The 57,671-nt window shown below is 61.5% G+C and carries 47 protein-coding genes, 1 tRNA gene and 1 pseudogene (1 of these 49 running past the window's edge); 19 read left to right on the forward strand and 30 right to left on the reverse strand.

The features are described from left to right. Together BLT00_RS29945 and BLT00_RS29950 are read left to right on the forward strand one after the other, a co-directional pair. Positions 1–3,968: beta strand repeat-containing protein (locus BLT00_RS29945; RefSeq protein ID WP_139199640.1), on the forward strand; the 3,968-nt coding region annotated here is incomplete at its 5' end. Positions 3,969–4,151: 183 nt separating this feature from the next. Beyond that, a complete protein-coding gene (locus BLT00_RS29950) occupies positions 4,152–4,490 on the forward strand; it encodes a hypothetical protein (protein WP_003196545.1) in 339 nt (112 codons plus the stop codon). Positions 4,491–4,735: 245 nt separating this feature from the next. On the opposite strand, the gene lapD is transcribed toward BLT00_RS29950, so the two are convergent. After that, positions 4,736–6,682: a cyclic di-GMP receptor LapD gene (gene lapD, locus BLT00_RS29960; protein ID WP_072347288.1), complete on the reverse strand. Its 1,947-nt coding sequence runs from the start codon at positions 6,680–6,682 to the stop codon at positions 4,736–4,738. A gap of 14 nt (positions 6,683–6,696) precedes the next feature. Beyond that, positions 6,697–7,320, reverse strand: a complete 624-nt coding sequence (lapG, locus tag BLT00_RS29965) for a cysteine protease LapG (protein WP_371856198.1) — start codon at positions 7,318–7,320, stop codon at positions 6,697–6,699. 271 nt (positions 7,321–7,591) lie between these two features. Between lapG and BLT00_RS29970 the strand changes: the two genes are divergently transcribed. The 5 genes from BLT00_RS29970 (at position 7,592) to BLT00_RS29990 (ending at position 14,602) form a co-directional block, all read left to right on the forward strand. Next, positions 7,592–8,284, forward strand: coding sequence for a GntR family transcriptional regulator (locus tag BLT00_RS29970; RefSeq protein ID WP_092150208.1), 693 nt, complete (start codon positions 7,592–7,594; stop codon positions 8,282–8,284). A gap of 685 nt (positions 8,285–8,969) precedes the next feature. Continuing rightward, complete coding sequence (locus BLT00_RS29975; RefSeq protein ID WP_063323486.1) at positions 8,970–9,746, forward strand: DUF3050 domain-containing protein; 777 nt, start codon at positions 8,970–8,972, stop codon at positions 9,744–9,746. Then, positions 9,743–10,675 carry a diiron oxygenase gene (locus BLT00_RS29980; protein ID WP_092150211.1) on the forward strand — a complete coding sequence of 311 codons (933 nt, stop codon included), beginning with the start codon at positions 9,743–9,745 and terminating at the stop codon, positions 10,673–10,675. The genes BLT00_RS29975 and BLT00_RS29980 overlap by 4 nt, the downstream gene beginning before the upstream one ends. Positions 10,676–10,685: 10 nt before the next feature. Next, a complete protein-coding gene (locus BLT00_RS29985; RefSeq protein ID WP_092150216.1) occupies positions 10,686–14,105 on the forward strand; it encodes a non-ribosomal peptide synthetase in 3,420 nt (1,139 codons plus the stop codon). A 32-nt stretch (positions 14,106–14,137) separates the two neighbouring features. Beyond that, positions 14,138–14,602 (forward strand): SRPBCC family protein, encoded by a 465-nt coding sequence (locus BLT00_RS29990; RefSeq protein ID WP_092150219.1) that lies wholly within the window; start codon positions 14,138–14,140, stop codon positions 14,600–14,602. Positions 14,603–14,972: 370 nt separating this feature from the next. Here BLT00_RS29990 and BLT00_RS29995 read toward each other — a convergent pair whose 3' ends face one another. Continuing rightward, positions 14,973–16,853 carry a methyl-accepting chemotaxis protein gene (locus BLT00_RS29995; RefSeq protein ID WP_092150222.1) on the reverse strand — a complete coding sequence of 627 codons (1,881 nt, stop codon included), beginning with the start codon at positions 16,851–16,853 and terminating at the stop codon, positions 14,973–14,975. 253 nt (positions 16,854–17,106) lie between these two features. On the opposite strand from BLT00_RS29995, the gene BLT00_RS30000 reads away from it, so the two are divergent. The 3 genes from BLT00_RS30000 (at position 17,107) to BLT00_RS30010 (ending at position 21,188) form a co-directional block, all read left to right on the forward strand. Beyond that, positions 17,107–17,607, forward strand: coding sequence for a sigma-70 family RNA polymerase sigma factor (locus BLT00_RS30000; protein WP_014335956.1), 501 nt, complete (start codon positions 17,107–17,109; stop codon positions 17,605–17,607). Beyond that, the gene (locus BLT00_RS30005) at positions 17,597–18,598 is read left to right on the forward strand and encodes a FecR domain-containing protein (protein ID WP_092150225.1); all 1,002 of its coding nucleotides are present in this window, start codon (positions 17,597–17,599) and stop codon (positions 18,596–18,598) included. The genes BLT00_RS30000 and BLT00_RS30005 overlap by 11 nt, the downstream gene beginning before the upstream one ends. Before the next feature lie 85 nt (positions 18,599–18,683). Continuing rightward, positions 18,684–21,188: a TonB-dependent siderophore receptor gene (locus BLT00_RS30010; protein WP_092150228.1), complete on the forward strand. Its 2,505-nt coding sequence runs from the start codon at positions 18,684–18,686 to the stop codon at positions 21,186–21,188. 139 nt (positions 21,189–21,327) lie between these two features. Here the strand turns inward: BLT00_RS30010 and BLT00_RS30015 are convergent, their stop codons facing one another. Beyond that, positions 21,328–22,401, reverse strand: a complete 1,074-nt coding sequence (locus BLT00_RS30015; RefSeq protein WP_092150231.1) for a fatty acid desaturase — start codon at positions 22,399–22,401, stop codon at positions 21,328–21,330. A gap of 100 nt (positions 22,402–22,501) precedes the next feature. On the opposite strand from BLT00_RS30015, the gene BLT00_RS30020 reads away from it, so the two are divergent. After that, the gene (locus BLT00_RS30020) at positions 22,502–23,506 is read left to right on the forward strand and encodes an AraC family transcriptional regulator (RefSeq protein WP_092150234.1); all 1,005 of its coding nucleotides are present in this window, start codon (positions 22,502–22,504) and stop codon (positions 23,504–23,506) included. Positions 23,507–23,696: 190 nt separating this feature from the next. Here the strand turns inward: BLT00_RS30020 and BLT00_RS30025 are convergent, their stop codons facing one another. Beyond that, complete coding sequence (locus BLT00_RS30025) at positions 23,697–24,383, reverse strand: Crp/Fnr family transcriptional regulator (protein WP_092150237.1); 687 nt, start codon at positions 24,381–24,383, stop codon at positions 23,697–23,699. Positions 24,384–24,471: 88 nt separating this feature from the next. Between BLT00_RS30025 and BLT00_RS30030 the strand changes: the two genes are divergently transcribed. Continuing rightward, positions 24,472–24,996, forward strand: coding sequence for an Mpo1 family 2-hydroxy fatty acid dioxygenase (locus tag BLT00_RS30030; RefSeq protein WP_092150240.1), 525 nt, complete (start codon positions 24,472–24,474; stop codon positions 24,994–24,996). Positions 24,997–25,056: 60 nt separating this feature from the next. On the opposite strand, the gene BLT00_RS30035 is transcribed toward BLT00_RS30030, so the two are convergent. The 8 genes from BLT00_RS30035 to oscA all read right to left on the reverse strand — a co-directional run bounded on the left by BLT00_RS30035 (position 25,057) and on the right by oscA (position 33,753). After that, on the reverse strand, positions 25,057–27,279 hold the full coding sequence (locus BLT00_RS30035; RefSeq protein ID WP_092150243.1) for a GMC oxidoreductase: 2,223 nt from the start codon (positions 27,277–27,279) through the stop codon (positions 25,057–25,059). After that, on the reverse strand, positions 27,276–27,785 hold the full coding sequence (locus BLT00_RS30040) for a sorbitol dehydrogenase (RefSeq protein ID WP_092150246.1): 510 nt from the start codon (positions 27,783–27,785) through the stop codon (positions 27,276–27,278). The genes BLT00_RS30035 and BLT00_RS30040 overlap by 4 nt, the downstream gene beginning before the upstream one ends. After that, entirely contained in the window at positions 27,775–29,142 is a 1,368-nt protein-coding gene (locus tag BLT00_RS30045) for a cytochrome C (RefSeq protein ID WP_092150249.1), read from the reverse strand. The genes BLT00_RS30040 and BLT00_RS30045 overlap by 11 nt, the downstream gene beginning before the upstream one ends. A 352-nt stretch (positions 29,143–29,494) precedes the next feature. After that, on the reverse strand, positions 29,495–30,484 hold the full coding sequence (locus BLT00_RS30050) for a sulfate/molybdate ABC transporter ATP-binding protein (RefSeq protein ID WP_092150252.1): 990 nt from the start codon (positions 30,482–30,484) through the stop codon (positions 29,495–29,497). A 3-nt stretch (positions 30,485–30,487) separates the two neighbouring features. Then, positions 30,488–31,357, reverse strand: coding sequence for a sulfate ABC transporter permease subunit CysW (gene cysW / locus BLT00_RS30055; RefSeq protein ID WP_092150255.1), 870 nt, complete (start codon positions 31,355–31,357; stop codon positions 30,488–30,490). Between the two features lie 12 nt (positions 31,358–31,369). After that, on the reverse strand, positions 31,370–32,188 hold the full coding sequence (gene cysT, locus BLT00_RS30060; RefSeq protein WP_013692011.1) for a sulfate ABC transporter permease subunit CysT: 819 nt from the start codon (positions 32,186–32,188) through the stop codon (positions 31,370–31,372). Between the two features lie 230 nt (positions 32,189–32,418). Beyond that, a complete protein-coding gene (locus BLT00_RS30065) occupies positions 32,419–33,432 on the reverse strand; it encodes a sulfate ABC transporter substrate-binding protein (RefSeq protein WP_063323504.1) in 1,014 nt (337 codons plus the stop codon). A 138-nt stretch (positions 33,433–33,570) separates the two neighbouring features. Then, positions 33,571–33,753 (reverse strand): sulfur starvation response protein OscA, encoded by a 183-nt coding sequence (oscA, locus tag BLT00_RS30070; protein ID WP_003186967.1) that lies wholly within the window; start codon positions 33,751–33,753, stop codon positions 33,571–33,573. Positions 33,754–34,234: 481 nt separating this feature from the next. Here oscA and BLT00_RS32305 point away from each other — a divergent pair. Beyond that, a pseudogene (locus tag BLT00_RS32305) lies at positions 34,235–34,617 on the forward strand (DUF6124 family protein). Positions 34,618–34,709: 92 nt separating this feature from the next. Here the strand turns inward: BLT00_RS32305 and BLT00_RS31985 are convergent. Continuing rightward, positions 34,710–34,874 carry a hypothetical protein gene (locus BLT00_RS31985; protein ID WP_158265826.1) on the reverse strand — a complete coding sequence of 55 codons (165 nt, stop codon included), beginning with the start codon at positions 34,872–34,874 and terminating at the stop codon, positions 34,710–34,712. A 193-nt stretch (positions 34,875–35,067) separates the two neighbouring features. After that, complete coding sequence (gene dibA / locus BLT00_RS30080; RefSeq protein WP_092150258.1) at positions 35,068–36,975, reverse strand: phosphodiesterase DibA; 1,908 nt, start codon at positions 36,973–36,975, stop codon at positions 35,068–35,070. Between the two features lie 146 nt (positions 36,976–37,121). Between dibA and desA the strand changes: the two genes are divergently transcribed. Next, positions 37,122–38,306, forward strand: coding sequence for a delta-9 fatty acid desaturase DesA (desA, locus tag BLT00_RS30085; RefSeq protein WP_072347251.1), 1,185 nt, complete (start codon positions 37,122–37,124; stop codon positions 38,304–38,306). A 296-nt stretch (positions 38,307–38,602) separates the two neighbouring features. Beyond that, the gene (locus BLT00_RS30090) at positions 38,603–39,592 is read left to right on the forward strand and encodes a GGDEF domain-containing protein (protein ID WP_057450587.1); all 990 of its coding nucleotides are present in this window, start codon (positions 38,603–38,605) and stop codon (positions 39,590–39,592) included. Between the two features lie 266 nt (positions 39,593–39,858). On the opposite strand, the gene BLT00_RS30095 is transcribed toward BLT00_RS30090, so the two are convergent. From BLT00_RS30095 to gabD, 3 genes are all read right to left on the reverse strand, one after another. After that, positions 39,859–41,076, reverse strand: coding sequence for an HDOD domain-containing protein (locus BLT00_RS30095; RefSeq protein ID WP_063323508.1), 1,218 nt, complete (start codon positions 41,074–41,076; stop codon positions 39,859–39,861). Positions 41,077–41,214: 138 nt separating this feature from the next. Further along, positions 41,215–42,492: a 4-aminobutyrate--2-oxoglutarate transaminase gene (gabT, locus tag BLT00_RS30100; RefSeq protein ID WP_092150261.1), complete on the reverse strand. Its 1,278-nt coding sequence runs from the start codon at positions 42,490–42,492 to the stop codon at positions 41,215–41,217. 173 nt (positions 42,493–42,665) lie between these two features. Beyond that, on the reverse strand, positions 42,666–44,108 hold the full coding sequence (gene gabD / locus BLT00_RS30105) for an NADP-dependent succinate-semialdehyde dehydrogenase (protein WP_063323510.1): 1,443 nt from the start codon (positions 44,106–44,108) through the stop codon (positions 42,666–42,668). Between the two features lie 350 nt (positions 44,109–44,458). On the opposite strand from gabD, the gene BLT00_RS30110 reads away from it, so the two are divergent. After that, positions 44,459–44,535, forward strand: a tRNA-Arg gene (locus BLT00_RS30110). Between the two features lie 286 nt (positions 44,536–44,821). Next, positions 44,822–45,829 carry an Abi family protein gene (locus tag BLT00_RS30115; RefSeq protein ID WP_092150264.1) on the forward strand — a complete coding sequence of 336 codons (1,008 nt, stop codon included), beginning with the start codon at positions 44,822–44,824 and terminating at the stop codon, positions 45,827–45,829. A gap of 310 nt (positions 45,830–46,139) precedes the next feature. Here BLT00_RS30115 and BLT00_RS30120 read toward each other — a convergent pair whose 3' ends face one another. From BLT00_RS30120 to BLT00_RS30150, 7 genes are all read right to left on the reverse strand, one after another. Then, positions 46,140–46,499 (reverse strand): hypothetical protein, encoded by a 360-nt coding sequence (locus BLT00_RS30120; protein ID WP_238992558.1) that lies wholly within the window; start codon positions 46,497–46,499, stop codon positions 46,140–46,142. Positions 46,500–46,641: 142 nt separating this feature from the next. Continuing rightward, entirely contained in the window at positions 46,642–46,914 is a 273-nt protein-coding gene (locus BLT00_RS30125) for a hypothetical protein (RefSeq protein ID WP_063323512.1), read from the reverse strand. A 376-nt stretch (positions 46,915–47,290) separates the two neighbouring features. Continuing rightward, positions 47,291–47,908, reverse strand: coding sequence for a hypothetical protein (locus tag BLT00_RS30130; RefSeq protein ID WP_092150267.1), 618 nt, complete (start codon positions 47,906–47,908; stop codon positions 47,291–47,293). Beyond that, complete coding sequence (locus BLT00_RS30135; RefSeq protein WP_092150306.1) at positions 47,905–48,477, reverse strand: RNA polymerase sigma factor; 573 nt, start codon at positions 48,475–48,477, stop codon at positions 47,905–47,907. Before BLT00_RS30135 ends, BLT00_RS30130 begins: the two co-directional genes overlap by 4 nt. A 175-nt stretch (positions 48,478–48,652) precedes the next feature. Next, entirely contained in the window at positions 48,653–50,329 is a 1,677-nt protein-coding gene (locus tag BLT00_RS30140; protein WP_092150270.1) for a vWA domain-containing protein, read from the reverse strand. Positions 50,330–50,496: 167 nt separating this feature from the next. Next, a complete protein-coding gene (locus tag BLT00_RS30145; RefSeq protein WP_092150273.1) occupies positions 50,497–51,078 on the reverse strand; it encodes a hypothetical protein in 582 nt (193 codons plus the stop codon). A gap of 103 nt (positions 51,079–51,181) precedes the next feature. Next, positions 51,182–52,183: a zinc-dependent alcohol dehydrogenase family protein gene (locus tag BLT00_RS30150; RefSeq protein WP_092150276.1), complete on the reverse strand. Its 1,002-nt coding sequence runs from the start codon at positions 52,181–52,183 to the stop codon at positions 51,182–51,184. A 107-nt stretch (positions 52,184–52,290) separates the two neighbouring features. Here BLT00_RS30150 and BLT00_RS30155 point away from each other — a divergent pair, with 107 nt between their 5' ends. Then, complete coding sequence (locus BLT00_RS30155) at positions 52,291–53,169, forward strand: LysR family transcriptional regulator (protein ID WP_092150279.1); 879 nt, start codon at positions 52,291–52,293, stop codon at positions 53,167–53,169. A gap of 9 nt (positions 53,170–53,178) precedes the next feature. Here BLT00_RS30155 and BLT00_RS30160 read toward each other — a convergent pair whose 3' ends face one another. From BLT00_RS30160 to BLT00_RS30165, 3 genes are all read right to left on the reverse strand, one after another. Further along, on the reverse strand, positions 53,179–54,492 hold the full coding sequence (locus BLT00_RS30160) for an MFS transporter (protein WP_092150282.1): 1,314 nt from the start codon (positions 54,490–54,492) through the stop codon (positions 53,179–53,181). Positions 54,493–54,530: 38 nt separating this feature from the next. After that, positions 54,531–54,704 carry a hypothetical protein gene (locus tag BLT00_RS31990; protein ID WP_170862112.1) on the reverse strand — a complete coding sequence of 58 codons (174 nt, stop codon included), beginning with the start codon at positions 54,702–54,704 and terminating at the stop codon, positions 54,531–54,533. Positions 54,705–54,859: 155 nt separating this feature from the next. Further along, the gene (locus BLT00_RS30165; RefSeq protein ID WP_092150285.1) at positions 54,860–55,420 is read right to left on the reverse strand and encodes a YbhB/YbcL family Raf kinase inhibitor-like protein; all 561 of its coding nucleotides are present in this window, start codon (positions 55,418–55,420) and stop codon (positions 54,860–54,862) included. 140 nt (positions 55,421–55,560) lie between these two features. Here BLT00_RS30165 and BLT00_RS30170 point away from each other — a divergent pair, with 140 nt between their 5' ends. Beyond that, positions 55,561–57,093: an FAD-dependent oxidoreductase gene (locus tag BLT00_RS30170; protein WP_092150288.1), complete on the forward strand. Its 1,533-nt coding sequence runs from the start codon at positions 55,561–55,563 to the stop codon at positions 57,091–57,093. A gap of 65 nt (positions 57,094–57,158) precedes the next feature. Here BLT00_RS30170 and pgaD read toward each other — a convergent pair whose 3' ends face one another. Both pgaD and pgaC read right to left on the reverse strand, forming a co-directional pair. Further along, positions 57,159–57,665 carry a poly-beta-1,6-N-acetyl-D-glucosamine biosynthesis protein PgaD gene (pgaD, locus tag BLT00_RS30175; RefSeq protein WP_072347222.1) on the reverse strand — a complete coding sequence of 169 codons (507 nt, stop codon included), beginning with the start codon at positions 57,663–57,665 and terminating at the stop codon, positions 57,159–57,161. Further along, on the reverse strand, positions 57,662–57,671 hold the 3' end of the coding sequence (gene pgaC / locus BLT00_RS30180; protein ID WP_092150291.1) for a poly-beta-1,6-N-acetyl-D-glucosamine synthase. It continues 1,346 nt past the right edge of the window; the window shows 10 of its 1,356 coding nt (coding positions 1,347–1,356); its start codon lies beyond the right edge, outside the window; it ends in the stop codon at positions 57,662–57,664. The genes pgaD and pgaC overlap by 4 nt, the downstream gene beginning before the upstream one ends.

The raw sequence follows: 57,671 nt of genomic DNA on the forward strand, positions 1-57,671 counted from the left end.
TGACCGACGCCAATGGCAATCCAGTCACCGCGCAAAACGGTCCTGTGACGGTCACGCTCGACAGCGGCAAAACCATCACCATCGCCGCGGGCGCAAGTTCGGGCGTGCTGGACGTCGCCGTCGGCAACGATGTCTACACCGGCGCACCATCCGTCACCGAGTCGATCAAATCGGCGTCCGGCGGCAACCTCGAAGCGATCGGTGTCGATAAGACAGGCGCGTCGACGGCCGTGGGCGACACTGTCGACAACACCACCGTCAGCATCACTGGCAGCACGTCAGTCGCCGAAGGCCAGGCGGCCACCTATACCGTCAGCCTGACGAACCCGGCGCAAACCGAGGTGACCCTCAAGATCGTCTACAGCGGCACCGCCGCCGACGGCACAGACTTCACCGGTGTCTACACCGTGAAGATCCCGGCCAACGCCACCAGCGCCACCTTCAACGTGGCAACGCTGGACGACAAGATCACCGAAGGCACCGAAAACTTCGTGGTCAAGATCGACTCGGCCACCGGTGGCAACTTCGAGCACCTGGCGGTCAGCGGCACCAACGGCAGCGTCAGCACCTCGATCATCGACAACGATGCGCCACCGGCACTTGACCTGGACGCCAACAACTCCAGCGGCAAGACCGGTGCCGATTACCAGGTGACCTTCACCGAAGGCACCACCGGCCCGGGCGTGTCCATCGCCGACACCGACCTGAGCATCACTGACCCGGACAGCACCCTGCTGACCGGCGCGACCATCGTGCTGACCAACCGTCAGCCTGGCGATGCGCTGAACCTGGGCAACAGCGTCAATGGCATCAGCATCAACGCCAACAGCACCGACGGCAAGGTCGTCCTGACGCTGACGGGCAATGCGACGCTGGCCGACTACATGCAGCAGATCAAGAACATCAGCTTCATCAACAACAGCGAAGATCCGAGTACCGTGCCGCGCATCATCACCGTGACGGTGACCGACGGCGCGAGCTACTCCAACACCGCCACCACCACCGTAAACGTGGTCGGGGTCAATGACGCGCCGGTGGCCACCGGCGGCGCGGTGACCGGTACCGAAGACACTTCACTGGTCCTCGGCTGGTCGACGTTCGGCATCAGCGACGTGGACAACTCCGCCACCAGCCTGGGTGTGAAAATCACCGAGCTGCCGGCCGATGGCAAGTTGCAGTATCTGGACGGTGCAACCTGGAAAGACGTGGCCAACAACCAGACCTTCACCAAGGCTGACATCGACGCCGGCAAGCTGCGCTTCACTCCGGACGCCAACGAATCCGGTGCCAATGGTTATGTTGGCAGCAGCACGGGCAACAACCAGGCCGACTACGCACAGGTCAAGTTCCAGCCAACCGACGGCCAGGCACTGGGCAATACCGGCACCGTGAAGATCGACATCACGCCAGTCGCCGACGCTCCGACCCTCAACGTGGCCGGCAACAACGTGACCTCCACCGGTTTGATCAAGGAAGTCTGGACCGGCCTGTCGGGCCTGGGCACCGATGGCAGCGGCGCGCCGTCCGGCACGCTCAAGTCGGTTATCGATGCCGCCGGCACGCCGAACAGCAGCGGCACCGTGACCAACGTACAATCGGACAGCAACGTCAACCCGGGCACTGCATCGAAAACCTCGGGCCTGATTTTCCTCGAAGCCGGCAAGACCTATACCTTCAGTGGTACCGGCGACGACAGCCTGCTGGTCACCATCGGCGGCAAAACCGTCGCGGCAACCACCTGGGGCGCGGGTGGTCAGTTGAACGGTTCGTTTACCCCGACCACCAGCGGCTACTACACCCTGGACATCTACCACCACAACCAGACCGGCCCGGGCAGTTATGACGTGAACCTGTCGGTCAACGGCAGCACACCGGTCGACCTGAACGGCGCCGGCGTGCCGTTGTATACCGGCGTGACCGACCTGACGAACGCCGGCGTGACGGTCTCCGATTTGCACGGCACCAACGGCGAAGGCTACTACGACGGCTTCAAGCTCAACGAAGGCGCCGAAGGCACCAGCGTGCACCTGTCGAAAATCACCACCGCCCTGACCGACACCGACGGCTCCGAAAGCCTGAGCGTGAAGATTGGCGGCATGCCCGAAGGCAGTGTGCTGAGCGATGGCGCGGGCCACTTCGCGACCGTGGGCAGCAACGGCGAAGCATCGGTCAGTGGCTGGAACCTGGGCAGCCTGACCCTGACGCCGCCGGCCTACTACAACGGCCAGTTCAACCTGACCGTGACATCGACCTCCACCGAAGCCCTCGGCGGCTCGGCCACAAGCACGGCGCAGATCCCCGTCACCGTGCACCCGGCGACCTATAACGCCGTCACCGCCACGTCGGGCAGTGACAACGTCACCGGCACCGACGGCAACGACATCGTCGTCGCCGACATTGGCGGGCTGACCGTAGTACCGGGCGTCAACTACAACATCGCCTTCATGGTCGACAGCTCCGGCAGCATGAGCGACTCGTCCATCGCCGCGGCCAAGGCCTCGCTGACCTCGGTGTTCAACACCCTTAAGCAGAGCCTGGGCAGCAACTCCGGGACGGTGAATATTTTCCTCGCGGACTTCGACAGCCAGGTGAACAGCGCGGTCTCGGTCAACCTCAACGACTCGGACGCCCTGACCCAGCTCAAGGACCTGCTCGACTCGATGGTGTCCGGCGGTGGTACCAACTATGAAGACGTGTTCAAGACCACGGCGAACTTCTTCAAGAGTACCGAAGCCCTGAACAATACCGGGGCGAAGAACCTGACGTATTTCATTACCGACGGCAAGCCGACTTACTACCAGACCAACGAACAGGTCAATCCGACGCTTTATGACTCCGTCAAACTCGATGACGTCTTGAGCGCGGCCAATTACAGCGTCGGCAAGTACTACACCCAGACGATCGACAGCACGCACAAGTACACCATCTACGAAGACGGCAAGATGTACCTGTCGACCAAAAACGGCAAGAAGTGGACCGATAGCTACGTGGGCGTGGTGCATGCCGAGGGCAATGGCACCTTTGAATTGTCGAACCAGGGCGGCACCGGTTATGGCGAATACTGGAACTACGTCGACTCGGCGGCAGGCTCGACCGACAGTTTCACGCTGCTCAAAAACCTGAGCACCGTCGAAGCCATCGGCCTGAACAGCGATGTCACCCTGAACGACCTCAAACCCTACGATTCGGACTCGTCGCCGCAGACCAACATCGACCCGAACAACCTGGCCAACTCGATCATCGGCCACACCGAAGCGACCCTGCCGGGCGCCGATACGGTCAACGGCGGCAACGGCAACGACATCCTGTTCGGCGACCTGGTGAGCTTCAACGGCGTTACCGGCGAGGGCTACCAGGCCATCCAGGCCTTCGTCGCCCAACAGAGCGGAGTGGACGTCAGCAAGGTCACCACCAGCAACGTGCACCAGTACATCACCGAACACTACACCGCGTTCGATGTGTCCGGTGCCCACGATGGCAATGACACCCTGCTGGGCGGCGCCGGCAACGACATCATTTTCGGCCAGGGCGGCAACGACACGCTCAACGGTGGCAAGGGCAATGACATCCTGCTGGGTGGCACAGGTAACGACACACTGATCGGCGGCCAGGGCAATGACACCCTGATCGGCGGTCTGGGCGGCGATACCTTTGTCTGGAAGTCCGGCGACACCGGCACCGACGTGATCAAGAACTTCAACGCCGGCGAAGGTGACCGGATCGACCTGCGGGATCTGTTGCAGGGCGAAAGCGGCAGCACTATCGACCACTTCCTGAAAATCAGTACGGTCGACGGCGTGTCGTCGCTGCAAGTCAGCACTTCCGGCCAGTTCAACACCACCAACGGCGGCGCCGCGACCCCGGACGTGACGATCAAGCTCGAAGGCAACAACTGGTCGAACGTGAACCTGAACTCGTTGATCGCCGGCAGCGACCCGACCATCAAGGTCGATCACAACAACAGCTGAACCTGACACAAAACCGTGGCGAGGGAGCTTGCTCCCGCTGGGCTGCGCAGCAGCCCCTAAAAACAGGGCCGCTTCGCGCCCCAGCGGGAGCAAGCTCCCTCGCCACGGGATAAGTGTTCATACTCCCCCACAGTTGGCCTATGCTGCCCAGCATGACGCCGCTTCATACATGAGGGATGCCCGATGTTTTATGTGCAACGCGATGCACAAGGCCTGCTGGTGCGCGTAGAAGCCACCGCTTACGCCGAGGCCACCGAGACCTTGCCGGCCGACAACCACGAGATCCAGGACTGGTTCGCCAACCAGGCGGTGGAAAACAGCCTCAAGCAGCTCAAACAAAGCGACCTGGAGATGATCCGGGTACTCGATGACTTGATCCAGGTGCTGACCAGCAAAGGCGTCATCCGCGTCACCGACCTGCCACCGGCGGCCCAGGCCAAGCTGATGGACCGCACCCAGGCCCGGGAAGCCTTGGGCGGGTTGAGCCGGTTGATCGACGATGATGAGAAGGGGTTGATCTAACCTCAAATGACACAACCCGATCCCTGTGGCGAGGGAGCTTGCTCCCGCTCGGCTGCGCAGCAGTCGCAAAACCAGGCAACGCGGTCTGCCTGAAGAGCTGCTGGGGGCCTGCTTCGCAGGCCAGCGGGAGCAAGCTCCCTCGCCACAGGGGATCGTGTTGTATGGGCTTACGCTATCGCTCCGGGACGCGGAGCGTCCCTGGCTACATTCCCACGCGGAGTGGTGGAACGATCAATGTTTCAGGATCACCCCCACCGCCGAGGCTCCCCAACCAACTGCCCCTGCACCCCAAACAAACCCATCTCACGAATCACCGCCAACTCCCCCTCCGTCTCAACCCGCTCAGCAATCAAAGGCAAGTCAATACTGTGGGCCGCGCGCTGGATAGCCTCGATGAACAAACGTTTATCACTTTCCTGATCAATCGCGCGGATATAGCTGCCATCGATCTTCAGGTAAGCCAACCCCAGCCGCGACAGGTTGCCGATCATGCTGAACCGCCCACCAAAACGCTGCAGGCTCAAGGAAAAGCCAAGTTCGCGCAGACGCCGGGTCAACTGCTCCAGCACCGCTTGCTCCGGCAGTTGCTCTTCGCCAATCTCCAGGGTCAAGCGCGACCCGAGGTTGGAATGCGCCCGCAGGATCTCAAAGATCTTGTTCAGCGCCTGCGGATCGGCCAAGGTCGCCGAAGACAGGTTCAACGCCAGGGATTGCTCATGCCCGGCCATTTGCCTGAGCACTTGTTCGAGCATCAAACGGTCCAGGCGCGCGGTCCAGCCGAAGCGCTCCAACCAGGGCAGGAAACGCCCGGCAGGGATGGTCTGGCCCTGCTCGTCGAGCAACCGCGACAGCACTTTGTAATGCAACACCACCTGGGTGTCCCGGGCGGCCACCACCGGCTGGAAGTACAGCTCGAAGCGCTGATGATTCAAGGCCTGGTCGAGCAGCGTGTGCCAGGCATGGTGATCGTCACCGACGCTGGCCACCGCGCTGTGATCCAGGCAGGCCCAACCCGGTTCGCCCTGGCTTTCGGCCTGGGCCAGGGCCTGGTCGCCGAGCTGCAGCACCGCTTGCGGCGAGTCGCCATGGACGAACGGCGCCAGCCCGATGGAGGCCACCGACGCCACATCCGTCGCACCGGTCGCATGCAGGCTCGCCAATGCAGCCTCAAGGTTCTGCGCCAGTTGCAGCGCTTCCTCGCGCACCAGCCCAGGTGCCAATACCGCAAACTCCCCACCGCGAATACGCGTGACCAGGTTGTGGGTTTCCGGATACCGCGCACATTCACGCAGCAATTGCTCACCCACGGCCTGGAGTAACTGGTCGGTGCGCTGCCCGCCCAACCGCTGGTTCAAACCGGCCAGGTCCTTGACCCGCAACAACAGCAGATAACCGGAACTGGCCTGCTCCGGGTTGCTCACCCGGGCATTGAGCTGCATTTCGAAATAACGCCGGTTGGCCAGGCCCGTGAGGTTGTCCTGGTAGGACTCGACCCGCAGTTTCTCGCTGCGCTCGGCCTGCTCCTGGAACAGCGCCTTGAGCTTCTCGACCATCTGGTTCATCGCCTGCACCACCCGGCGCAGTTCAGGCGTGCGCGGCAGCTCCGGCAGGCTCAGGAATTCGCGACGGGCAATGGCATGGGACTGATGCACCATGTAGTCCAGCGGCTTGAGCTGGCGACGCAGCAGCAAGGCCCCCAGCACCGCGCTCACGGCGCCACACAGCAAAAGCCAACCCAGGCTGCCCAAGGCGCTCTGCCACAGCTTGGCGAGGGCGAACATCGGGTGGCTGACCACTTCAACCCGCGCCGCCTGTTCCCAGCCGCGGCTGACGATGGCATCGCCACCGGCCGGTTCCAGGCCGATCAGCTTGACGAACCATTGCGGCACGCTGCCGGCGTCCGGCGTGCCGGTGCGCTCGACGAGGGTCCTGTCGGTGGCCACGTCGACCACGCGGATGCTGGCGTAGTAGCCGCTGTCGAAGATCGAGCTGACCATCAGCTCCACCATCGCCGGGTCGTCGATGTTCGGCGTCAGCGACAGGGCCAGCGCCGTGGCCGCATCCTGGGCGTGGGAGCGCAACTGGTTGACGTACTGGGCCCGCGAGCTCTCCAGGCTGACCATGAAGCTGCCGCTGAAGGCAACCACCAGGAACAGACAGATAGCGATCAACAGCTGTTTGAACAAGGACATCTGAGCGCGCGCTCCTAGTTAGTCGTCTCGACCGGAAAACCTTCGGCCTGCATTTTTTTCAACACATCCTGCCACCGGGACAGGCGCTTGGTGTCACCCACTTTCTTGTTGCCCTTGGCGCCCGGCAGCCACAGCCCTTCGGCATTGAAAGAGTAGACCGGGAGCAAGTCGGTTCGCTGGCTGGCCGGCAGGATGCCGTCGATCAGGCTGTCGAGTACCAGCGGCATCGCCTCGGGCGTGGCGTAGTAGGTGAGCACCATGTGCGCACGGTTCTGCCGCAAGGCCTTGACGTAGGTGATGCGCAGCTTGTCACTGGACACCCCGAGATGACGCAGGCTGAAGTACTTGGCGATGGCGTAGTCTTCGCAATCACCGGCGCCCTTCCACAGGGCCTGGATCGGGGTTTCCCAGTAGTCGACTTCACGCCACAGGTCGATGTCTTCCACGTAGCGCACCTGTTTGTTGAAAAACAGGTTCACCACCTTGAGCTGTTCGAGTTCCGGAATCTGTTTCTGGGTCGCCAACAGTTGCTGCCATGCGTCGATCCGTTGCTGACCTTCGCCCAAGGGACCATATAACGCTTGCGCCCGTCGGCTGATCTGCGCAAAGTCCCAGTCGGCCTGCAGGCCGCCCAGCATCAGGCCGGCCAGCAATAATGCCGAACATAGCCAGCGCAAGGACCTGAGGACAGGGAACGGTGCAGCCAAGGGAAATACGTCCGAAAAGGGTCGTTGGAAATTCGTTGGATGGTGACGCCTGGCCCACTAAAAGACAATGGCAAGGTGCAATCACCGCAGGCAGACTAAACTTTAGTTCAGGAACCTCCGGTCGAGAGACTTTGACGGCTCACCAACCTGTAACTAACGTGAGCCTGGATCCAATTTTTACTACCAATCAGGGTGCGTTGTCGTGACACAGAAGCCCAAACCGCTCAGCACTATCCAGATCAACGGCCCCATTCCCGCTGACCAGGCACGCTCGATCATCGAAGAGTCTCTGCGCGAGGCCATCCTCGATGGACGCTTGCCTTGCGGTACCGCCCTGCGCCAGCAGGAACTGGCCGACCTGTTCGGCGTGAGCCGCATGCCGGTGCGCGAGGCGTTGCGCCAGCTCGAAGCGCAGTCACTGCTCAATGTGGTTCAGCATAAGGGCGCCGTCGTGGCACCGTTGATCACCAACAATGCGGTAGAAACCTATGCCCTGCGTTCGGTCCTGGAATCGTTCGCCTTGCGCCTGTCCATCCCCTTGCTCGATGACAGCGACCTGGCAATGGCCGCCCAGTACATCGAACAGCTGGAGACGGAAACCGAACACGCCGAGATCGGCAAGCTCAACCGGCTGTTCCACATGTCGCTTTATCACAAGGCCCCCAACAGCAAGCTGCTGGACCTGATCGAGCGCGAGCTCAATGAAGAAGAGCGCTTCCTGCGCTTTCATCTGTCGTCCATGGGCCTGGGCAAGTTGAACCAGGACGATCATCGCGCGCTGCTCGAGGCCGCGCGAACCAAAGACATCGATAAAGCGATCGTATTGCTGGAACGGCACCTGGAAAAAGCCTCTGTCACCATGCGCCGGTACTTGGAACAGTTGTCGAAGCTGTGATCCCACGTCGGCGCTCCGTCCGGCGTAAAAATTTCTTACATATCCTTCCGACTCACTTGTCGCCTGCGCGGCGCGGCCTGGCCGTGGCCGCGACTCGCCGTCCCATCAGTTCAATGGCACTGCCATCGATTTGGGCTCACTCTTGCGCTTGTCGATTCAAAACAGACCTGAAGAAGTCAACGCCTGGCTGAGGCCAGACGAATCGAAGCCAATACGCAAGGAGCGTCGTCCAACCGGCGGGATGATCGGATGTCCGACCGACGTCCTGCCCATAACATAAAAGTTATTAACTCCCCGATCCCTGAAGTGCTCCGAGTGAGGCATTCACTCGAACTATTCGATTCTGATACTCGCAAATCGGAAGGAGCTTCTTCGCCCAAATAAAACTTATATAAAAAGTTTTAAAAGCCCTCTTCGCGCCCAATAAAACATCAACTTTAAATAATTAAAAAAATACTTGCCGACAACTTGTTTCATGCATTAGCTTTTTATTCGTCGCGTTACTTGCGACCCTTTCGCTTTTTGACAAACCCTTTAAACACAGGCAACACAAGCCCACAACACGTACTGAAAGCGAACACTTAAGCCACTTGGGTAATTCATGGATTCCGGTTCAGGCTCCCGCTCGTCTTAATTAAGCAACGAGCAACCTTCCGGACAAAACATCATTGATGAGGACGTTCCGATGCAGCCATCCAAAGAACAACTATCTCTGAAAAAACACGAACTTGGCCAACACCCGGTTTTTTCCGAGATTACATCAATCGATCTGTTACGCCGCTTTATGGAAAGCCATGTCTTTGCCGTCTGGGACTTTATGTCGCTGACCAAGCGGCTGCAACGCGAACTCACCTGCGTCCACCTGCCCTGGCTGCCGCCGGCCGACCCGCACGCGGCACGCTTGATCAATGAAATCGTGCTGGGGGAAGAGTCGGATGACCGCCCCGGCGCAGGCTATTGCAGCCATTTCGAACTGTACTTGGACGCCATGCGGGAAATCGGTGCCGATACCCGCGCGATCGAGCAATTCATCACCCTGCAACAGGAAGGCGTCAGCCCCGAGACGGCGCTGGACAGCGTGGAGGTCGAACCGGCGGCGGCGCGGTTTGTCCGCCAGACCTTGCACACCGCTCTGCACGCACCGGCCCACAGTGTGGCCGCCGCCTTCGTGCACGGTCGCGAGAGTGTCATCCCGCAGATGTTCCAGCGCATGCTCGACGCTTGGGGCATTGGCCTGGATCAGGCGCCGACCTTTCGTTATTACCTGCAACGGCACATCGAAGTCGATTCCGAAGACCATGGCCCGGCGGCAGAAAAGTTGTTGGCCCGGCTGATCGATGGCGACCCACAGCGCGAAACCGAAGTACTGGTCGCCGCGCTCGCCGCTGTCCACAGCCGCGCGGCCCTGTGGGACGGCTTGCGCCAGAGCATGACCCAGCCGGTTGCACAGGTGATGCCATGAACGCTGTCGAATACCAATCCTTCGCCGACGCTTGGGAAAGTCGCGCTACGATCCGTACCCGGCCACGGCGGCGGGTCGAAAACGACGACAAGCTGATCTTCCCCATGAGCCGCCAGCCGCTGGTGCACAGCCAGACCTTCCTCAGCCACTGCCCGCAATTGCGCGACTTTGTGCTGGTGCAGAGCCTCTACAAGTTCATCAACGACGTGGTGATTTTCGAGACCGAACTGGTGGACCACACCGCCCGCCGCATTGCCAAGAACCGCTTCGGCATCGAATTCCCGTTCGCCTGCCGCTACGACGCGATGACCGTGGTGGTGGACGAGGATTATCACGCGCTGGTGGCGATGGACTTCATGCAGCAGACCATCGACATGACCGGCATCGCACCGATCCCGTTGCCGGGGCAGATCGAACTCAGCCGCGCGATACCGGCGACCCTGGCCCAGGCGCCGGAACATTTGCTCAGCGCCGTGGAGCTGATCTGCATCGCCATTGCCGAGAACACCGTCACTAACGAAGTGGCGGCCTTCGCCCGGGACGACTCGGTCAAGGCCTCGATCAAGGGACTGATGGCCGATCACTTGCTCGACGAGGGCCGCCACTCCGGTTTCTGGACGCGACTGGTGCAGATCTACTGGCGCACCGCGCCCGAAGAGGACCGCGCGGCGATTGCACGCTTGATGCCCGGGTTCGTCGTCCAGTACCTGGCGAGCGACCTGCAGCAAGCGTTCGACATCGAACTGATCGCGCACCTGCCCGTTGACGAATCGGTACGCCAATCGCTGCGTGAAGACGCCAGTGCGCTGGCCTACCCCATCAATCGTTTTCACCCGTTGGTGGGCAACATCACGCGTTTTTTCCGCAGCAGCTCGATGCTCGCGTCCCCCTGCGTACGCGACGCCCTCGCTGATTACCTGACTCCATGAGGACCTTTCAATGAAACGCCTCGAAATTGCAGTGCCTGGTACCAGCCAGGCCATGGCCGAACTGGCCCGCGAACTGGAGCTGCACGGCCACGGCATCGTGGATCGGCAATCGCCGGCCAACCACGGTATGGTCGACTTGTTGATCGACGACGGTACGACACCGCGGGCCATTGAAGCCCGCTCATGCCTCCAGGTGCGCGTGGTGCTGCGCACGCTACCCGGCGAGGTATTGCCGCAACCGGTGGTGATATTTCGCGACGGCGCGCAGCGGCTGTTGTGCCAGGAGGTGATTGCGCCGCAAAGCGATGGCAACGGTCAGTCCCTGCGGTTGCGTACCCTGGCGACAGTGGTCGAGACCGGCGCACGGCTGGTCAGCCAGTTATCCCGGGATGACACCTGCTTCGATCACTGGCCGACGGTGCACGCTGACACTGTCGAGCAGCCCCTGCTCGGGCTCGATGCGCTGGAGCCGCTGGCGTTCGAGCACGGCCTCAATCGGCCGCCAGTACCTTGGCTGCTCGCCGCCGCCGACATGCCGGTGATGCACAGCATTGAACAGCGCATGCTCGACGACGCGGCGCAACCAGCCCTGTGGGTCGATGGGCAATTCATCGACTACAAATCCTTGCGCCGCCTGGCGCTGGGGTTGCAACAGCCGATGTTGCAGAGGTTAAGCGGCGCGGCCAAGCGCCCCTTGGTGATCGGTGTCTGCCTGCCCAAGTCTGCGCACCTGTATGCGGCGATCCTGGCGGTGCTGGGCTGTGGGGCGGTGTACCTGCCGCTGGACCCGCAGCATCCGGCGCAACGTCGGCGCTTCATCCTGGAAAATGCCCAGGCGGACCTGCTGCTGCACGACGGCGACAGCGACCTGGGCGACCTGTCGGTGCCAACGCTGAATGTCCATCAACTGCCATCGCCCAAGCCAGGCATCCCAGCCTCGTTGATTCGCCGCACAGTGGACAGCGACGAACCGGCTGTGGCGATCTACACCTCTGGCACCACCGGCCAGCCCAAGGGCGTGTTGCTCAGCCACCGCAACCTCAGTCATTTCTGTGCCTGGTACGGCGACTACGTCGGGTTGCAGCGCGACAGCCGGGCGTTGCAGTTTTCCACCATCAACTTTGATGCGTCGCTGCTGGATATCCTGCCGACGTTCATCCACGGCGCCTTGCTGGTGGTGCCCAGCGAAGACCAGCGCCGCGATCCGCAGCAATTGGTCGCGTTGATTCACCAGCAGCACATCAGCCACGCCTTTCTGCCGCCTGCGCTGCTGAGCGTCATGCCCCTTGATGCACCGCTGGGCCTGGCGCACCTGATCACCGGTGGCGATGTCTGTGAACCGTTCGTGATCGAACAGCTCGCGCCACAATGCCAGTTCCACAACATCTACGGCCCGACCGAAACCACAGTGCTGGCGACCACACGACAGTTCGGCGTCGGCGACAACAACCGCAACCTCGGCGTGCCCATCGCCAATGGCCAGGTCTTGATCCTGGACGAACAGTTGCAGCCGGTTCCCCAAGGTGTGCCCGGCGAGCTGTACATCGCCGGCCCAGGCGTCGGGCTGGGTTATTTGAATGACCCGACACTGACCGCGACGCGCTACCTCGACCTGACACTGCCCACCGGGCAAGTGCTGCGGGTTTATCGCACGGGTGATATCGGCCAGTGGACCGACAACGGCATCGAACTGTGTGGCCGGCGCGATAACCAGGTGAAGATCCGCGGTTTTCGGGTCGAGCCCGAGGAGATCGAACACTGCCTGCGTGATAGCCAGTTGTTTCGCCAAGTGGCAGTGGGGGTCGATGAACGGCGGCGAATCCTGGCGTTCCTGGTTCATCCCGAGCACTGCGGCGACGCCCTCCAGGCGTTGCGCGATCACGTGCAGAACAGCTTGCCCAGCTACATGCACCCGGCCGCCTACGTCGAACTGCCGAGCCTGCCGTACACCAGCAACGGCAAGGTCGATCGCCGGGCCTTGCTCACCATGGCGGTGCAGGTGCAGGTCGATGGCCAACGCCGCCAGCCACAGAACGCCCTGGAGACGCAATTGCAGCAACTGTGGGCAGAGCTGCTTGAACTACCCGTCGAGGACATCGCCACCGACGAAAGCTTCTTCAACCTCGGCGGGCATTCGATCCTGCTGTCGCGACTGTTGTTGAGCATCCGCCAGGTGTTCGGCCGCAGCCTGTCGATCAACCGCTTTATCGAAGCACCAACGCTGATGACCTTGGCCAAGTTGCTGGACGATCCTGATCAAAACAGTGCCTCGATCCTCAGCCCCCAAGCCTTCATCGATGCCGAGGCCGAACTCAACCTCGATCCGCTGCCCATCAGCCAATGCGGCGATGTGCACAAAGTGGTGGTGACTGGCGCCAACAGCTTTCTCGGCGTGCACATCGTCGAGGCACTGCTGGCCTGGGGCGCCACCGAAGTCGCGTGCCTGGTGCGTGCGAGCGCTGAACAAAGCGCGGCCGAGCGCTTCTCCCAAGCCCTGCGGGACAATCACCTGACCCACCTGGACCTGGACCGCGTCAGTGTGTACGCCGCCGACATCACCCAACCGCAATTGGGCCTGCCAGACGACGTCTACACCCGCATAGACCGCACCTTCGGCGCGCTGGTGCACAACGCCGCCCACGTCAACCATGTGCTCGACTACGAGTCCCTGGCGCGGGACAACGTGGAGCCGATCTTCGAGTGCCTGCGCCTGTGTGAAGGGCGCAGCAAGAAGATCTTCAACTTCGTCTCCACGCTGTCCGCCTCCAGTGCCCTGGATGCTGACGGCCAGGTGCTGGAACAGCCGGCCGCCGAGACGCCGCCGATCTACATCAAGAACGGCTACAACCTGTCCAAATGGGTCGGCGAACGGATCCTGCAGCGGGCTCGTGATCGCGGGGTGTGGGTCAACCTGTTCCGCCCCGGCAACATCAGTTTCAACAGCCTGACCGGGGTCTGCCAGCCCCACAAGAATCGCTTGATGCTGATGCTCAAGGGCTCGATCCAGCTCGGCCAGGTGCCAGACCTGTCACTCAATTTCGACCTGATGCCGGTGGATTTCCTGGCCCGCTTCATCGCGTTCCACGCCAGCCGTTACCAGCCGACGCACGCGGTGTTCAATCTGCACAACCCACAGCCTTTGAGCTGGGACGCTTATGTCGCCTCGTTTCGCGACAGCGGCCGGGAGTTTTCGTTGGTCAGCGTCGCCGAGTGGCAACGGCAATTGGCGCGGGTCGATGCCGACAACGCGTTGTTTGGCGTGCTGGGTTTCTACCTCAACGGCTTCGAGGAGGACATCGGCGACATCTCGCTGATCAGCCACGACAACGCCCGCGCCGGCGTGCGGCAGATGGGCGCCAGCTACCCGGAAAAATCCCCGGCCCTGCTGCGGCGCGGCGCCGAGTACCTCAAGGCCATCGACTTCATCTGAAACACCCTCAACCCAAAGCAAGGAGCAAGACCATGAGTGCATTTCAACCCGACACCCTGATCAAAAACCCCCAAGCCTGCCAGGTCGAAACCTCGGTGGAGGTCGCGGCCGACGCGGCACGCGTCTGGAACGTGGTAGGTGATTTTGGCGGATTCAACCATTTCATTCCGGCACTGGAACACATCGAAATGACCGGCGAGGGCGTGAGGTCCCTGCGCAAGAAATTCTTCCGCGATGGGCAGAACCTGGTGGTGGAACAGCTCAACAGCCGTGACGACCAGGCCATGCACATGACCTGGACGCTGATCTACAACACCCTGGGCATCGACAACCTGTGGGCGGCCATGCGCGTCGAACCCCTGGCGGACAACCGTTGCCGCGCCACCTGGACCATCATCGCCGACCACACCGACGCCCACACGCCGTCGGGCTTCAGGGATTTCCTCCAGGGCTTCGCCGATGAGGCGATGGGGAATGTGCAGGAGATGTTCGCCTAAGGCACAGCCCTTCCCCGATGTGGGGCTAATGCTGTTCACTCAAGGCAATCGACAAACCCCGTGGCGAGGGAGCTTGCTCCCGCTGGGCCGCGAAGCGGCCCCAAAACCTGCCAAATGCGGAGCATCAGACACACCGCACCCGCCGGTTTACGACTGCTTCGCAGCCGAGCGGGAGCAAGCTCCCTCGCCACAGGGATTGGGTTGGCTTGAGGTTCAAGCATTGGGCTGAGCGGCCTGTGCTGCATTGAAGATCGCCATCGCGAGCAAGCTCGCTCCCACATTGAGTTGCAGTGAACCCAGGATCCAGGCTCACCGCCAATCCCCTGTGGGAGCTTGCTCGCGATGGCAGTGGCTCGGCTTGCGGCTGGGGTCAGATCTTGAAGCTGTCCACCAGCTGCTTCAGTCGATTGGCCTGTTGGGACAAGGCATCGCAATCCTTCAGGGTTTCATTGAGGTTGGCCACGCTTTGCTGGTTCAGCAGGTTGATGTGGCTGACGTCCATGTTGAGGGTTTCAACGACAGCGGTCTGTTCTTCGGTCGCAGCGGCTACCGACTGGTTCATGCCGTCGATCTCACCGATACGCTGCGTCACGCTGACCAGTCGCAGGCCGGCCTGGTTGGCCACTTCCACGCTTTCTTCGCTGGACGTCTGGCTGGCGTTCATCGTGGTTACCGCTTCACGGGAGCCGACTTGAAGCGAGGTAATCATCTTGTGGATTTCTTCCGCCGACTCCTGGGTGCGGTGCGCCAGGTTGCGCACTTCATCGGCCACCACCGCAAAACCACGGCCGGCTTCACCGGCACGGGCCGCTTCGATGGCCGCGTTCAGGGCCAGCAGGTTGGTTTGCTGGGAGATGCCCTTGATCACGTCCAGGATGTGGCCGATGTTGTCGGTGCTGGCGTTCAGGGTTTCGATCTGGGTGCAGGAAAGGCTGATCTTCTGCGACAGCTCGGTCATGGCCTGGATGGTTTTTTCCACCACTTGGCGACCGTCATCGGCCTGTTCGCTGGCACCGCTGGCATGTTGCGAGGCATCGGCGGCATTGCGGGCGATTTCCTGGGTCGCAGCCCCCAACTGGTTGATGGCCGCGGCCACGCTGTTGGTGCGAGCGCTCTGCTCATCCGAGCCGACAAGCGACGCATTGGACGAGGTCATCACCCGCTGCGACAAGTCATGCACCTGACGGGTGGCGGAAGACACTTCCGAGATCGACGCGTGAATCCGCTCCACGAACTGGTTGAACGAACCACCCAGCACTGCGAACTCATCCTTGCCCTGCACCACCAGGCGCCGGGTCAGATCGCCTTCGCCCTGGGCGATGTCCTGCATGGCGCGACCCATGGTGGTCAACGGGCGCATCAATACCTGGATCAACAGGCTCAGCAGCAACGCAATGGCCGCCACCGCGACAAACATCGCAATCAGCGCAGACGTACGGAACTGGCTCAACGGCGCGTAGGCCTTGGCCTTGTCGATCGACAGGCCGATGTACCACTCGGCGTTCGGCAAGCCAGTCACTGGAGTAAACGAAAGGATACGGTCCTGCCCGTTCAGCTCAACGTCCTGGATACCCTTGCCAATGCGCACCGGGGTCCCGGGGTAGATGTCCTTGAGGTTCTTCATCACCTGGTCTTTGTCCGGGCTGACGATCACCTGACCGTCGCCGCTGACCAGGAACGCATGGCCGATACCACCGAAGTCCACGGAGTTGATGATCTTCACCAGGGTTTCCAGGCTCAGGTCGCCGCCCACCACACCGAGCAGTTCGCCGTTGTGCTTCACCGGCAGGGCAACGGTCACCACCAGGCCACCTACCGCCGCCAGGTAAGGCGGGGTCAGCATGGTTTTATCAGCGGTCACCGCCTGTTTGTACCAGGGGCGCTGACGCGGGTCGTAGCCGTCAGGCATTTTGGCGTCCGGACGTTGGGTGAAGACACCGTTGGCCTGGCCGACATAAGTGAACTGGAAGTTCGAGGTCAGCGCTGGCTGATCGACCAGCCCTGGCAGATCGGCAGTAGCGCCCTGGTGCGCGATGTTTTGCGCCAGGTTTTCCAGCACCAATATCCGGCCACTCATCCAGTTCTGGATGCTGCTGGCCGTCAGGTCGCCGGATTGCTCGATGGACGACTCAAGGCTGCTGCCGATGGTGTTGCGCTGCAAATAATCGTTGTAGAGCGTGAACAGGGCAAAAGCCAGGACCACCACACCAGAGGCGGTAAGAAGGATTTTGTGGCTGAACTTTAGATTCATTGATGAGGCTTCTTAGGCAAGGAGTGGGGGTGCATTCCAGATTTGCAACGGTCCATGTAACAGTGCGAGCGGTTATCAATCCGCTCCACTTTGGTGCACACGTACAAGTCTGTCGGCAAACCTGTACAAATAATTAGGGATACGAAGAAATAGCCGACGGGAGGACACAGCGGGCGAACGGTGGTTGCAAATTCGCCGACGGCTGATGACAATGCGACCTATTATCATTTGTAACATCCAGGCCGTTGCGTCCATGTCATCTCCCGAGTTTGCAGTACAGGCGCTCTACAGCCGGCATCACGGCTGGCTCAATACGTGGCTGCGCACCCGGCTGGGCAATGCCGCCGATGCGGCGGACCTGGCCCAGGACACCTTCGTGCGCCTGTTGCAGCGTAGCGAACGCCTGGAACTTCGAGCTCCACGCGCCTTTTTGCGCACCATCGCCCAAGGCCTGGTGATCGACCATTGGCGGCGAGAAGAAATCGAACGTGCCTACCTGCAAACCATAGCTCACTTGCCGGAAGCCGAAACCCCTGGCGCTGAAGCCCAGGCCCTGATCCTGGAACTGCTTGAAGCCATTGCCAGGATGCTCGAAGGCCTCAAGCCGAAAGTGCGCAGGGCCTTTCTGTTGGCCCAGTGCGAAGGCCTGACGTACAAGCAGATCGCCGAACAGATGGGCATCTCGTTGCGCTCGGTGGAGCGCTACGTCGCCGATGCGCTGTACCACTGCTATGTGCTGCGTTATGAAAGCTGAGCCGGCGGAGCACTTGCAGAGCCGCCGCAACGGCCCGTCGCAACAGGTGGTCAGGCAGGCGATCAACTGGCTGCTGCGCCTGCGCAATCACACCGCTCACCCGACCCTGCGCCAACAGTGCGACACCTGGCGCGCCGCCCACCCGGAACACGAACTGGCCTGGCAACGGGTGCAATCGCTGCACAGCGAATTGACCTCCAACCTGCGGGCGGTGCCCGCTGCCCACATCGCCCTCGACACCCTGGAAAACAGTGCCCAGCGCCTCAGTCGTCGCCAGGCCCTGAAGTTGCTGTCGGGCATCGCCGTGGTGAGCGGCGCGGCTTGGCTGGGCAAGGACCTGGGCTGGCAATCGTGGAGCGCTGACTTCGCCACCGCCACCGGTGAACGCCGAGGTTTCCAGTTGCCGGACGGCACGCGACTCGAGCTCAATACCCACAGCGCCGCCGACCTGGACTTCAGCGCCCGGCAGCGCCTGATTACCCTGGCCCGCGGCGAAATCATGGTCACCTGTGGTCGCGACCCGGGGCGGCCGCTGCTGGTGAAAAGCAGGCATGGCCTGTTCGAAGGGCTGGGGGGGCGCTTCGTGGTGCGCCAGGACAGCGACTGCACGCGCTTGAGCGTCACCAGCGGGCAAGTCGTCATCCGTTCGCACCCCAACAGCGATGGCAGGCCCATTCAGGTCGAGGCCGGGCAAAGCTATCTGATCACTGCATCGACAGCGGCCCTCGCACCGCCGCTGGACATGGACGCAGGCGCCTGGGCCGACGGGTTGATCGTCACGCGCAACATGCGCCTGGAAGACTTCCTCAATGAAGTAGGACGCTACCGCCCGGGTTATATGAACTGCGCGGCGTCGGTTGCCGACCTGCGCTTGTCGGGGGTTTTCCGTTTGGAGGACACCGACAAACTGCTCGCCGTCCTGCCACGCATGCTCCCCGTACAGATCCGTTATCGAACCCGTTGGTGGATCACGGTGCAGCGCCTGGCTTGATTTTTTTTGGCGGGTTTCAGGCCGGCGTCCGGCTAGGACAGTAAGCAACCCTTATCTGCCTTCGGCGACTCCTACGGAACCTACAATGACTGAGCGCGTACCTCTCAAGAACCCCTTCGGCTTCTCTGCGCAACCGGGCCTGCTGCGCCAGGCGATCCATGCCGCGCTGTTCTCCACGGCGCTGGGGGTCAGCGTCATGCCGATGCTCGCGGTGGCCGCACAAAACGGCGTGACCGCCAGCCGTCAGAGCTACAACATTGCCCCGGGCCCATTGAGCGATGTGCTGAACCAGTTCGCCCGCCAGGCCGGGATCACCCTGGCAAGCACCCCGGCGCAAACCGGCGGCGTCCAGTCCCCGGGGCTCAAGGGCGAGTACTCGCCGGACCAGGCCCTGAGCCAGTTGCTCAGCGGCTCGGGACTGGTTGCCGTCAGCCAGGATGGCAGCAGCTACGTGCTGCAGACCGAGACCGCTGGCAGCACACTGGAATTGCCGACCACCGACATCAAGGGCTTCGCCTTGGGTAACGCCCTGGGCAGCATGGAAGGCTACAACGCCACCCACAGCCAGGTCGCCACCAAGACCAGCACCGCCCTGCGCGAAACCTCCCAGAGCGTGTCGGTGGTCACCCGCGAACAAATGGACGACCAGGGCGCGCAAACCGTGTCCCAGGCCATGCGCTACACCCCCGGCGTGCTGACCAACCCCTACGGCGCGACCCACCGCTACGACTACGTGGCGATGCGCGGCTTCAACGACGGCTCGGTGGATAACATCTACCTCGACGGCCTCAAGTCCATGGGCGACAGCGGCACCTACAGCTCCATGCAGGTCGATCCGTACTTCCTGGAGCGGGTCGACATTCTCAAGGGCCCGTCCTCGGTACTCTACGGCCGCAGTTCACCGGGTGGCCTGGTGGCGCTGACCAGCAAGAAGCCGCAGTACGAGGCCTATCACCAGATCCAGGCCACGGTCGGCACCCAAGGCCAACGCGGCATGGGCTTCGACTTCACCGGCCCCGTGGATGACGACAAACGCATCACCTATCGCCTGATCGGCCTGGCGGACACCTCCGACACCCAGTTCGACCACAACAAGGAAAAGCGCTTCGCCCTCGCGCCGACAGTGAACATCGACTTCAGCGAGGACACCTCGCTGACCCTGCAAGCCTACCTGCAGCATGACCCCGACGGCGGCTACCACGGCGGCATGCCGGCCGATGGCACCTTGCATCAGCGCAACGGTCGACGGATTTCCGAGCACTTCTTCGAAGGCGAACCCGGCATCGACCGCTATGAGCGTGACCAGCAGTCGTTCGGCTACCAATTCGAACACCGTTTCAACGACGTCTTCACCGCCCGGCAGAACTTCCGTTACCTGGATTCCGAGGTCAAGAACGATCAGGTCTATGCCTACGACTGGACCACGCCCACCAGCAACGAGCTGAACCGCTACTACACCGGCGCCGAAGAAAAGCTTCATTCCTTCATCGTCGACAACATGCTGCAAGCCGAATTCTTCACTGGTGCCACCAAGCACACCGTGCTGATGGGGGCCGACTATCAGCGGCGAAAAACCGTGGTCGACTGGACCAGCGGCAGCCTGGCGCCAATCAACGCCTTTGACCCGGTCTACGGCAACTCGGCCATCACTGGTCGCTATGACACCAGCTACCTGCGACGCCTGGAGCAGACCGGCGTCTACCTGCAAGACCTGATCGAAATGGACAAGTGGCGCTTCTCCCTCGGCCTGCGCCAGGACTGGGTTCAAACCTCGGATGAGAACCGCATCGCTGAATTTGAACGCCCGGAAGGCACCGAGATCAACGACAAACGCACCAAGCTCACTGGCCGTGCCGGAGCGCTGTACCTGTTCGACAATGGCCTGGCGCCGTACATCAGCTACTCCGAGTCGTTCAACCCGAACTCCTATGCCGACAGCGCCGGCAACCCACTGCCGCCCACCGATGGCAAGCAATGGGAACTGGGCCTGAAGTATCAGCCGCCGGGCACTGACGACCTGTACACAGCCTCGCTGTTCCGCATAGACCAGGAAAACCTGGCGACCAAACTGCCCCAGGACAGCTTCTACCGCGCCGTTGGGGCCGTGCGCTCCCAGGGCCTGGAGCTGGAAGCGCACCTGCAGTTGACCGAACAATTCAAAGTGCTGGGCAGTTACACCTTCACCGACATCGAATACTCGAAGTCGATGGTCAGCACCCTCAGCACGCCCACCGACATCATCGAAAACAAGGGCAACTCCCCGACCCAGGCCCCGCGCCACATGGCCTCGGTCTGGGCGGATTACAAGTTCGACAGCGGCACCCTCGATGGCCTGCGCCTGGGCGGCGGCGTGCGGTATGTCGGCTACAGCTGGGCCGATGCGGAGAACACCATGAAGGTGCCGTCCTACACGTTGTTCGATGCCTCGGTGGGGTACGACCTGGGCAAGGTCGGCTTGAAGGGCGTGGACGTGCGCCTGAACGCGAACAACCTGACCAACGAAAGCTACGTCGCTTCGTGCGCCAGCCTGAGCTTTTGCTACATGGGCGAAGAGCGCAATGTGGCGGCGACGGTGAGTTACCAGTTCTAACTGCAACCCATTCCCTGTGGCGAGGGAGCTTGCTCCCGCTGGACGCGAAGCGGCCCGTTTTTTTGGGGCTGCTGCGCAGCCCAGCGGGAGCAAGCTCCCTCGCCACAGGTTCTGTTCTGGCCCTTCGGATGGGGCAGCTTCAAACCCGAACCGTATTACCTTCTTCCCGCACCACACCCTCCTGGCGCACAAACCGATTCGCCCGCCCGAACGTGCCGAAGTCATTGAACCGCACGCCCATCTCCCGCATCACCTTGTGCGCCACCGGCACCGTCAGTTGACGAATGTAGAACGGCTCCTTCACCACGAAGTGATGAATGCCATGGCTGCTGCCGAAGTTGAAGCAGAACGCCTGCAACGGCCACAACCACCAGGGGTTGAGCACTTGGGTTTGCTGGATGACGTTGCCCGGCTCGATATCGCCGTAGTAGTGCATGTTCGAACTGACGAAATGCAGGCAAAAGGTGCGCAACACGTTCGGCCCGATGATCACCACCGCGGCGATGTCGATCACCTGCATCGTCGCCAGCGTGGTAGCCGACCAGTCAATTGAAGTGCCCAGCAGACCGGCGATGCCGTTGGCCCCATGAAAACCGAGAAACACATACCAGGCGCCCCAATGCAGCAACGCCAGCGGGAAATACACCTTCAGCGTGCGTTTGAGAATGCTGCGCTTGTGCGCCCAGGTCCTGGCTCGCAGCAGGCGGATGAACGCCGACATCACGTTATCGCCGACCATCAGCAACCGCGCCAGCCCCCAGGGTTCGCCGTTGGTGATGGCCCGCTCCTCCATGTCGGCTTCGCTGCCGGACACCTTGTGATGGTTGAGGTGCAGGTGACGACGGATCCACGGATTGATCGTGCTCGGCCGCGCCAGCCAGACCAACCCCATCATCAGGTTGTGGGGCAGGCGCTGCTTGCGAAAATACATGCTGTGGATCAGGTCATGTTCCAGCTCGTGGGTCAGCGACGCGAAGAACGCGTTGAGCAACAGGCACGCCCACCCGGCCAGGTAACCGTTGATGTAGAGCAGCGCCGAACCGATCATCCCAGCCAGGGCGAACGCCAGGATGCCCGCGCCCAACGCGTCCTGATGGCGCAGGATCGGATAGCGCCGACGCAACTCCTCGCCCCGGGCCAATACAACCTGGCGAATATGGGCTGATCGCTGTTGTGCATTCAATCGCTCGGGGCTTGCGCAAGTGCCGTGCATGGCTTACATCCTCTGTTAGAGATGTGCTCATCCTGCCGGGCGTTGTCCCCTGGGGTGGTAGCCGTAAACGCCAACCTGTTGACCGCACGCGCCAATCGTCATGACTGAACCGACTTCCCTCGCCAGCTGGACCCGCGCCCTGCGCAAACAGCTCGATGCGCTGGGCCTGGACAGCCATGTCTTGTGCGTGGAAGCCGGCCTCGACCCGCAATGGATGGACGACCCGAACGCCCGTTACCCGCTCTCGGCCACCACCCGTCTGTGGGCATTGGCTGTGCAGGCCAGCGGCGACCCGGCCATCGGCCTGCGGGTCTCGCGTTTCGTCAGCCCCACCACCTTTCATGCGCTGGGTTATGCCCTGGTGGCCAGCGGCAGCCTGCGGGAAGTGTTCGAGCGGATCGTACGCTATCACCCGGTGGTCAGCGATGCGCTAACCCTCCAGCTGATCCGCGCAGAGGACCGTTATCGCTTTAGCCTCGAGGTGCCGCCGGACCGACCGGCGCCAGCCTTCGAGGCCATCGACGCGTTCGCGGCGATTTACGTGCGCACCTGTCGCAACCGCCTCGGCCGTGATTACGCACCACTGGCGGTGTACCTGCGGCGCCCGGAACCGGCGGACCCCAGCCCCTGGCACAAAGTGTTCCGCTCGCCGGTGCATTTCGGCGCCGCGCAGGATTGCCTGGAGTTCAACCTCACCGATTTCGACAGCCACCTGGACGACGCCAACCCGGAACTGGCCGAACACAATGAAACAGTGCTCGAACGCACCCTCGCACAGCTCAAGCCACTGACCTGGGAACGCAAGGTACGCGCGGCCATCGAGGCCCAACTGCCCGAAGGTGAGCCCAGCGCCGAACGCATCGCCCAGGCCATGCACCTGAGCCTGCGCAGCCTGCAACGGCACCTGGCCGACGAAGGCTGCCGCTTCGACGCACTGCTCAACGAGTGCCGGGAGAATCTGGCGCTGCTGCACCTGCGGGATCCGAATTGCTCGCTGAGCGAAGTCAGCTACCTGTTGGGTTTTGCCGATGCCAGCAGCTTCAGCCGCGCCTTCAAGCGCTGGACCGGGATGACGCCGGGGCAGTTTCGGGATGGGTTGCGCTAGGGATTTGGGTTGGCTGGGCGGGCGATGACTTTCGCCCAGACAAGCCCCTGTGGCGAGGGAGCTTGCTCCCGCTCGGCTGCGCAGCAGTAGCAAAACCGGCCAATGCGATCCGCCTGCCTATAGACATGCCAAGGGCCTGCTGCGCAGGCCAGCGGGAGCAAGCTCCCTCGCCACGGGGGCCAGGTCGGTTTCAGATCGTGGTCAACCCGCGCAATCGCTCGATGTCGAGGATTTCGATCTCGCCATAACCGAGGTGGAGAATGCCCTGGGCCTGCAAGTCCTTGAGGATCTGGTTGGTGGTCTGGCGTGACAGCGCGAGCATCAGCGCCAGATGCTCCTGGGGCAGTTGCAAGATTCGGCGCGGCGGTTCGATTTCGCCGTAGCCTTCTGCGATCATCAGCAGGCGGTGGGCCACCCGGGCCGGGGCAGGCATCAGGCTCAGGTGTTCGAGGTTGATGAAGGTCAGGCGCAGTTTGTGGCTCATCAACAATGCCAGATACCGCCAGTAGATCGGCTGCGCTTGCAGGAAGGCCAGCAACGGCGCCTGCGGCACGTGCAGCAGTGTACCTTGACCGACCACCACCGCATCATGAGTGCGCGGCTGGCCATCGAACAGGCAGATTTCACCGAACCAGTGGGGCGCCTCGATCATACTCAGCAGTGCCTCCTTGCCCTGTTCGTTCACCGCACCGACGCGCACCGCGCCTTCCAGCACGGCATACAGCCCGCACGGCGGATCGCCACGCTTGAACAGCCCATGGCCCGGCGGCAGGCGGCGCTCGCGGGCCATATCCAGCAGGCTATTCTGTAACTCAACGGGCAAGTGGCTGTACCAGTGGCCGGCCATCAGTTGTGAGTGCCAGGGATGCGAATTCATGGAAACTCCGGGACAAGTGTCGGCTAACTGACAGAGCGTCGTGCAAGACCTGATGCATCATGCGGGCATTACCCCAGGAGGAACAACAATGAAAAGCCTCGTCGATCATCTCAGCCAATACGCTGCTTATCACCGAGACCCGCGCAACATCGCCACTCATTTCGTTGGCATTCCGCTGATCTTCGTCGCCGTTGCCGTGCTGCTGTCACGGCCCGGTTGGCCGCTGGGCGCGATCCTGATTTCTCCGGCATTGCTGGTGGCCGTGGCCAGTGCTTGGTTCTATCTACGCCTGGAAGTGCGCCTGGGTGTGCTGATGACGGTGCTGCTGGGCCTGGCGGTATGGCTGGGTCAGACACTGGCAGCGCAAAGCACGGCGGTGTGGTTGAGCAGTGGCCTGGGGATGTTCGTGGTGGGTTGGGTGATCCAGTTCGTCGGCCACTATTACGAAGGCCGCAAACCGGCGTTTGTCGACGACCTCACCGGGCTGATTGTCGGGCCGCTGTTTGTGGTGGTGGAAGCGGGTTTCCTGCTGGGGCTTCGCGGCGAATTGAAGCAGGCCATCGAGGAGCGCGCCGGGCCGGTGACGTTGCGCAACCAGCGTTCGGCCGCCTGAAAACACCCCTCTGTGGGAGCGAGCTTGCTCCCACAGGAGTTGGGCCTTACCGCTCAGGCACTACAGGGCGCCGAATTCGATCCGCACCGTCAGCGCACCGGTGTTATCGCTCAAGCCTGCTCCGTATTGCCCGGTCAGGTCATCATTGATGCACAGTTGCAGCTCGCCTTGCTCGCTGGCAGGAACCTGCCCCAGATCCCCCACCAGGAACGGCTTGCCACCATCGCCCACGCGACCGATCAAGGCACCTTCGGCGGCACCGGGCAAGGCATAGCTGCTGTAGTCGATATGCCTCGAACCGCCATTTCCATCGACATTTCCACCCTGCGGACTGGCACACCATAGCCCACTGACGTAGCGAACCAAACGCGGAACCAACCCGTTGACCTTCACGCCAGTGCCCTGCCAGGCGATGTTGGATTGGACCTGCATCGTCACCGCCTTCAGGTCGTTGGCCACAGTGTCCCCGGCCTGGAACGACAACGCCGCGATCGTCAGGCTCGGGTTCGAGGTGCCGGTACTGGGGAAGACACCATCGCCTACCAGGAACAGGTTCTTGTGGTCCCAACTGCGCTGGTACTTGTCCACCACCGACTTGGCCGGATCATCACCCATGCGGTAGGTGCCCATCAGGTGCCCGGCGCCCTGGAAGGTGTAATCCTCTTCTTTGTACCTGAATGTCCCTTGGCCAATAGGTGCCGTCAGCTCCACGGCGCCGAGCAGGTCCTTGATGATGTGGCTCGCCAATACCTTCGCCTGCCTGAAACCTTCCTTGGTGTAATCGGACAGGTCGTAGTGGATTTCCGGCCGAAGAATGCCAAGCCCGTCCGTGAGCTTGTCCGTCGAAGGCACGATGTAGCTCTTGGACTGGTCGGGATCCTTCTCCACCTGCTCCACCAAAAAGCCGATCCGAAACTGGCGGATGAACAGGTCGTTGAGCCGTTGAATCAGGGCCGTGCCGTAAAGCGCTTCAGTGGGCGGCGGCGGGTTCTCTTTCGATGGCAACGGGTTGGTGCAGCTTTTGTTCTTGCCATCGATAAAATCGGCCACGGTGACGTAAGGGTCGCCCACCGGCCAGTTCCAGCCCTCGTTGCCGATTTCGATACGCCACGCCGCTCGCAGGCTGCGAAAGTCGCCGTCACGCAGGCTCTCGATGCCCGCCGTGGACACCGGTCCCCGGTACGGGAACACCGTCTTGCCTTCCGGCATCAGCCCCCACGCCAGGTAAATCGGATGGTCGGACAGGCTGCGTCCGACCTGGCCGCTGCTATTGGCCACGCCATCGGGCCAGGCAGGGGTCTTGGAGTTGAGCAACAATTTGGGAGTTTCGATGGCATGGGCCGCGATCACGTAACGCTGCCCGATGGCCACGCCGGTGCCCGTCTTCGGTCCCTCGCCAAGCTGGTATTGAATGAATTCGACGCCATTGATGTTCTTGTCCGGGCCCACGGTCACTTTGCTGGCCACGGTCCGGTACATGACTCGGACCTTGCCGGTGGCCAAGGCCTTGTTCAGGGTCACGGTGGCGTCGTACTTGGCCTGGATCGGGCAGATCGGCGTGCAGTTGGTATTGCCGGCACACACCCGGCGCCCGGCATAGGGCTGGGAGTTGCGCCCGGCCGGGGTCGGGCTGACTACCAGCGGCAAGCCGTCGAAGTTCTTGTCGGTCACGGCTGTGACGAAACTGCCATCGACCAACGACAACGGAATGCTGTGCATCGGGAATGAATAGCCCTCGGGGAACGTCATGCCCAGGTAGGCCTGGTCGGCGACATTGGCCGACACCCCGATTTCCGCCTCGGCCCGGCAATAGGCGCTTTGCAGGTCGTCGTAGCCGATCGGCCAATCCACCCCGACGCCGTACTTGCTCTTCAGGCGGAAATCGTTCGGCACCATGCGCAGGCAGGTCCCGACCCAGTGCCAGGTCGTGCCGCCGCCCACCCGTTCATAAGTACTGTTGAAGGGCAGTGGGCCTTTCTGCACCAGATAGCTGACTTGCGGCTTGTCCCAGCCAAGGATCAGGTCGGCGATGGTCGCTCGAGGCGCATTTTCCTTGCTCGGGTCACGCGGCGTGTCCAGGGTCGACACTGGCGGATAGGGCGACTCCGGGGTCTTCAGGGTGGCGGTGTAGAAACGCTCCAGGTATTGCGCACGGTTGGCCGGGATCTCCGGACCCGATTCGAGCACCAACACATCCACGCCGGCCATGCCCAACTGATAAGCGATGATGCTGCCGGCCAACCCCGCGCCAACGATGATCACCTCGGCTTGTTCGGTACTCATGACGAGGCTCCTTGTGTGTTGGCAGGCACGCCGGTGTAGTCCTCAAGGCTCGGTGGCGTGGTGTTCCAATAGCCGAAAAACATCTCGCTGTAGCCCATGGGGTGGGCCTGGGCGATTTTCCAGGCCCAGCTCTGGATGTAGGCCTGGTCGGACACCACCGTCGAGTCGGTCGATTTGTAGTTGCCAGTGGCATAGGGCTGATACCAGACCCCCAGCAACCACAGTTTCATGATCGAACGCGCAGCTTGGGCCGCTTGCGTGACAGCCGGTCGCGATCCATCCATCAGCACCGCTTTGGCGATCTGGTCGGGGGGCACATTGTTCGCTGCCAGCGTGGCGTATTGAGTCAGCAACGTATTGAGCACCTCAGGGGTGATACGCGGGGTGATGAACGCGAGAAAAATCGGTGGCAAACCCACCTGGTCGATCGCCGGTGCCAGCCGATCCGTGGGAATGCCGGTCAGGGCCGATGACAGGCCTACAAAGTTGTCCAGATCACTGCTCATGGTTGACTCCTTGTCCGCCAGTGGACTGTGCGCGTTCGAGCAAATAGGTGAAATCCGCGAAGCTGGTACGCGGCGACTCGGTGACATGGGTGGCCGCATTGCCGTGGCAAGCCATGCAACTGGAAGACGCCTGAGGCACGGTGCCCTGGATGTAGGTCTCCAGCGTGGCGTTGGCCAGGAACAAGGGCGCAGGGCTGCCCAACGGGTTGGCGGCCGATATCTGGCAGTTCGGTGACGGGGCCGACGGCCACTGGGTACTGATCAGTTGATAGTTCGCCCAGACGCTCTTCGGGTTCACCGTACGCAACAGGCCTTGATACGTAGCGTTCAGTTTTTTGGTGGCCTCGGTGAGCGGCACGTCGCGCACGATCTGCGAGGGCGTCGCCTTGACCGCCGGGTTCCATGGCCGTGGCGGCGGTTGGTTGATGTCGCTTTGGCTGGCTGCGTTGTAGAACAGATAAGGCCCCGTGCGCTGGGCAACAGGCGTGGTTTTTTCCGGCACGTTTTTCACATGCTCGAAGGTTGACCAGACCCATTGCGCCGCACTGGCGGTCTTATGGACCATGTGCAATCCCACCAACCCGACCGGCTCGGACACGCACGACTCTCCGACAATCGGCCCATGGCTCGGGTCGTTGTTGCCCGGGGTGTAGACCAGCGCATCGACGGTGTGAAAGTCCTGCCGGTTGTCGTTGGGGCCCAGCACTTTCCATGACGCCTTCACCATCACCGCGCCGACCTGTTTGGTCTCGGTGGAACCACAACTGAACGCCACGGTATTGGTCGGCTTCGCGGCGAAGAACTTCTGCTGGCCTTCGATGCTGTACAGACCGTTGTCGACGATGCCGTTGAACATCGATTGGTTGACCACGATTTCGTTGCGCGTGTAGGTGCCGTTCTGGTCAACCAGCGGGCCGCTCTCGAAGGGCTGGATAAATTCATCCAGCACATCGGGCACCTTGCCCATTTGCTGCAACAGGCGACCGGGCTTGAGCGACTTGCACGCTTCGGGCAGAGTCGCCGGGGCATTCCAGGGCAGCGGCGCCTGGCCCTTGGCGCGGAAAATCTGGTAGCTCTCTTTCCAGCTCTCCCACACGGTGGCGCCATCCTGCTTGCCGATGGGCGTGCCGGTATTCGGATCACCGTTATCCAGCGCCGGCCAGTTCAGGGCAATGAAGGTTTGCCACGACAGCTCATCGAAATCGGCTTGCAGGCTGATCAGTGAAACGGGGTGGGTCACCGTGACATCGAAGGGTATCTGGGGGGACAACGAAGGGGCGGCGCTGGCGGCCGGAGCCAGCAAGACGCCTAACAATGCACAGCCAAGCGGGCCATGCCGACTGACTTCCACTCTCATGTTTTCTCTCCTTGGCATCAGGGCACCAGGAGAGATAACACCGGTCCGTCATGGACTCTCACTTGCCTCCTGGCCTGTCAGAGTCTAGGTAGGGTTTGGGCGGGGAAAAGGCGTTGGCGTAGAACCAATCGAAGCAAGGTTGGGTGGAGTTATTCAGATTCTGACCGGGGGCAGTGAGGACGCCATCGCGAGCAAGCTCGATCCCATCTGATCGTCCCCACGCTCTGCGTGGGGATGCATCCCGTGACGCTCTGCGTCACCTTCCAGAAGCGGAACGCGGAGCGTCCCTGGCGGCGTTCCCACGCAGGAGCGTGGGAACGATCGAACCACCAGTCCCTTGCTCGCGATGCTTTTAGAGGTTGGCGACTTTCTGCCAGACCTTCGGCTTGAAGAACAGCGTCTCGCCCTTCGCCAGGCCCACCAGGCTGTCGTGATCCTTCACCACTTCCGCCTCGATCAGCTCACTCTGGCCTTCCACCTTCAGGGTCACCCGAGTGGTGGCGCCGAGCGGACGGATGTCGCGCACTTCGGCGGCGTGGTGGTCTTCCAGCTCCGAGCGCGACAGCGAGACTTCGTGAGGGCGGAACAGCACATGCCGGTCCTCACCCAAGTGCAGGCGGTTCGAGTCGCCGAGGAAGTGATACACAAAGTCGCTGGCCGGGTTTTCGTAGACATCCCCCGGCGAGCCGATCTGCTCGATCACGCCCTTGTTCATCACCACGATCCGGTCGGCGACTTCCATGGCTTCTTCCTGGTCGTGGGTCACGAACACCGAGGTCAGGTTGATGTCCTCGTGCAGCCGCGCCAGCCAGCGGCGCAGTTCCTTGCGGACCTTGGCGTCCAGGGCACCGAAGGGTTCGTCCAGCAGCAATACCTTGGGCTCCACCGCCAATGCGCGAGCCAGGGCGATGCGCTGGCGCTGGCCGCCGGACAGTTGCTCAGGATAGCGATCGGCGAGCCAATCCAGCTGCACCATGTTCAGCAGCTCATGGACCTTGGTCGCGATCTGGCTTTCGTTCGGACGTTGCTGCTTGGGCTTCATGCGCAAGCCAAAGGCGACGTTGTCGAACACCGTCATGTGGCGAAACAAAGCGTAGTGCTGGAACACGAAACCGACGTTGCGGTCACGCACGTCGTGGCCGGACACGTCCTCGCCGTGGAACACGATGTTGCCCTGGTCCGGGGTTTCGAGGCCGGCGATGATCCGCAGCAACGTGGTCTTGCCGCAACCCGACGGCCCCAGCAGCGCCACCAATTCACCGCTCAGGATGTCCAGGCTGATGTCGTCCAGGGCCTTGAAGGCGTTGAAATTCTTGCTGACGTTACGAACTTCGATCGACATGACTTATTCCTCCGCGGCGCTGGCGCGCAGGCGGTTGATTCGGTTTTCGCTCCACTGCTTGAGCAGCAGGATGAAGAGCGCCAGGATCAGCAACAGGCTCGCCACAGCGAACGCGGCCACGTGGTTGTATTCGTTGTAGAGGATCTCGACGTGCAGCGGCAGGGTGTTGGTCACCCCGCGAATGTGCCCGGATACCACCGACACCGCGCCGAACTCGCCCATGGCGCGGGCGGTACACAGCACCACACCATAAATCAGGCCCCACTTGATGTTCGGCACGGTGACATGCCAGAACATCTGCCAGCCATTGGCACCGAGCAGGCGCGCGGCCTCTTCTTCCTGGGTGCCCTGCTCCTGCATCAGAGGAATCAGCTCCCGGGCCACGAACGGCACGGTGACAAAAATCGTCGCCAGCACGATCCCCGGCAGCGCGAACACAATCTGGATGTCGTGATCCGACAGCCACGGACCGAACAGGCCCTGGGCGCCAAACATCAGCACATACACCAGGCCCGCGATCACCGGCGACACCGAAAACGGCAGGTCGATCAGCGTCACCAGCATGCTCTTGCCACGGAATGAATACTTGCTCACGCACCACGCGGCACTGACACCGAACACCAGGTTCAGCGGCACCGAAATCAGCACGGCGATCACCGTGAGCTTCAGCGCCGACAACGCGTCGGGTTCAAAGATCGCGGAGAAGAACGCCCCCAACCCGAGCTTCAGGCCCTGGGACACCACGATGAACAGCGGCAGCAGCAAAAACAGCGCAAAAATCAGCCAGCCAAGGCCGATCAGGATTCGCCGCGACGTCGCACTGCCGCGACGGGCGGCATTGGTGGAGGCTGCGGAAATAGACGATTGGGACATGTTCGCGCCTCCTTATGGGGTTTCGATGCGCCGCTGCAGCAGGTTGATCAGCAGCAACAGGACGAAGGAAACCACCAGCATCAACACGCCGATGGAGGTGGCGCCGGTGTAGTCGTATTGGTCGAGCTTGACCATGATCAGCAGCGGCAGGATCTCGGTTTTCATCGGCATGTTGCCGGCGATGAAAATCACCGAACCGTACTCACCCACGCCACGGGCAAAGGCCAGGGCGAAACCGGTCAACCAGGCCGGCAACAGCGCCGGCACGAGGATGTGGCGGAACACCTGCCATGGCTTGGCGCCGAGGCAGGCGGCGGCTTCTTCGACTTCACGGGGAATATCGGCCAGCACTGGCTGCACCGTGCGCACCACGAACGGCAGCGTCACGAACGTCAGCGCCAGGGTGATGCCCAGCGGGGTGTAGGCGATCTTGAACCCCAGGTCGGTGGCGAACTGGCCCACCAGACCGGTCGGCGCGTACAACGCCGTCAAGGCAATACCGGCCACGGCAGTGGGCAGGGCGAACGGCAGGTCGATCATCGCGTCGATGATCTTGCGGCCAGGGAAGGTGTAGCGCACCAGCACCCAGGCCAGCAGCGTGCCGATCACGCCGTTGATGATCGCGGCGTACAGCGCGGTGCCGAAACTGAGTTTCAAGGCCGCCAGCACCCGCGGTGCCGAAATGATCGCCCAGAACTGTTCCCAGGTGAGTTGGGCGGCATGCACGAACATCGCCGCCAGGGGTATGAGCACAATCAGACTGAGGTACACCAGGGTGTAGCCCAGCGTCAGCCCGAAGCCGGGTATGACGGGGGATATGCGACGCGACATAGAAGTCCTTGGTTGAGAACAGCAAAGCCCCGACGGTCATTGCAATGTGGTTCGCTGGCGAGTGAATCCGTGGCGAGGGAGCTTGCTCCCGCTGGGCTGCGCAGCAGCCCCGTTTTTGTGAGCGCTTCGCACTCAAGCGGGAGCAAGCTCCCTCGCCACAAAGAATCCTTCAAGCCTTGAGTAAACAACATTGCAACCGCAGTCAGAGCCCATTTTATGGCCTGTCCAGCTTACTGCGCCTGATAGATCTGGTCGAACACGCCGCCATCATTGAAGAATTTCGGTTGCGCGGTTTTCCAGCCGCCGAAGTCCTTGTCGATGGTCACCAGGTCCAGTTTCGGAAACTGGCGCGAGTACTTGGCGGCGACGTCCTTGTCACGTGGACGATAGAAGTTCTTCGCGGCGATTTCCTGGCCGGCCGGGCTGTACAAGTGCTTGAGGTAGGCTTCGGCGATCTCGGCGTTGCCTTTTTTCTCGGCGTTCTTGTCCACCACCGCCACCGGCGGTTCGGCAAGGATCGACAGCGACGGCACGACGATGTCGAACTTGTCGGCGCCGCCATCTTCCTTCAGTGCCAGGAAGGCTTCGTTTTCCCAGGCCAGCAACACGTCGCCCTGACCGTTGTTGACGAAGGTAATCGTCGAGCCACGGGCGCCGGTGTCGAGGATCGGCACGTGCTTGAACAGCGCTTGCACGTATTCCTTGGCCTTGGCTTCGTCACCGCCATTGGCCTTCAGGCCGTAGGCCCAGGCCGCGAGGAAGTTCCAGCGAGCACCGCCTGAGGTCTTCGGGTTCGGGGTGATGACCGACACGTCATTCTTGATCAGGTCGCCCCAATCCTTGATGCCCTTGGGGTTGCCCTTACGCACCAGGAACACGATGGTGGACGTGTAGGGTGTACTGGCTTCCGGCAGGCGTGTTTGCCAGTCCGCCGGCAGGGACTTGCCCAGCTTGGCGATTTCATCGATATCGCCGGCCAGGGCCAGGGTCACCACGTCGGCCCGCAGACCGTCGATCACCGCCCGGCCCTGCTTGCCCGAACCACCGTGGGATTGCTGGATCTTCACGCTGTCGTCCGGGTGCGCTTTCTTCCAGAAACTGGCGAATTCGGCGTTGTAATCCTGGTAAAGCTCACGCGTCGGGTCGTAGGACACGTTGAGCAGCTCGTAATCCTTGGCGACGGCGGAACCTGCAAAAACAGCACTGGCCAGGGCGGCCAGGGCATAACGACGAATGGACGACATGGTGAAAGCTCCTGGAATTCTGGTTTTCTTATGGCTTCTGGAAATTCGTTTGGCTTGTAGAAAAGATCGCAGTCTTCGCCAGCCCCTACACTCAGCCCCCCGTAGGCACTGCCGAAGGCTGCGATCTTTTGTCTTTCTTCAAGACGGCTTATGACTCGGTTGCTGCAAGCGGAATTTTTCCTTGCGTTCGATCTGGACCACCTGCGCGTTGTGCACGGTGATTTCCACTGCCCCAAAGCGTAGATCGCGCAACGCGCTCTGGATCTCGCGCAAGATGGTTGCTTCGTCCTGGCCGTCAACGCTACGTAGAGATGCGCTCATGCTGCTGCTCCTTTGAATGAATGCCTGGCAGTGGGCGGCACTGCTTGCGGCGTGGGAGCAATACTAGATAAGCGCGGATATTCTTAAAAAGACTATTTAAGAATTTTTATATAACCAAAATTACAGAAAGTAGCCGGCGTCCTACGGCAGGGGAGCTTGGGAGGCCTTTCCCTGCTAACGCCTCGGATATTTCCTTCAAAACGCCGAGCTGTTCATGAACTAGGCAGCGCTCCATGCCGCGGCTAACCTCTGTTCGTCATCGCAAAAAACGGTGACACGGGCGTGCAAGTCCGGATTGGTACGCAATTGGTTATGGCTATTGACCGAGCATTTTTTTATGCTCGCGTCCGTTATGGCAATTGTGCGTGGGAGGCCTTCGGGTCTGCCGGCGGTACCGGACCGGTCTTGCACACCTACGTACAGTTGCCACCTCTTCGAATGCAAGCGAAAGGATGTCGACCTCAACTCTGGTACATAGAATATGGTCAAGCCTTCACCGAATCCTCCGCAAAGCGGCCACAAATCCCGCGTCCAAGCGCAGGAAGAAAAAAAGCTCGATGACGCCGCCACCCGCGCCCTCGACTACTACCTCAACCCCAAGCCCGCCTCACCGCCCGGACCCGACAAAAACCAACTTTTCATCGTGTCCCCCACATAGACACCGAAACCCTGCTCGCCAACGCCTCCGAAGACCTGCTCTCCATCAGCACCATCGCCGCCGACCTGGCCGACGACGTCGACGACTCACGCCGCTGCGTCGCCCTGGCGATCAGTCGCATGGCCGATGGGGTGCAGTTGTTGGTCGAGCGGGCGTTGGATCATTTGGAAACCAAGGAGATGGCGGCGTCTGGGGCCAAGGGGTAGCACATAGCTTGGATGCAAGCTGAACCGGCGCCTTCGCGAGCAAGCCCGCTCCCACAGGGGAAACGCGGTCTCACCCAGAGCCAGGTCGGCTACTAGGCCGCCTCGCGGTGGACGTTGATCTCGGGCGCCCCGTTAACCACGATGGCCGAACGCAGGCATTGCGTAGTGGGCACCCCGGCATGGATGCCGAGGTAGCCGCGCTGGGCCATGGATGGCCCTTCGCGGCGGCCCACGGAGCAATGCCGGAGAGAGGGCATGCCGAGCCTAGGCGAGGCACCGAGTGGTGGGGCAAAAGCGTTTTGCTTACTTTTGACTGGGCCGGCTTCCGGGCTTCTCAAAAGTGAGCCGCCGTCAGGGCGGAACCCTAAGTGGCCGTTACCGCAGAAATGGATATGTACCCGATCACAAAATCCTGGCCAGCTGTCTGGCCGCCATCAATACCACCGACGATCAAGCAATAACCGGCGCCCGCCCCCAATCCAACTGCGCCGCCGCCACGGGCCGGCCAAACCAGTAACCCTGCCCCAGCTCACACGCCTGTCCAAGCAAAAATGCCGCCTGCTCACGCTGCTCGATGCCCTCGGCATGCACCTGCATGCCCATGCTGTGGGCCAGGGCGATGATCACCCGGACGATCGCCGCGTCATCCTCATCCCACGGTAACCCCGCGACAAAACCCTGATCGATCTTCAGCTTCTGCACCGGCAAACGCTTAAGCCGCAGCAACGACGAATAGCCCGTGCCGAAATCGTCGATAGCCAAGCGCACGCCCAGCTCCCGCAGGCGATGCATCTGCTCCAGCGCCACCTCCGGGTCATCCATCACCGCGCTTTCCGTCACTTCCAGCTCCAGGCAACCCGGATCCAGGCCCGTGTCGTGCAACACCTGCGCGACCTGGTCATACAACTCGCGACGCGCAAACAACCGACTCGATACGTTGACGGCGACAAACGACAGCGCCACGCCGGCCTGCTGCCACTGGCACATTTGCCGGCAGGCCTGGTCCATGACCCAGGCATCGACCTGGGCAATCAGGCCGGTACGTTCAGCAATGGGAATGAACTCGGCCGGCGACACCAATCCACGCGTGGGATGCTCCCATCGCACCAGCGCCTCGACACCGATCAGACGACTGGTCGCCAAGTCGTGGACCGGCTGGTAGTGAACGCGCAACTCCTGTTGCTGCAGCGCGCGCCGCAATTCGAAGGCAATCTCGACCCGCTGCTGGGCGTGGGCGGTGAGTTCTTCGGTGTACAAGGCGTAGCCGTCGCGTCCGGCGCTCTTGGCCTTGAACAACGCCGAATCGGCATTGCGCAGCAGCTGCCCGGCGCTCAGGGCATCGCCGGGAAACAGGCTGATACCGATGCTGGCATTGATGAACAATGCATGGTCATCGAACCGCAGGGGCTCTTTCAAGGCGTCCAGGATGCGCCGGGCCAGCGCCGCTGCCTGGCCTGGCTGCGAGCAGTTTTCCACCAGCACCGCAAATTCGTCGCCCCCCAGCCGGGCCAGGGTCACGCCCGGCGCAAAAAGCCCGCGAAACCGCTCGGCCACGCCTTTGAGCAACTCATCGCCTACGTTGTGACCCAGGCTGTCATTGATGTTCTTGAAGTGATCCAGGTCCAGCAGCAACAGGGCACAGCCACGCTTGTGCAACTGCGCCGACGCCAGGGCCTGCTCGGTACGATCGGAAAACAGCAGGCGGTTGGGCAAGCCGGTCAGCGGGTCGTGATGGGCCAGGTAGGCCAGTTCGTGCTCGGAATCCTTGATGGCACTGATGTCAGAAAACACCGCGACATAATGGCTGACCTCGCCGCTGTCGTCGCGAATGACGCGGATCGTCTGCCATTGCGGGTAGATCTCACCGCTTTTACGCCGATTCCAGATCTCGCCGCTCCACTCCCCCTGGCTGTCCAGGGAGGTAAACATGTCGCGATAGAAATCCGTCCCATGACGACCGGACTTGAACAGGCTGGGGCGCTGGCCCAGCACTTCATCCCGCACATAACCGGTGATCGCCATGAAGGCCCGGTTCACGTGCACAATCAAGCCGTTGCGGTCGGTCACCAACACCCCTTCGCGGGTGCAATCGAAGACGGCGGCAGCCTGGCGCAGACGCTCGCGATCGGCACCGTGCTCACCCTTGGCGAAAAATCGCGAGATCCGCGCCCGCGCCAAGAAGATCAACCCGGCGCTGAGCAGGACCCAGGCATAGCCGTTGATCAGCAGCCAGCGTTGTCTGTCAGCGAATTGATCGAAGAAACTGCTCAATAAATAACCAATCAGCTGCAGCCAGACGACTGACAACACGAGGTAAAGCAGCGCTACGCGCATGGCACTGCGTTGATAAGCAGGCATTCGGCCATCCATGTCCCTACAGAGAGGTGGGGATTATAGAGGAAGAAACATTCAGCCACTCTTATCTGAAAGGCCGACTGGTTTTATCTGTAGGGCCGGTGATAATGCAACGGCTGTTTCTATCTTTATCGAGGGCCCTACAGCCTATGTGGTACGAAGGTTTTCTTGGCTTGTCGGCCTGGTCACTGGTGGCAGTCACCCTGCTGATGACCCACGTCACGATCATTGCCGTCACGGTCTACCTGCACCGTTATTCGGCGCACCGCTCCCTGGAGCTCAATGCCGGCCTCAAACATTTCTTCCGCTTCTGGCTGTGGCTGACCACGGCACAGAACACCCGTGAGTGGACCGCCATCCACCGCAAGCACCACGCCAAATGCGAAACCGAGGATGACCCTCACAGTCCGGTCATCAAGGGCTTGTCCACCGTGCTGCGCAAAGGCGCCGAGCTGTATCGCGCCGAGGCGGAAAACCCGGAAACCCTGCGCATCTACGGCAAGAACTGCCCCGACGACTGGATCGAGCGCAACCTCTACAGCCGCTTCCCGCTGCTGGGCGTGGCGATCATGGGCATCATCGACCTGCTGTTGTTCGGTACCATCGGCATCACTATCTGGGCCATCCAGATGATGTGGATCCCCGTCTGGGCCGCTGGCGTGGTCAATGGCCTGGGCCATGCCGTGGGCTACCGCAACTTCGAATGCCGCGACGCGGCGACCAACCTGGTGCCCTGGGGCATCCTGATCGGCGGCGAAGAACTGCACAACAACCACCACACATACCCCAACTCGGCCAAGCTGTCGGTACGCAAATGGGAGTTCGACCTGGGCTGGGCCTGGATACGGGTGTTCAGTATCCTGCGCCTGGCCAAGGTCCAGCGGGTTGCGCCGATCGCCCACCGGGTCGAAGGCAAGGGCCACTTGGACATGGACACGGCCATGGCGATTCTCAACAACCGTTTCCAGATCATGGCGCAGTACCGCCGGCTGGTCATCGCGCCACTGGTGAAGCAGGAACTGGAAAAGGTCGATCACTCGGTGCGTCACCAGTTCCACAGGGCCAAACGCCTGCTGTCGCGGGAAACCAGCCTGCTGGACGAGCGTCACCACGTGCGCATCCAGAACATGCTCGAACACAGCCAGGCGCTGAAGGTGATCTACGAGAAACGCCTGGCCTTGCAGCAGATCTGGGTCAAGACCAGCAGCAACGGCCACGACATGCTCGCCGCCATCAAGGAATGGGTCCACGAGGCCGAGGCTAGCGGCATCCAGTCCCTGCGCGAGTTTGCCGACCAACTCAAGACCTACTCGCTACGGCCTGCCACGGCCTGACCAGGCAACGCCAGCACTGTGGACAAGGGCTTTTTTGTGGCGAGGGAGCTTGCTCCCGCTGGGCTGCGCAGCAGCCCTCTCTTTCTTGTGAGCGCTTCGCGCTCAAGCGGGAGCAAGCTCCCTCGCCACAGGTCCAACACTTGGCACCTGACTCGCTAAATCCCCACGCCCTTCGTCGCCTGAAAAGGAACTTCGCCCCAAATCTCCTATCTCAAAGAGCACTTCGCCATCCAGGCGGGTTTTGGAGAAAGCGCGTGCGAACCAATAGCAGTGCATGCTCTTTGAGATTTGTGCCGATGGTCGACAAGAACCTACAGGATTACTCCCTACCTCATTGGCCCGAGGCAGCCCAGACGCTCATGGCGCTGATGCATGCCCAGGGCGAAGTGGCGCGCCTGAGCGAGCGTGAGCAGCTGTTCAGCTCGTTGCTGGTCAGCGTCAATGCCGTGCTGTGGGCGTTCAACTGGGAAACCCGGCAGGTGCTGTATGTCAGCCCCGCCTACGAACGGATCTTCGGCCGCCCCGCCGGCCTGGTCCTGGCTGACTTCAACGAATGGCGCGACGCCATTTACCCCGACGACCTGGAGTACGCCGAGCGCAGCCTGGCCGAGGTTTTGGTCAAAGGCGCCGTCGAAGACCGTGAATACCGCATCATTGCCGGCAACGGCCAAATCCGCTGGCTGAGCGACAAATGCTTCATCAACCGCAAGGCCGAGCCAGGGCAACCGGTGATTGTGGTAGGCATTGCCGAAGACATCACCGAAAAGAAGCTGCTGGAAAGCGAACTGCAGCGCCTGGCGACCACCGACGTGCTGACCCAAAGCAGCAATCGTCGGCATTTCTTCGAATGCGCCCACCGCGAGTTCGAGCAGGCACGGCTACAAGGTATGCCCATGGCGTTCCTGTTGCTGGACATCGATGACTTCAAGGTGATCAACGACACCTACGGCCATCAGGAAGGCGATACCGTGTTGCAGAGAATCGCCGAAAGCGGGCGGTCCGTGCTCCGGCGCGGTGACCTGTTCGGGCGGATCGGCGGCGAAGAGTTCGCCGCGGTGTTCCCCGGCTGCCCCCCGGACATGGCGCTGCAAGTGGCCGAGCGGTTGCAACGGGAAATCCAGCGCCTGATGTTCCGCTGCGGTGAACAGAGTTTCGGCATTACCGTCAGCCAGGGCCTGACCGGCATTACCCCCGAAGACCAGTCCCTCGACAGCCTGTTCGCCCGCGCCGACGCAGCCATGTACGAAGCCAAGCGCAAAGGGAAGAACCGCATCATCGCGGCTTGACGCCAATCGCAGTGCTGTTGAGCCCAGTCATGCCGCTCCCACAGCTCTGGTTTCGAGGCGGATGCGAAATTCCGAGCCACCGACAATCCCCTGTGGCGAGGGAGCTTGCTCCCGCTCGGCTGCGCAGCAGTCGCAAACCGAACAACGCGTTCTGCCTGTAAGCATGCTGAGGGCCTGCTGCGCAGGCCAGCGGGAGCAAGCTCCCTCGCCACAGGTTCTGGCCTGTCTGGACTGTCACCATTGCGAGCAAGAATGAGTTGGCGGTCCTACTTGCGGCGCAACCGTGTCAACTCCGGCAAGCCGATCTTCAGCAACCGCGCCGTGCGGCCACGGGCCAGTTCTTCAAGGCCCTCATGCGCGGGCAGATGCGCCATCTGCGCTGCCATGTTCATCACCAAGGCTTCACGGGAATACACCCCGCCCCCCAAGTTATAGACCGCCGCGATCAACTCCCGCAGCTCCAACGGCAGACGCCAGCGGGCACGTAACGCCGAGCCGAAACTGGCGCCGAACATGTCCAGCGAGTCGCCGACTTCCTCCGGCTCGTCCAGCTCGCCACCGGCCTGTTTCCACTCTTCCAGGCAGCGCAGCAACGCCAGGTCGCCCAGGCGATGCAACAAGCCGGCGCAATAGCAGCGCTCCTGCTCCAGGTCCAGCAAGCGCGCCATCGTCCGGGCATATTCGGCCGTGTGCAGCGACAGCTCCCAGTAACGCTCGGCATAGTCCGCCAGGCATGGGACGCTGAGCCGGGCGCAGCGTTTGAGGGTCAGGGCGAGGATCAGGTTCATGCTTGGTCCGGAACCAAGCTGGTGCAGCGCCTGGGCCACCGTCTGCACCGGGCCACCGCCCTGATGCTGGGCAGCGCTGTTGGCCGCCGCGATCAGCACGGCGGTGATTTGCGGGTCGGTGCGGATTTCTTCTTCGAGCAGTTTCAGGTCCAGGCCGCCGGGGTTGAGGCTGCGCTTGACCGCCACTTGCACATCGGTCATCAAGGGCGCGCCCTCGGACAGGTCACGCCGACGTTCCAGGAAGGTGAGCAAGGTCAACGCCGGCCCCGGAACCGGCGCATCGTTGGAAGTTTCTTCACCGCCGTTCACTAACAACCCCTGCAAACGCTGGGTCAGGTTGTCCCGGTTCAAGGGTTTGGTCAGATACGCGGTCGGCGCCAGCGGCAAGACCTCGCGCACGCTGGCGCTGTCATTGCGCCGACTCATCAGGATGAACGGCAACGGCGGCGTGCGATGCTGCTGGCGAAGGCCACGCAGAATCGCCAGGCCATCAACCCCCGGCAGCTCCCAATCGGCGATCACCAGGTCGTAGGAATGCTTCGCCAGCAAATCCAAAGCCTCTTTGCCGTCGCCACAAGTGTCCACCCTGGCATCGCAGCGCACACCCGACAACACCTGCTCAAGCAGCTCACGGGACGCCGGATCGGCCTCGGCGATCAACACACGGGGTACAGCGGGTAAATCCACAGCAGTCATGCAGCATGCTCCCTTGCCATACTTGCACCTTAGACGTTGGTGGCCGTTCCAGACAGCTCAAAATCCACCGGATAGCTTCGCCAATATGAAAAAACCCGCCAGAAGGCGGGTTTTTGTGGATCAGCGCACAACCGTCACTCAGAGTTCGGAGAAGCACTCTTCAAGGATTGCCAGGCCTTTTTCCAGTTGCTCGTCCGGAGCGGTCAGCGGCACCAGCACCCGCAGAACGTTGCCGTAGGTGCCGCAGGACAGCAGGATCAGACCCTTGTCACGCGCCTTGGCCACGACTTGGGCTACCGCTGCCGCGTTCGGCTTGTGGGAGTCGCCGTTTTCGAACAGTTCCACGGCGATCATCGCGCCCAGGGCTCGCACGTCACCAATGACCGGGTACTTCTTCTGGATCGCCTTGAGGCCGGCTACCAGACGCTCGCCCACAGCCTTGCAGCGATCCAGCAGGTGTTCTTCTTCGAACACTTCCATCACCGCCAGCGCCGCCGCACAGGCGATCGGGCTACCGGCGTAGGTGCCGCCCAGGCCACCCGGCGCGATGGCATCCATGTACTCGGCCTTGCCGCACACACCGGCCAACGGGAAGCCGCCAGCGATGGATTTGGCGAAGGTGGTCAGGTCGGCGGCAACGCCCATCTGCTCCATGGCGAAGAAGGTGCCGGTACGGCCGGCACCGGTCTGCACTTCGTCAGCGATCAGCAGGATGCCGTGCTGGTCGCACAAAGCGCGCAGGCGCTGCATGAATTCCTTGGGTGCTACATAGAAACCACCTTCGCCCTGTACCGGCTCGATGATGATTGCCGCGATGTCACGCGGTTCGGCGTCGTTCTTGAAGATGCGCTCGATGCTGGCGATGGAGTCGTCGATGCTCACACCGTGCAGTTCGTTCGGGTACAGCGCGCGGAAGATGCCGCCGGGCATCAGGCCCATGCCGGCCGAGTACGGCACGACTTTACCGGTCAGGCCCAGGGTCATCATGGTGCGACCGTGGTAAGCGCCGGTGAAGGCGATCACACCGGCACGGCCTGTGGCGGCACGGGCGATTTTCACGGCGTTTTCCACCGCTTCCGAACCGGTGGTCACCAGCAGGGTTTTCTTGGCGAAATCGCCCGGCACCTTGGCGTTGATTTTTTCACACAGTTCCACGTACGGCTCGTAGGCCAGGACCTGGAAGCAGGTGTGGGTCAGCTTGTTCAGCTGTTCGGTCACGGCGGCGATGATTTTCGGGTGCACGTGACCGGTGTTCAGCACGGCGATGCCGCCGGCGAAGTCGATGAACTCACGACCTTCAACGTCGGTCACCGTGGCGTTCTTCGCCGACTCGGCAAAGATCGGGTGAATCTGCCCAACACCGCGTGGAACAGCGGCGGTACGGCGGGCCATCAGGTCTGCGTTGGTCTTGCTCATTAAAATGTCCTCATTCGCCGCTCATCGGGCGGCGTGGCTCAAGGAATACATGGCAGGGAGGCAACTGCGACAGCATGCGATGATCGACTGCCGCAGCGTTCCGGCCACAAGAAACAGAACGGGTGAAACACGCAAAGGGACAGCGCTCTCGTGCCCTTTGCGCTTGAAGCTGATCAGATACCCAGGCAGAGGTATTTGATTTCCAGGTAATCCTCGATGCCGTACTTGGATCCTTCACGGCCCAGGCCCGAAGCCTTGATGCCGCCGAATGGCGCGACTTCGTTGGAAATCAACCCGGTGTTGACGCCGACCATGCCGTATTCCAGGGCTTCGGCCACACGGAATACACGGCCCAGGTCGCGGGCATAGAAGTACGAGGCCAGGCCGAACTCGGTGTCGTTGGACATCGCGATCACTTCGGCTTCGTCTTTGAAGCGGAACAGCGGTGCCAGCGGGCCGAAGGTTTCTTCTTTCGCCACGGCGGCGTTCTTCGGTACGTTGGTCAGGATGGTCGGCTCGAAGAAGTTGCCTTCCATCGCCTTGCCGCCCGACAGCACGGTCGCGCCTTTGCTGACCGCATCGGCAATGTGTTCTTGTACCTTGGCGACCGCTTTCTCGTCGATCAAGGGACCGGTGGTGGTGCCATCGTCCAGGCCGTTGCCGATCTTGAGCTTGGCGACCGCCGCCTTGAGTTTTTCCGCGAACGCGTCGTACACCGAATCCTGGATGTACAGACGGTTGGCGCAGACGCAGGTCTGGCCGTTGTTGCGGTACTTGGAAATGATCGCGCCTTCGACGGCCTTATCCAGGTCGGCGTCGTCGAACACGATGAACGGCGCGTTGCCGCCCAGCTCCAGGGAGACTTTCTTGATGTCCTTGGCACATTCGGCCATCAACTGGCGACCGATCTCGGTCGAGCCGGTGAAGGACAGCTTACGCACGATCGGGTTGCTGGTCAGCTCGCCACCGATGTCGCCGGCGCTGCCGGTCACCACGCTCAACACGCCTTGCGGAATGCCGGCACGGTGCGCCAGTTCCACCAGGGCCAGGGCCGAGAACGGGGTTTGCGAAGCCGGCTTGATGACCATGGTGCAACCGGCGGCCAGGGCCGGGCCGGCCTTGCGGGTGATCATCGCGGCCGGGAAGTTCCACGGGGTAATGGCCGCGGTCACACCAATCGGCTGCTTGATCACGATCAGGCGCTTGTCGGGCTGGTGGCCGGGAATCACGTCACCGTAGATGCGCTTGGCTTCTTCGGCGAACCATTCGATGAACGAGGCGGCGTAGACGATTTCGCCCTTGGCTTCGGCCAGTGGCTTGCCTTGTTCCAGGGTCATCAGGCGACCAAGGTCGTCCTGGTTTTCGATCAGCAATTCGTACCAGCGGCGCAGCTTGTTGGCGCGCTCCTTGGCGGTCAGTGCACGCCAGGCCGGCAGTGCCTTGTCGGCGGCTTCAATCGCCCGGCGGGTTTCGGCAGCGCCCATCTTCGGCACGGTGCCCAGCACTTCGCCCGTTGCCGGGTTGGTGACCTTGATTGTCTGACCATTGTCCGCATCGACCCAAGCGCCATCGATAAAGGCTTGCTGGCGGAACAACTGGGTGTCTTTAAGCTGCATGTCGGCTTTCCTTAACAGCACCGCGCGCACGCGGAGCGAATTAGATTTGTAGAAAAGGCGCCTCGGGGGCTGCCGTCAGGGAAATCATTCACCGGGCTGAAGCACAGAAATAACGCACAAAAGCACAGACGTGCGGTTCAGCACCCAGACAAGAGCGTTTGAAATCTCAAACGAATCCTAGGGCCGATAGGGGTGAAGGACAATAGGCTGTTCGAAAAAAAGAACGAAAAAACCGAATTTGCCTGTTTTTTCTGATCAGCGTAGCCAAGAGCCGCCGAGCAGTGTGAAAACACCGGCAAATCAGCAGCATGGACGCCCGCCATGCATATGAGTATCATGGCGCCCGCGTCGCACCAGTAGCTCAGCTGGATAGAGTACTGCCCTCCGAAGGCAGGGGTCGTGGGTTCGAATCCCGCCTGGTGCACCATACATGCAAAATCAAAAGCCTCAGTCCTCACGGATTGGGGCTTTTTTATGGACGCGAAATTTTCCGTATCGAACGTCGTTGATATCGATCACGACCCACGACGAGTCTTGTTACAAGACGCTCCTCATCTGAGTGTGGTGAGAATGGCAAAGTCATCTCCCAGAGCTCCCAAGATGCCCTTCTCTGAAACTTGGCCCTACAAAAATACTTGCTCACAAGGAGCCGCCACGTGAAGGGGTATGTGGAAAGCAAAAGACAGACAAAGGGCGGATTAGGCGATGTTTAAATGAAGCAGGGGTATCCCAAAACTTGGCAGAGCTACCAAGCGCAGCTTGAATTGTTGATGGCTCGGGGAATGGTCGTTACTGATCAACCTAAAGCACTGGAATATTTGGAGCGCATTGGTTATTACCGCCTCAGCGGCTACTGGTTCGCCTTTCGCGAGCGCACTGAGCTTTGCTGTCCTCTCATCCAGCAGGGAATTCACAAGCCATCCAAAACGAAACCTACGCGACTGCTTCTCGACAATTTCAAGCCCGGCACAACATTTCAAAATGCCGTTGACCTGTATGTTTTCGACAAGAAACTCCGCCTCTTGACCCTGGATGCTCTGGAACGCATAGAAATCGCCCTGCGGGTGGACATCTCTCATGGCTTGGGGAGGCACGAGAAATTCGCCTATCTAAAGCCTGAGCTGTTCCACGAAAGTTTCTCTACGCAGTTGGACGGTCAGACTGGACTAACCAAACATCATGCGTGGATAGGTAAACACGCCGCGTTAATCAATCGCTCGAAGGAAGATTTTATTCGGCACAATAAAGAAAAATACGGCCTTCCCCTCGCCGTCTGGGTGGCGTGCGAAGTTTGGGACTTCGGCGCGTTATCGACCCTTTATGCGGGCATGACCGAAATCGATCAAGATGCCATATCTCGAGAGTACGGCATCAGCAATGGCCGGATCTTCGCCACTTGGCTCCGCAGCCTGAATTACCTGCGGAACGTATGCGCCCATCATAGTCGCCTGTGGAACCGGAACATAGCCGATCAACCGAAGCTGCCCCCTGTAGAGCAGGCGCCTTCATTAAGCGCGTTCCATGACGACACGCACGGACGTGCACGCCCGTTCCTGCTTTTGTGCATCACCCAGCATCTGATGAAAACCATCAATCCCTCATCAAGTTGGGGGCAGCGGTTGAAGGCTCTGCTGGAGGATGATTTTCCAGATTTGTCCCGCCTCGGTCTTAATCTGGAGGGCATGGGCGTCGATAATGATTGGCAGAAGCGTGACTGGTGAGGAGAAAATTCAAACAATAAAAAACCCCTGAGCAGTATCAGCGCCGAAGCGCATCAACCGACAGGGGCCGTGTTGCGAGCAATTATAGAGATCAGAAGTCTCCCGTCAACCACCCACCAGCCATGACGGCCTCACCAGCAATCGCCGTCCTAAGACTGGATATTTCAGGTCGCCGTTTCGCGCTGTCAGGAAACAGGCGTAGCGGGTCAGGGCCGTATCGTCGACAGCCTACCGCTGCGAGCCAGAACCGAGGCTGACCATTTTCGTGACATCACGAAAATGGTCGCCAATCAGATGACCCATATGCCCCTCATTTCCTTAGGCCCTGAATCACTCCATGAGGATCGTCCATCTCGCTCCAGGCGGTACCATCGAGTTCTTTGAGTTGAGTAACCGCACAGCGCAAAGAGACTCTCTCAAGCCTCTCGTAGGATTGAATGAACATTCTTCGCAGGCGCCAGCCACCCTGTGGCCGACTTTCCCACTCCCCTGCACCATGGACACGAATGGAGATGAACAACAGCTTGCCCAGGTGTTCTGCCAATGCCACATCGGCTTCACAAAGAAAATTTTCACCACCGGTGCCCTCAAGCAGAACAGGAACCGTCTCGCCCTCCCCACCAATAGAATACAGACGTCCCTGGACGCTACCTTGCTTGATGATAACCATGAGAGAGGGCCTTTACGTTTAGGGGTTGAGTAGCGTCGCACCTTGCGTGCAAGGTCCATTCACTCAATTCGACGCCATCAATGCGACATGCAGCAGGCACGTCTTGCATGCAGTCCCACGCACGAGCGCCTACTAACTACGGTTACAATCTGCCAGCACCATCGACATTACGACTTACCACTTCCAGCAAATCCGAACCTTCTCGTAGCAGCAAATACGCCGCGTTGGTAAATCGATACAAATCCCCATCGTCGATGCCCTTGATCGTGACAGAAGTGATGCTTTCCAAAAGGTCGGTCCCGGCCTTGATGCGGCTGAGCGCACTGTCAATCAGCATCGCGGTGGGCATCTGGCTGTCGATCAATAGGACGGGACAATCGGGATTGTTGGTTTGCAATGGGATGTAATGCGACATGTGCTGACTCCTTGTCAGACGAACCGATGAATTGATAGAGCCGGCAACGGCACCGAAACTGCGCGCTGCTCCATCCGTCGATTCAGTAGATCATCGAGAAGCAGATATCCGAAAAGCAGATATAGCGTTTAGGGCGCACCCCATGGATACCATCATGGCCGAAGCGATCCACAGACCTCTCCATCTGCTCACTTAAGGTTTGGATGAGACATTGTCGCTCGGCCTGTAAGAGCTGCCGAGCGGAGCGAGGCTGCGATCTTTGCGCAGGCAGTTGAGTCTCAAGCGAAAGATCAAAAGATCGCAGCCTTCGGCAGCTCCAACAGCGCAGCCCAGCGAGAGCAAGCTCCCTCGCTACGGACGTTGGTGCTCGCAGACTTTAAGGCTTGCGCAACGCCTCCAACCGCGCCGGCAAGTCTTCCTTGGGAAAACGCTTGTGCAGCGCCAGCAGCTTCTCATCAGCAGCCTTGGTATCCCCCGCCTCGCGCAGGCGCAGGATTTCCATCAGGCCTTGCTCCAGGGGTGGCAGTGCAGCTGGCGCGGCTTTGCTCATTTTTGCCGCAGGCTTTTCCATCAGGGCCTGGTCAGCGCTGGCTGGGACCCGGGCCAGTTCGCCCTGGGGCGCCATGCGGATAATCGGGGCGGGGGCGGGCATGGCCGGCGGCGGTGCAGCGGCAACGGCAGGCGCTTGCCGATCGGCGGAAAACTCCATCGAGGCGGGTGAGGACAGTTCGTCGTGGGGCACGGGCGAACGCAGCACCAGGCCGATCATCAGCGCCACGCCGGCGATCGTGGCGAATGCCATTTGCCAGCGCGGCCGTTGACAGGCTTGCAACCAACGTTGCCACAAGCTCGGTGCAGGCGTCGGGGCTTCGCGGTGGGCGGTGGCCAGGATGAAAGCGTCCAGGGAAGCTGGCGGCTCGCCGCTGGTGTGTTGGCGGAAATGCTCGATCAGCACTTCGTCGTTCGGATCCGGGGTGTGTTTGGAGTCGATCATGCGGGTACCTCCTCGGCCAGCAGCCGATGCAACTTCTGCTGGGCGTAACGCAAGCGGCTTTTGACCGTTTCCAGTGGGGCGCCGGTCAAGGCAGCAATCTGTGGCAATTCCAGGTCGCCGTGCAGGCGCAGCAGGAAGACTTCTCGCTGATCCTCGGGCAAGGCCTGCAACGCCGCATCGAGACGCGCCTGGTCGCGGCTCAGGCTCAACTGCTGCTCAGGGCCGCTGGTGTCGTCGGGCTGGACGTGAAGCTGCTCGTCGTAGCTGTCGTGCAACGGATTGTGGACACCCTGCTTGCGCCAGTGGTCGATCAAACGGTTGCGGGCAATCTGGAACAGCCAGGTGCGAAAACTCGCCCGGCCTTGTGGCTGGGTGGTGCTGCGAATCAGACTGAGCCAAGTGTCCTGGAAGACTTCCTCGGCCAGTTCGGCCTTGTTGCTCAAGGACACGAGGAAACGGTAGAGCCCTTGCCGATGGCGGGCGTACAGGACTTCGAAAGAAGCCCCGTCGCCGTTGCGGTAGCGGGCCAGCAGCGATTCGTCGCTGGGAGAATCAAGCGCAGCGGACATGTGGGTGATGAACTCCTTTCCGGTCATTGCAGCACAATCCTGGCAGACAACAAGGGAATACTGTGGGAGCGAGCCTGCTCGCGATGACGTCGGATCAGTCAATGATGATGCTGATCAATCCACCGCTATCGCGAGCTGGCTCGCTCCCACATTTTGGTCCTCGTTGTGCTCGGGATCAGCGCTTGGCCGCAGGCTCGAGGCTCTGGGCAAGCTCCACCAACTGCACAAACTCGGCACGCAGCCCGAACGGATCATCGCCGCGGGCGGAACGGGCCAGTTGCGCCGTGTCCTTCAAGCTCATCGTCCCAGTGTAACGCCCATCCCCCTTGAGCTGCTGGGCGAAGGCCGCCACGGCGGCGGAGAAACGCAGGTCATCGCTAGGCTTGTCGTCGTGCTGCACGCCAGCAATCGGATGCTCGATCAATCGACTGCTACCGCCCTCAGCGGGTTTGTAGCGTACGCGCAACATCGCCAATTCGCCTGATTTCCCCTCCGACTGGGGCGTGCTGGCATAGCGCAGCGGCTCCAACCAGCCCGGTTGGCCCTTCGGGACAATTTCATACAAGGCCGTCACCGTATGCCCGGCACCTATCTCGCCCGCGTCGACCTTGTCGTTGTTGAAATCCTCACGCTTGAGCGCACGGTTCTCATAACCGAGCAGGCGATACTCGCTGACCTGGGCAGGGTTGAATTCCACCTGCAACTTCACATCCCGCGCCACCACCGCCAGGGTGGAGCTGAGCTGGTCGACCAAGACTTTACGCGCCTCGAGCAGGTTGTCGATGTAGGCGTAGTTACCGTCACCAGCATCGGCCAATTGCTCCATCAGGTGTTCGTTGTAGTTATCCACACCGAAGCCCAGCGTCGTCAGGGAGACGCCGCTTTTACGCTGGTCCACCGCCATCTGCTTGAGGCTGTCGAAATCACTGACGCCAACGTTGAAGTCACCATCAGTGGCCAGCAGGATGCGGTTGATGCCTTTGTCGATGAAGCTCTCCCGGGCCATCTGGTAGGCCAGTTCGATACCCGAGGCGCCCGCGGTGGAACCACCGGCGTCGAGTTGATCGATGGCGTTGCGGATTGCCACCTTGTCGCGCCCGGAGGTGGGCTTGAGCACCACCCGGGATTCACCGGCATAGACCACCAGGGATACCCGGTCCTGATCGCGCAATTGATCCACCAGCAGTTTCAGCGTGCTCTTGACCAGCGGCAGGCCTTCGCGACGGTCCATGGAGCCGGAAACGTCCACCAGGAAGACCAGGTTGGCCGGCGCCAGATCCGCCACGGCGCGGTCGCTGGCCTTGATGCCGATGCGCAGCAAACGGGTGTGGGGGTTCCACGGTGAGGGGGCGACTTCGGTCGTCACACCGAAGGGTGAACCGTCGCTGGGCAGGGCATAGTGGTAAGGGAAATAGTTGACCATTTCCTCCAGCCGAACAGCCCCTTCGGGCGGCAGGCTGCCTTGATTGAGGAAACGTCGCACATTGGCATAACTTCCGGTGTCGACATCCACGCTGAAGGTCGAGACCGGCGTTTCGGCGACGCTATGGATGGGGTTGTCCGGCAGTTTTTCGTACTGCTCGCGCGGTTCGGCTCGGTAACCCGTGGCAAGGGCATCGTTCGCCACGCTGGGAGCCGGCATCGCTGCCGGCTTCATGAGCATGCGTTTTACCGTCGACTGGGGCCCTTGGGCGATCTCGCCTTGCGGCACCACGCTGGGCGCCACAGGCACCGGTTCGGACGGCTGGGCAGCCTCCCGGGATGAAGACAGCCCACAACCGGCCAACGCCACCAGCAAAGTCACGGCGAAGCCTTGGGCAGCAGGACGCATAAAGGGAAGTGGACGGAACATGGGCTGAACCTCGTGAATGAATGATTCGTACACAAGCTCAGACGCAAGGCACACGAGGTTCGGGTTAACGATCAGGAATTTTTTTTGGCACGCTGGAATGGCCACCCCAAGGTGGCCGGGCCGTTACCGCGATCGGAGCAATCGCCAGCACGTTGCAGCAGGCATCGTTAGCGGGACGGAATGCCCCGCAGATCATCGGCGATGAATCCGCTCAAATGGCCGGTGTAATAGTCTTCGACATCGGAGTTGCCTTTGTTCGTCAGGGCGCCCGCGATGCCTCTCATGGCCTCGAGCTGCCCGATCGCCCCACCCGGCATCAGCCCCTGGCGGGCCTGGGCAAAGTGCAGCACTTCGACACCGGCCTTCTTCACCTTGACCTGATAATTGAAATCGACACTGGCCAGGTACGTACCGTCGGCGACGATTTTGTTCATGAAACCACCTTGAGTGTCCTGAATACGGCGCGCATAGACGGCGTTGACGTCCAGCAGATAGTCAGCGGTTTCCTTGCTGGAGGCATAGCGATTGCCATCGAGCAGGCGGACGATCAGGTCGGTGTGCAACTGGTCACGGACTTTTTCGTCGGGCAGGAAACGTTCGTTTTTGCCGACGACTTCAACGTTGAACGTGTCGATCCAATAGGTGGCGGTCTCGGGGATCGCCACCGGCGCAGGGGAAATGTAGTAGTCGGGCTTGGAAGCGCAACCGGCCATAAGACAGAGGGCCAGCAACAGGGTAAAAACTCGCATGTTTGAATTCGTCCTTGAGAGGTAGCGGCATAATGGCGGCTGCATTCTACGGAGTTTGTATGAGCGCTCAAGTTGTTTGGCCCTGACGGAGTGCCGTCCCGTCTCACTCAATCCCAATGTCCACGACCGTTTTCCCCGCCCCACGCCCCTCGGCTACCTGCGCAAAGGCCTCGTTGACTTGCTCCAGGCCAAACCGGCGCTGATCCAGCTTGATCCGCAGTTGCCCTGACTCAACCAGAGCAGCGGCCTCCCGCAAGATCTGACCATGATGCTCGCGCCCCTTGCCGGTCAGCAGCGGCATCAACGTAAACACCCCGGAATAGCTCGCCCCCCGAAACGACAGCGGCGCGAGGCTGTGTTGGCCCCAGCCGAGGCAACTGAGCACATGGCCGGTGTAGGTCTTTACCGCGTTGAAGGACGCATCCAGGGTCGGGCCGCCAACGGTGTCGTAGACAATGTCGAAGCCTTCGCCATCGGTGTACTGGCGCACGTAGCTGTCGGTGTCCTGGGTCCGGTAGTCGATGGCTGACGCGCCCAGTTCGCGGATGAAAGCCTGGCTGTCGGCCGAGCCCGTGGCGTAGACCTCGGCGCCACGGGCCTTGGCGATTTGCACGGCCATTTGACCGACGCCGCCCGCCCCGCCATGAATCAACACCTGTTGCCCGGCCCGAACGTTGGCACGATCGACCAAGCCTTCCCAGGCCGTAATGAATGCCAGCGGCAAGGCGGCCGCTTCGCGCATGCTCAGTGAGCGAGGCTTGGGCGCAATCAGGCGGGCATCGACCGCGATGTATTCGGCCAGCGCGCCTTGGGCCCCGCCGATCCCGCCGGCCATGCCGAACACCTCGTCGCCAGGCGCGAAGTCATTCACGCCCTCTCCCCGTTCAACCACCATCCCGGCCAGGTCGATTCCCAATACGGCGGGCAGCGGCTGACGTGCGTGGGCCCCGCCTCCCGCCGCGATCTTGGTGTCCAGCGGGTTGATTCCGGCGGCATGCACCTTGATCAATACCTGGCCTTTGCCGGGAATGGGCCGGGAAATGGAACGGACAATCAGCGCAGCCTGAGCGGTTTCGGCAACGGCGGCGGACATGATGTTGTTCATGACGGTAAACCTCCAATGAGTGGGCAGGTTCATAGTGCGAGGGAAGACGCATTCCGATAAGTGAGCAACAATGGATAGGATTTATTCCAGGCAGAGGCTAAATCCAGATGGATCTGTTCGACGCAATGCAGGTGTTCGTGCGGGTGGTGGAGCGCGGCTCGTTTTCGGCCGTCGCCAGGGAACTGAACCTGGGCCAACCGGCGGTGAGCAAGCAGATCCGCGCGTTGGAGCAACACCTTGGCGGGGCGCTGTTTGCCCGCAGCACCCGCCAGCTCGCGCTGACCGACCAGGGGCAGCGCTTCTACGCCGAGAGCAAGGACATACTCGCCAGCGTGGACGCCGCACGACTCAGTTTCGCCAGTGGCCAGGAACAGATCGCCGGCCTTCTGCGCGTGGCGGCGCCCGTCAGTTTCGGCCGATTGTGTATTGCGCCCCTGGTGGGCGAGTTCCTGGCCCTTCACCCACAGCTTCGTATCGACTTGAGGTTAAGTGATCAGAACGAAGATGTGCTGAAGGAAAATATCGACCTTGCGATTCGCATCGGCGCGGTGAAAAACGAAGGGCTGGTGGCGATTTCCCTCGGCGACAGCCCGCGCCGGGTGTACGCCTCCCCCGCCTATCTGCAACAGCACGGCACGCCCCTCGCACCGGCTGACCTGGCCGGCCATAACTGTTTGGCGTTCACACTGCTGGAGCATTACGACATCTGGCGGTTCGACCAGGATGGCCGACAGCACAGCGTAACGATCAAGGGCAACGTCACCTGCAACAGCAGCGAGGCGATCCGGGAAATGGTGCTGTCGGGCCTGGGCGTTTCGCTTTCACCGCAGTGGTTGTTCGCTGCCGATGTTCGCCAGGGTACCGTCTGCCCCCTGCTGGCCGATTACCAGCCACTGGCACTGCCCATCAGCGCCGTGTTCAGTCAAGATCGACGCCGCTCGGCACGGACTCGTGCTTTTGTGGATTTTTTGCGTGAGCGTCTTTGACCAGCCGGATCAGGATTCACAAGCCAATGATGGCTGCGCCGCCTTCCCATGCCGTCCTGGAAAATACGCCGCCGCCCCCACGCCCACCGCCCCCATCACCACGCAATACCCCACGCACACCCACGGGCTCCATGGCACCAGGGCGATCAGCATCAACGGTGTCATGCTGGCCCACAGGGCATAGGCGATGTTGTAGGTGAGCGAGATGCCGGACACGCGGATCTTCGGCGGGAACAGGCCGACCATCACCGACGGCACCGCACCAACCACGCCGCAACCCAGCCCGGCCACGGCGTAAGCCAGGCCCAGCCAGGCGCTGCCGCTGATCAGGCTGGCGTAGAGCACGGCAATGCCCACAGGCAGCAGCAGGCTGTAGAGCATGACGGTGCGCCAGGCGCCGATGCGGTCGACGATGAGCCCGGCCAGGACGCAGCCGATGTTCAGGAACACGATGCCCAGGCTGCTCAGGGCGAAGGTGTGGCTGGGGGTCATGCCGAAGCTTTTCTGCATCACGGTCGGGGTAATGACCACGAACACCACCACGGCAGAGGTCAGCACGCAGGTCAGGATGGCGGCGGGCAGCAAGGCCTGGCGGTGGTCGCGCAGGACCGTGCGCAACGGCAGTTCCGCTGCGCCTTCGCGATTGGCTTGCAGGGCCATGAAGATCGGCGTTTCGCTCAGCCAGCGACGCAGCCAGACGCCGATCACGCCGAAGACGCCCCCCAACAGGAACGGCAGGCGCCAGGCATAATCGAGAATCTCCGCCGGTGTGTAGATCCGCGCCAGCGCTGTTGCGGTCAAGGCGCCCAACAAGTAGCCGAAGGTCAGGCCGGCCTGGAGGAAACCCAGGGCATAGCCGCGATGATGCAGCGGCGCATGTTCGGCCACGAACACCCAGGCGCTGGGCACCTCACCGCCCACCGCCGCACCTTGCAGGATACGCAGCGCCAGCAACAGCAACGGTGCGAAATAACCGATTTGCGCGTAGGTCGGCATCACGCCGATGAGCAGGCACGGCAAGGCCATCATCAGGATGCTCAGGCTGAACACCCGCTTGCGTCCCAGGCGATCAGCGAAGTGCGCCATGAGAATGCCGCCTAGGGGCCGGGCCAGGTAGCCGGTGGCAAAAATCCCGAAGCTTTGCAGCAGGCGCAGCCAATCGGGCATTTCCGGCGGGAAGAACAACTGGCTGAGAGTCAGGGCGAAGAAGACGAAGATGATGAAATCGTAGATTTCCAGCGCACCGCCCAAGGCGGCCAGGCCCAGGGTCTTGTAATCGGATCGGCTGAATCGGTCACCGGGTAGAACAGGGATGGCAGTCATAGGCAGATTTGAACGATAAGTTAAAAGAGGGCGACGGCTCAGGCGTCGCGATCAGTGTCCACCGGTTGAACCGGTGGCTGGCCTGGCTCGGCGTCTTCGGCCTCGTCGGCAGGCAGGAAATCCTTTCGGCTCTGGGCGATGGCCCGGCGTATTTCGTCGCCCTTGGTCGGGCAGTTCAGGAGGCGGGCGATGCCGTCGGGTTTCTGCGTCATCGCCATCCTCCGGCATGAGTGAACAGGGGCTCGATAGTGCTCGCTTTTGGCGCGTGATGCCAATTTTGTGTCTGGGCGGCGTCATTGTGGCAAGGGGTGCTTTGCACCCCAACGGGGATAAATCCCCTCTCCACAGGGGGTTGTGTCGTCTTGGGTCAGCGGTGGTAGCGGCGCACTACGCTGCTGTTGCGCAGCACGTGACCTTTGATTTTTTCCATCAGTTGGGCGCGTGTGAGGTCGGCGGGCAGTGCCTCCGGCGGCAGGTCCAGGGCGAAAAGCTGGATCAGGTAGTGGTGAGCGCTGTCGCCGACAGGCGGGCAAGGACCGACGTAGCCGTGGGTGTTCTTGCTGTTGATACCACTCATGCCTTCCAACGAGGACTTGGTGCCGGCGCCCGCCGGAATCTGCCGCGTGGTGGCCTTGATGCCGTAGTGGACCCAGTGGTCGACACCTTGGCCCCTTTGGCCGTCCGGGTCCAACATGACGATGGCGTAGCTGAGGGTGCCGGGTGGGCCGGCGTTCCAACTCAGGGCCGGAGAAATGTTCTTGCCACCACAGGTGTTGGCATCACTGGCTGCCGCCGCCGTGAAGAGGCGGTCGTCCGACACACCGGGGATGCTGAGGGTAAAACGCTCCTCGGCCTGGACAGCCCCTTGTGCGCACAGCACCAGGGCGACGGCCGCCAGCCAAGGGGAGAAAAAATTCAATCGGGTCATACCGGGGGCACCTTGTGCGTGTCTGGCCATGGACGGCTTGCGAACTATAGCCGCAGCTTCGCCAAGGTTGCAGTGACAATTATGCTGAAACTCGCTCCGTTCCTGCGACTCCAAAGGGAAACGCCTGCCGGAGAATGACCATGTCTCTGCATCAAGTCGCCCGTTTCGCCGACGTTCGTGAAGACCGCGGCCTCGAAGTCAAAATCGACGACACGTCCATCTTGCTGTTGCGCTCCGGTGATCAAGTGCGCGCCTTCCAAGGCAAATGCCCGCATGCCGGCGCACCACTGGCCAAGGGCGCGGTGTGCCACGGACGGCTGATTTGCCCCTGGCACAAGGCCGCGTTCCGCACGGAAGACGGCGCCCTGTGCGAACCGCCGGCCCTCGACAGCCTGGCGCGCTACCACGTCGAGGTCCGGGACGGTGACGTCTGGGTCGACGATCAACCATTGCCAACCGATAAAGTCCCGCCGGCCGATGACGCACGCACGTTTGTCATCATCGGCGCCGGTGCCGCCGGCACGGCTTGCGCAGCGGCGTTGCGGGAGAAGGGTTTTGGCGGTCGAATCCTGATGATCGACCGCGAAGCCGAGGCCGGCTACGACCGGACGGTGCTGAGCAAGTATGTGTTGGCCGGCGACATGGCAGTCAACGAGACAGCGCCGCTGCGCGATGAAACCTACTTCACCCGGCAACGCATCGAAAGGCTCCATGGCGAGGTCACCCATTTGGACCCCGACGCTCGGCAAATCCAACTCGCCGATGGCCGGCAGCTGGACTACGACGCCGCGCTCATTGCCACTGGCGGGGCACCCAAGATGCCAGCACTGCCCGGCATCGAATTGCCGCAAGTCTTCGTGCTGCGTTCGATCGCCCACGCCCGGCAGATTCTCGACACGGTCCGGCCAGGGCAACAGGCGGTGATCATCGGCGACAGTTTCATCGCCATGGAAGTCGCCTCGTCCCTGCGCAAGCGCGGGCTGGACGTCACCGTCCTGGCCCGGCATCCGGTACCGTTCGCTGCACAGATGGGTGAGAGCGTTGGCCAGGCCATCCTGGCCCGGCACCGGGCCAACGGCGTGGTGTACCACACCGACGGCGAAGCGGCACGGATCGAGGGAGCGCACAAGGTCGAAGCCGTGGTGCTGGATAACGGCCAGCGTCTGGCTGCGGACCTGGTGATCGTCGGCATTGGCGTGCACCCGGCCACCGAGCCGTTTGCCGGGTTGCCACGGGAACAGGACCAGTCGCTGTCCGTTGACGCAGGCATGCGTGTGGCTGAAGGCGTATGGGCCGTGGGTGATATCGCGACGTTCCCCCTCAACGGCGCGCCTGTGCGCATCGAGCATTGGCGCCTGGCCCAGCAACAGGCGCGCATCGCCGCCGCGAACATGCTCGGCGGCGACGAGCGCTATCTGGACGTGCCGTTTTTCTGGACCTATCACTTTGGCAAACGCTACGACTATCTTGGCCACGCCGAGCACTGGGACGAAGTGGAATTCAAGGGCACGCCCGAGCATCCGCCCTTTATTGCCCTACTGGGCAAGGACGGCCTGGTTGCCGCCGCAGTGGCCTGTGATGAAGGCCGGGCCATGGCGGCGTTGGCCCAGCGCATGAAACAACCGTTGCCGGTGGACGAGGCATGGCGGCTGGTTCGGGATTTCTCTTCGTAGATCTGCCCCCCAAAAAATCCCCTGTGGGAGCGGGTTTGCTCGCGAAAGCGTCGGCACGGCTTGCATCAATGTACGGAGTGATCGGCCGGCAGGTGAATCACGCCCGGCCGCTCCAGTGGCGCCAGGGGCGGTGGCTGCAAGTCGGGGCTGAGCAAGTGGAAGTGCGGCACGACGTGGCTGATGTCGCCGTCCTGATTGTTGTGAATAGTCTTCGAGCCGGGCTGGCGCAGCGTGTCCAGGCGCTCGTCGGTCAACTTGAAACTGGCGCTCAAGCCCTGGTCATTCACGACCGGGGCCGGCGACCGGCGCTGGGCGAAGCTGCGACTTTTACGCTGTTGGTAACGCGCCCAGGTAATCAACAGCACCGCGTTGACCAAGGCGATCCATCCATAGACCTGCAAGGTCCCCAGGGTATCGAACAGTGACCCTCCCGGGCGCGGACCGGCTTGGCTCGCGAACAGCGGCCACAGTCCATTGACCAGCAAGTACAACAACCCCACCCACGCCAGTACGGTAAAAAACGCATCGATGAGCACCAGAAAAGGCCGTTGCCGGGTCCTGATAATTTTCATCGGATC

The sequence above is a fragment of the Pseudomonas sp. NFACC51 genome, from assembly GCF_900103575.1.
In the GTDB taxonomy this organism is placed as follows: Bacteria; Pseudomonadota; Gammaproteobacteria; order Pseudomonadales; family Pseudomonadaceae; genus Aquipseudomonas; species Aquipseudomonas fluorescens_Q.

What these genes read in the sequence shown, in the direction of transcription:
- BLT00_RS29950 (WP_003196545.1), top strand. Translation starts at nt 4,152, where the DNA reads ATGTTTTATGTGCAACGCGATGCACAAGGCCTGCTGGTGCGCGTAGAA.
- lapD (WP_072347288.1), bottom strand. Translation starts at nt 6,682, where the DNA reads ATGTCCTTGTTCAAACAGCTGTTGATCGCTATCTGTCTGTTCCTGGTG.
- lapG (WP_371856198.1), bottom strand. Translation starts at nt 7,320, where the DNA reads ATGCTGGGCGGCCTGCAGGCCGACTGGGACTTTGCGCAGATCAGCCGA.
- BLT00_RS29975 (WP_063323486.1), top strand. Translation starts at nt 8,970, where the DNA reads ATGCAGCCATCCAAAGAACAACTATCTCTGAAAAAACACGAACTTGGC.
- BLT00_RS29980 (WP_092150211.1), top strand. Translation starts at nt 9,743, where the DNA reads ATGAACGCTGTCGAATACCAATCCTTCGCCGACGCTTGGGAAAGTCGC.
- BLT00_RS29985 (WP_092150216.1), top strand. Translation starts at nt 10,686, where the DNA reads ATGAAACGCCTCGAAATTGCAGTGCCTGGTACCAGCCAGGCCATGGCC.
- BLT00_RS29990 (WP_092150219.1), top strand. Translation starts at nt 14,138, where the DNA reads ATGAGTGCATTTCAACCCGACACCCTGATCAAAAACCCCCAAGCCTGC.
- BLT00_RS29995 (WP_092150222.1), bottom strand. Translation starts at nt 16,853, where the DNA reads ATGAATCTAAAGTTCAGCCACAAAATCCTTCTTACCGCCTCTGGTGTG.
- BLT00_RS30000 (WP_014335956.1), top strand. Translation starts at nt 17,107, where the DNA reads ATGTCATCTCCCGAGTTTGCAGTACAGGCGCTCTACAGCCGGCATCAC.
- BLT00_RS30005 (WP_092150225.1), top strand. Translation starts at nt 17,597, where the DNA reads ATGAAAGCTGAGCCGGCGGAGCACTTGCAGAGCCGCCGCAACGGCCCG.
- BLT00_RS30010 (WP_092150228.1), top strand. Translation starts at nt 18,684, where the DNA reads ATGACTGAGCGCGTACCTCTCAAGAACCCCTTCGGCTTCTCTGCGCAA.
- BLT00_RS30015 (WP_092150231.1), bottom strand. Translation starts at nt 22,401, where the DNA reads ATGCACGGCACTTGCGCAAGCCCCGAGCGATTGAATGCACAACAGCGA.
- BLT00_RS30020 (WP_092150234.1), top strand. Translation starts at nt 22,502, where the DNA reads ATGACTGAACCGACTTCCCTCGCCAGCTGGACCCGCGCCCTGCGCAAA.
- BLT00_RS30025 (WP_092150237.1), bottom strand. Translation starts at nt 24,383, where the DNA reads ATGAATTCGCATCCCTGGCACTCACAACTGATGGCCGGCCACTGGTAC.
- BLT00_RS30030 (WP_092150240.1), top strand. Translation starts at nt 24,472, where the DNA reads ATGAAAAGCCTCGTCGATCATCTCAGCCAATACGCTGCTTATCACCGA.
- BLT00_RS30035 (WP_092150243.1), bottom strand. Translation starts at nt 27,279, where the DNA reads ATGAGTACCGAACAAGCCGAGGTGATCATCGTTGGCGCGGGGTTGGCC.
- BLT00_RS30040 (WP_092150246.1), bottom strand. Translation starts at nt 27,785, where the DNA reads ATGAGCAGTGATCTGGACAACTTTGTAGGCCTGTCATCGGCCCTGACC.
- BLT00_RS30045 (WP_092150249.1), bottom strand. Translation starts at nt 29,142, where the DNA reads ATGAGAGTGGAAGTCAGTCGGCATGGCCCGCTTGGCTGTGCATTGTTA.
- BLT00_RS30050 (WP_092150252.1), bottom strand. Translation starts at nt 30,484, where the DNA reads ATGTCGATCGAAGTTCGTAACGTCAGCAAGAATTTCAACGCCTTCAAG.
- cysW (WP_092150255.1), bottom strand. Translation starts at nt 31,357, where the DNA reads ATGTCCCAATCGTCTATTTCCGCAGCCTCCACCAATGCCGCCCGTCGC.
- cysT (WP_013692011.1), bottom strand. Translation starts at nt 32,188, where the DNA reads ATGTCGCGTCGCATATCCCCCGTCATACCCGGCTTCGGGCTGACGCTG.
- BLT00_RS30065 (WP_063323504.1), bottom strand. Translation starts at nt 33,432, where the DNA reads ATGTCGTCCATTCGTCGTTATGCCCTGGCCGCCCTGGCCAGTGCTGTT.
- oscA (WP_003186967.1), bottom strand. Translation starts at nt 33,753, where the DNA reads ATGAGCGCATCTCTACGTAGCGTTGACGGCCAGGACGAAGCAACCATC.
- BLT00_RS31985 (WP_158265826.1), bottom strand. Translation starts at nt 34,874, where the DNA reads ATGCCCTCTCTCCGGCATTGCTCCGTGGGCCGCCGCGAAGGGCCATCC.
- dibA (WP_092150258.1), bottom strand. Translation starts at nt 36,975, where the DNA reads ATGCCTGCTTATCAACGCAGTGCCATGCGCGTAGCGCTGCTTTACCTC.
- desA (WP_072347251.1), top strand. Translation starts at nt 37,122, where the DNA reads ATGTGGTACGAAGGTTTTCTTGGCTTGTCGGCCTGGTCACTGGTGGCA.
- BLT00_RS30090 (WP_057450587.1), top strand. Translation starts at nt 38,603, where the DNA reads ATGGTCGACAAGAACCTACAGGATTACTCCCTACCTCATTGGCCCGAG.
- BLT00_RS30095 (WP_063323508.1), bottom strand. Translation starts at nt 41,076, where the DNA reads ATGACTGCTGTGGATTTACCCGCTGTACCCCGTGTGTTGATCGCCGAG.
- gabT (WP_092150261.1), bottom strand. Translation starts at nt 42,492, where the DNA reads ATGAGCAAGACCAACGCAGACCTGATGGCCCGCCGTACCGCCGCTGTT.
- gabD (WP_063323510.1), bottom strand. Translation starts at nt 44,108, where the DNA reads ATGCAGCTTAAAGACACCCAGTTGTTCCGCCAGCAAGCCTTTATCGAT.
- BLT00_RS30115 (WP_092150264.1), top strand. Translation starts at nt 44,822, where the DNA reads ATGAAGCAGGGGTATCCCAAAACTTGGCAGAGCTACCAAGCGCAGCTT.
- BLT00_RS30120 (WP_238992558.1), bottom strand. Translation starts at nt 46,499, where the DNA reads ATGGTTATCATCAAGCAAGGTAGCGTCCAGGGACGTCTGTATTCTATT.
- BLT00_RS30125 (WP_063323512.1), bottom strand. Translation starts at nt 46,914, where the DNA reads ATGTCGCATTACATCCCATTGCAAACCAACAATCCCGATTGTCCCGTC.
- BLT00_RS30130 (WP_092150267.1), bottom strand. Translation starts at nt 47,908, where the DNA reads ATGATCGACTCCAAACACACCCCGGATCCGAACGACGAAGTGCTGATC.
- BLT00_RS30135 (WP_092150306.1), bottom strand. Translation starts at nt 48,477, where the DNA reads ATGTCCGCTGCGCTTGATTCTCCCAGCGACGAATCGCTGCTGGCCCGC.
- BLT00_RS30140 (WP_092150270.1), bottom strand. Translation starts at nt 50,329, where the DNA reads ATGTTCCGTCCACTTCCCTTTATGCGTCCTGCTGCCCAAGGCTTCGCC.
- BLT00_RS30145 (WP_092150273.1), bottom strand. Translation starts at nt 51,078, where the DNA reads ATGCGAGTTTTTACCCTGTTGCTGGCCCTCTGTCTTATGGCCGGTTGC.
- BLT00_RS30150 (WP_092150276.1), bottom strand. Translation starts at nt 52,183, where the DNA reads ATGAACAACATCATGTCCGCCGCCGTTGCCGAAACCGCTCAGGCTGCG.
- BLT00_RS30155 (WP_092150279.1), top strand. Translation starts at nt 52,291, where the DNA reads ATGGATCTGTTCGACGCAATGCAGGTGTTCGTGCGGGTGGTGGAGCGC.
- BLT00_RS30160 (WP_092150282.1), bottom strand. Translation starts at nt 54,492, where the DNA reads ATGACTGCCATCCCTGTTCTACCCGGTGACCGATTCAGCCGATCCGAT.
- BLT00_RS31990 (WP_170862112.1), bottom strand. Translation starts at nt 54,704, where the DNA reads ATGACGCAGAAACCCGACGGCATCGCCCGCCTCCTGAACTGCCCGACC.
- BLT00_RS30165 (WP_092150285.1), bottom strand. Translation starts at nt 55,420, where the DNA reads ATGACCCGATTGAATTTTTTCTCCCCTTGGCTGGCGGCCGTCGCCCTG.
- BLT00_RS30170 (WP_092150288.1), top strand. Translation starts at nt 55,561, where the DNA reads ATGTCTCTGCATCAAGTCGCCCGTTTCGCCGACGTTCGTGAAGACCGC.
- pgaD (WP_072347222.1), bottom strand. Translation starts at nt 57,665, where the DNA reads ATGAAAATTATCAGGACCCGGCAACGGCCTTTTCTGGTGCTCATCGAT.